The organism is uncultured Shewanella sp. (assembly GCF_947497935.1).
Taxonomy (GTDB): domain Bacteria; phylum Pseudomonadota; class Gammaproteobacteria; order Enterobacterales; family Shewanellaceae; genus Shewanella.
The window spans coordinates 1-57,671 of record NZ_CANMIO010000009.1 but is presented as its reverse complement, the minus strand read 5'-3'; the positions used below and the strand labels follow the sequence as shown (position 1 = coordinate 57,671).

The 57,671-nt window shown below is 44.5% G+C and carries 41 protein-coding genes and 4 tRNA genes (1 of these 45 running past the window's edge); 27 read left to right on the top strand and 18 right to left on the bottom strand.

All coding sequences use genetic code 11. The features are described from left to right. Positions 1-481 carry the 5' portion of a septum site-determining protein MinC gene (minC, locus tag Q1A86_RS12065; protein WP_299806840.1) on the bottom strand. It extends 185 nt beyond the left edge of the window, so the window shows 481 of its 666 coding nt (coding positions 1-481); the start codon lies at positions 479-481; the stop codon falls past the left edge of the window. 120 nt (positions 482-601) lie between these two features. On the opposite strand from minC, the gene Q1A86_RS12060 reads away from it, so the two are divergent. The 3 genes from Q1A86_RS12060 (at position 602) to Q1A86_RS12050 (ending at position 2,564) form a co-directional block, all read left to right on the top strand. Further along, positions 602-883, top strand: a complete 282-nt coding sequence (locus Q1A86_RS12060; protein WP_299806838.1) for a YcgL domain-containing protein — start codon at positions 602-604, stop codon at positions 881-883. Positions 884-923: 40 nt separating this feature from the next. Further along, entirely contained in the window at positions 924-1,919 is a 996-nt protein-coding gene (locus Q1A86_RS12055; RefSeq protein ID WP_299806836.1) for a lytic transglycosylase domain-containing protein, read from the top strand. Between the two features lie 204 nt (positions 1,920-2,123). After that, entirely contained in the window at positions 2,124-2,564 is a 441-nt protein-coding gene (locus Q1A86_RS12050; protein WP_299806834.1) for a YcgN family cysteine cluster protein, read from the top strand. Between the two features lie 63 nt (positions 2,565-2,627). Here Q1A86_RS12050 and dsbB read toward each other — a convergent pair whose 3' ends face one another. Both dsbB and nhaB read right to left on the bottom strand, forming a co-directional pair. Next, complete coding sequence (gene dsbB / locus Q1A86_RS12045) at positions 2,628-3,131, bottom strand: disulfide bond formation protein DsbB (RefSeq protein WP_299806832.1); 504 nt, start codon at positions 3,129-3,131, stop codon at positions 2,628-2,630. Between the two features lie 91 nt (positions 3,132-3,222). Beyond that, on the bottom strand, positions 3,223-4,809 hold the full coding sequence (nhaB, locus tag Q1A86_RS12040; RefSeq protein WP_299806830.1) for a sodium/proton antiporter NhaB: 1,587 nt from the start codon (positions 4,807-4,809) through the stop codon (positions 3,223-3,225). 305 nt (positions 4,810-5,114) lie between these two features. On the opposite strand from nhaB, the gene fadR reads away from it, so the two are divergent. After that, the gene (gene fadR / locus Q1A86_RS12035) at positions 5,115-5,834 is read left to right on the top strand and encodes a fatty acid metabolism transcriptional regulator FadR (RefSeq protein WP_299806828.1); all 720 of its coding nucleotides are present in this window, start codon (positions 5,115-5,117) and stop codon (positions 5,832-5,834) included. A 153-nt stretch (positions 5,835-5,987) separates the two neighbouring features. Here the strand turns inward: fadR and Q1A86_RS12030 are convergent, their stop codons facing one another. Both Q1A86_RS12030 and Q1A86_RS12025 read right to left on the bottom strand, forming a co-directional pair. Beyond that, the gene (locus tag Q1A86_RS12030; protein ID WP_299806826.1) at positions 5,988-10,043 is read right to left on the bottom strand and encodes a translocation/assembly module TamB domain-containing protein; all 4,056 of its coding nucleotides are present in this window, start codon (positions 10,041-10,043) and stop codon (positions 5,988-5,990) included. Then, a complete protein-coding gene (locus Q1A86_RS12025) occupies positions 10,040-11,866 on the bottom strand; it encodes an autotransporter assembly complex family protein (RefSeq protein WP_299807063.1) in 1,827 nt (608 codons plus the stop codon). The genes Q1A86_RS12030 and Q1A86_RS12025 overlap by 4 nt, the downstream gene beginning before the upstream one ends. Positions 11,867-12,034: 168 nt before the next feature. Between Q1A86_RS12025 and Q1A86_RS12020 the strand changes: the two genes are divergently transcribed. From Q1A86_RS12020 to Q1A86_RS11975, 10 genes are all read left to right on the top strand, one after another. Beyond that, entirely contained in the window at positions 12,035-13,096 is a 1,062-nt protein-coding gene (locus Q1A86_RS12020) for an isoaspartyl peptidase/L-asparaginase family protein (protein ID WP_299807061.1), read from the top strand. 228 nt (positions 13,097-13,324) lie between these two features. Further along, positions 13,325-13,651: a hypothetical protein gene (locus tag Q1A86_RS12015; RefSeq protein ID WP_299806824.1), complete on the top strand. Its 327-nt coding sequence runs from the start codon at positions 13,325-13,327 to the stop codon at positions 13,649-13,651. Positions 13,652-14,002: 351 nt separating this feature from the next. Continuing rightward, on the top strand, positions 14,003-14,458 hold the full coding sequence (gene gpt / locus Q1A86_RS12010) for a xanthine phosphoribosyltransferase (RefSeq protein WP_220761306.1): 456 nt from the start codon (positions 14,003-14,005) through the stop codon (positions 14,456-14,458). 341 nt (positions 14,459-14,799) lie between these two features. Continuing rightward, the gene (locus tag Q1A86_RS12005; RefSeq protein ID WP_299806821.1) at positions 14,800-15,216 is read left to right on the top strand and encodes a CBS domain-containing protein; all 417 of its coding nucleotides are present in this window, start codon (positions 14,800-14,802) and stop codon (positions 15,214-15,216) included. A 347-nt stretch (positions 15,217-15,563) separates the two neighbouring features. Further along, positions 15,564-19,445, top strand: coding sequence for an ATP-dependent RNA helicase HrpA (gene hrpA / locus Q1A86_RS12000; RefSeq protein WP_299806819.1), 3,882 nt, complete (start codon positions 15,564-15,566; stop codon positions 19,443-19,445). Positions 19,446-20,333: 888 nt separating this feature from the next. Next, positions 20,334-20,492 (top strand): periplasmic nitrate reductase, NapE protein, encoded by a 159-nt coding sequence (locus Q1A86_RS11995; RefSeq protein WP_220766174.1) that lies wholly within the window; start codon positions 20,334-20,336, stop codon positions 20,490-20,492. 40 nt (positions 20,493-20,532) lie between these two features. After that, complete coding sequence (locus Q1A86_RS11990; RefSeq protein WP_220763376.1) at positions 20,533-20,790, top strand: chaperone NapD; 258 nt, start codon at positions 20,533-20,535, stop codon at positions 20,788-20,790. A 2-nt stretch (positions 20,791-20,792) separates the two neighbouring features. Continuing rightward, positions 20,793-23,282, top strand: coding sequence for a nitrate reductase catalytic subunit NapA (gene napA, locus Q1A86_RS11985; protein ID WP_220763378.1), 2,490 nt, complete (start codon positions 20,793-20,795; stop codon positions 23,280-23,282). Positions 23,283-23,294: 12 nt separating this feature from the next. Then, positions 23,295-23,780, top strand: a complete 486-nt coding sequence (locus Q1A86_RS11980) for a nitrate reductase cytochrome c-type subunit (protein WP_299806814.1) — start codon at positions 23,295-23,297, stop codon at positions 23,778-23,780. An 8-nt stretch (positions 23,781-23,788) separates the two neighbouring features. Further along, entirely contained in the window at positions 23,789-24,388 is a 600-nt protein-coding gene (locus Q1A86_RS11975) for a cytochrome c3 family protein (RefSeq protein ID WP_239892759.1), read from the top strand. A 105-nt stretch (positions 24,389-24,493) separates the two neighbouring features. Here the strand turns inward: Q1A86_RS11975 and Q1A86_RS11970 are convergent, their stop codons facing one another. From Q1A86_RS11970 to rmuC, 9 genes are all read right to left on the bottom strand, one after another. After that, entirely contained in the window at positions 24,494-25,498 is a 1,005-nt protein-coding gene (locus Q1A86_RS11970) for a D-alanine--D-alanine ligase (RefSeq protein WP_299806808.1), read from the bottom strand. 202 nt (positions 25,499-25,700) lie between these two features. Then, positions 25,701-27,680, bottom strand: coding sequence for an exodeoxyribonuclease V subunit alpha (gene recD, locus Q1A86_RS11965; RefSeq protein WP_299806806.1), 1,980 nt, complete (start codon positions 27,678-27,680; stop codon positions 25,701-25,703). Beyond that, entirely contained in the window at positions 27,677-31,411 is a 3,735-nt protein-coding gene (recB, locus tag Q1A86_RS11960; RefSeq protein ID WP_299807057.1) for an exodeoxyribonuclease V subunit beta, read from the bottom strand. The genes recD and recB overlap by 4 nt, the downstream gene beginning before the upstream one ends. Before the next feature lie 49 nt (positions 31,412-31,460). Further along, positions 31,461-35,357, bottom strand: a complete 3,897-nt coding sequence (recC, locus tag Q1A86_RS11955) for an exodeoxyribonuclease V subunit gamma (RefSeq protein ID WP_299806804.1) — start codon at positions 35,355-35,357, stop codon at positions 31,461-31,463. Between the two features lie 59 nt (positions 35,358-35,416). Beyond that, positions 35,417-37,468, bottom strand: a complete 2,052-nt coding sequence (locus Q1A86_RS11950; protein ID WP_299806802.1) for a DUF3488 and DUF4129 domain-containing transglutaminase family protein — start codon at positions 37,466-37,468, stop codon at positions 35,417-35,419. After that, on the bottom strand, positions 37,465-38,487 hold the full coding sequence (locus Q1A86_RS11945; protein ID WP_299806800.1) for a DUF58 domain-containing protein: 1,023 nt from the start codon (positions 38,485-38,487) through the stop codon (positions 37,465-37,467). The genes Q1A86_RS11950 and Q1A86_RS11945 overlap by 4 nt, the downstream gene beginning before the upstream one ends. A 94-nt stretch (positions 38,488-38,581) precedes the next feature. Then, a complete protein-coding gene (locus tag Q1A86_RS11940) occupies positions 38,582-39,493 on the bottom strand; it encodes an AAA family ATPase (protein WP_299806798.1) in 912 nt (303 codons plus the stop codon). Positions 39,494-39,792: 299 nt separating this feature from the next. Further along, positions 39,793-41,724: a transglycosylase SLT domain-containing protein gene (locus Q1A86_RS11935; protein ID WP_299806796.1), complete on the bottom strand. Its 1,932-nt coding sequence runs from the start codon at positions 41,722-41,724 to the stop codon at positions 39,793-39,795. A gap of 27 nt (positions 41,725-41,751) precedes the next feature. Then, on the bottom strand, positions 41,752-43,275 hold the full coding sequence (rmuC, locus tag Q1A86_RS11930) for a DNA recombination protein RmuC (RefSeq protein WP_299806794.1): 1,524 nt from the start codon (positions 43,273-43,275) through the stop codon (positions 41,752-41,754). A gap of 236 nt (positions 43,276-43,511) precedes the next feature. On the opposite strand from rmuC, the gene msrP reads away from it, so the two are divergent. After that, positions 43,512-44,534: a protein-methionine-sulfoxide reductase catalytic subunit MsrP gene (msrP, locus tag Q1A86_RS11925; RefSeq protein WP_299806792.1), complete on the top strand. Its 1,023-nt coding sequence runs from the start codon at positions 43,512-43,514 to the stop codon at positions 44,532-44,534. 56 nt (positions 44,535-44,590) lie between these two features. Beyond that, complete coding sequence (gene msrQ / locus Q1A86_RS11920; RefSeq protein ID WP_299807055.1) at positions 44,591-45,229, top strand: protein-methionine-sulfoxide reductase heme-binding subunit MsrQ; 639 nt, start codon at positions 44,591-44,593, stop codon at positions 45,227-45,229. Positions 45,230-45,867: 638 nt separating this feature from the next. Here msrQ and Q1A86_RS11915 read toward each other — a convergent pair. Next, a complete protein-coding gene (locus Q1A86_RS11915) occupies positions 45,868-46,185 on the bottom strand; it encodes a hypothetical protein (RefSeq protein WP_299806790.1) in 318 nt (105 codons plus the stop codon). Positions 46,186-46,371: 186 nt separating this feature from the next. Between Q1A86_RS11915 and Q1A86_RS11910 the strand changes: the two genes are divergently transcribed. From Q1A86_RS11910 to Q1A86_RS11900, 3 genes are all read left to right on the top strand, one after another. After that, positions 46,372-46,869 carry a putative 4-hydroxy-4-methyl-2-oxoglutarate aldolase gene (locus Q1A86_RS11910; RefSeq protein ID WP_299806788.1) on the top strand — a complete coding sequence of 166 codons (498 nt, stop codon included), beginning with the start codon at positions 46,372-46,374 and terminating at the stop codon, positions 46,867-46,869. A gap of 89 nt (positions 46,870-46,958) precedes the next feature. Then, entirely contained in the window at positions 46,959-48,797 is a 1,839-nt protein-coding gene (locus Q1A86_RS11905; RefSeq protein WP_299806786.1) for an AsmA family protein, read from the top strand. Then, positions 48,797-49,360, top strand: a complete 564-nt coding sequence (locus tag Q1A86_RS11900) for a BsuPI-related putative proteinase inhibitor (RefSeq protein ID WP_299806784.1) — start codon at positions 48,797-48,799, stop codon at positions 49,358-49,360. Before Q1A86_RS11905 ends, Q1A86_RS11900 begins: the two co-directional genes overlap by 1 nt. Positions 49,361-49,417: 57 nt before the next feature. On the opposite strand, the gene Q1A86_RS11895 is transcribed toward Q1A86_RS11900, so the two are convergent. Both Q1A86_RS11895 and gloB read right to left on the bottom strand, forming a co-directional pair. After that, on the bottom strand, positions 49,418-50,977 hold the full coding sequence (locus Q1A86_RS11895; RefSeq protein ID WP_299806782.1) for a LysM peptidoglycan-binding domain-containing protein: 1,560 nt from the start codon (positions 50,975-50,977) through the stop codon (positions 49,418-49,420). An 89-nt stretch (positions 50,978-51,066) separates the two neighbouring features. After that, the gene (gene gloB, locus Q1A86_RS11890; RefSeq protein ID WP_299806780.1) at positions 51,067-51,843 is read right to left on the bottom strand and encodes a hydroxyacylglutathione hydrolase; all 777 of its coding nucleotides are present in this window, start codon (positions 51,841-51,843) and stop codon (positions 51,067-51,069) included. A 138-nt stretch (positions 51,844-51,981) separates the two neighbouring features. Between gloB and Q1A86_RS11885 the strand changes: the two genes are divergently transcribed. Together Q1A86_RS11885 and Q1A86_RS11880 are read left to right on the top strand one after the other, a co-directional pair. Then, positions 51,982-52,719 carry a class I SAM-dependent methyltransferase gene (locus tag Q1A86_RS11885; protein WP_299806778.1) on the top strand — a complete coding sequence of 246 codons (738 nt, stop codon included), beginning with the start codon at positions 51,982-51,984 and terminating at the stop codon, positions 52,717-52,719. Between the two features lie 8 nt (positions 52,720-52,727). Then, positions 52,728-53,624: a LysR substrate-binding domain-containing protein gene (locus Q1A86_RS11880; RefSeq protein ID WP_299806776.1), complete on the top strand. Its 897-nt coding sequence runs from the start codon at positions 52,728-52,730 to the stop codon at positions 53,622-53,624. Between the two features lie 136 nt (positions 53,625-53,760). On the opposite strand, the gene rnhA is transcribed toward Q1A86_RS11880, so the two are convergent. Continuing rightward, positions 53,761-54,246 (bottom strand): ribonuclease HI, encoded by a 486-nt coding sequence (rnhA, locus tag Q1A86_RS11875; protein WP_299806774.1) that lies wholly within the window; start codon positions 54,244-54,246, stop codon positions 53,761-53,763. Positions 54,247-54,318: 72 nt separating this feature from the next. On the opposite strand from rnhA, the gene dnaQ reads away from it, so the two are divergent. The 6 genes from dnaQ (at position 54,319) to Q1A86_RS11845 (ending at position 57,113) form a co-directional block, all read left to right on the top strand. Next, positions 54,319-55,047, top strand: coding sequence for a DNA polymerase III subunit epsilon (gene dnaQ, locus Q1A86_RS11870; RefSeq protein WP_299806772.1), 729 nt, complete (start codon positions 54,319-54,321; stop codon positions 55,045-55,047). A 22-nt stretch (positions 55,048-55,069) separates the two neighbouring features. After that, entirely contained in the window at positions 55,070-56,392 is a 1,323-nt protein-coding gene (locus Q1A86_RS11865; protein ID WP_367277920.1) for a TIGR03503 family protein, read from the top strand. 123 nt (positions 56,393-56,515) lie between these two features. Then, a tRNA-Asp gene (locus Q1A86_RS11860) sits at positions 56,516-56,592 on the top strand. A gap of 82 nt (positions 56,593-56,674) precedes the next feature. Beyond that, positions 56,675-56,751 (top strand) — tRNA-Asp (locus tag Q1A86_RS11855). A 104-nt stretch (positions 56,752-56,855) separates the two neighbouring features. Then, positions 56,856-56,932, top strand: a tRNA-Asp gene (locus Q1A86_RS11850). Between the two features lie 104 nt (positions 56,933-57,036). After that, positions 57,037-57,113, top strand: a tRNA-Asp gene (locus Q1A86_RS11845). Positions 57,114-57,671: the final 558 nt, after the last annotated feature.

Here is a 57,671-nt window from a genome sequence, read left to right as displayed (position 1 = left end):
TACCACGCAATGTACCGTATATATGGATACTGCCATCGGCGATGACTTCTGCTCCATTACCGACCGCACCGACAATAATCAGATCGGCATTTTTGGCATAGATCTGTTGCCCTGAACGAACGTTCTGTTTGACGATTTGGGTGGTTTTAGGCAGTTGAGGCTGTGAACTTGATTCTTTACCCGACTTTACCGTGGCGAGGCCGATAGCTTTCGCTTGCTTAGTCAGTTCAGCTGATGCATTTGTGATCCCTACGATGACTAATTGACGACTGGTTAATATCTCTTTTAAGCCAAGTATGTCAAAATTACTCGTTTGAATAGCACTTAGGTTAACCACTAAAGGTGCACCAATAAAAAACTGTGGCGCAATAGCGAGCTTAGCATCCAACTCTGCCGCTATAACTGCCATATCATCACTGTTGATATGCAGTACAGAAAGAGTAAAAGAAGAGCCTTTTAATTCGAGGCTAGGTGTTTGCATTCCTGTATTGCTCTCTAGAAAAGTTCAGCGCTGGGCCGATATCCATTATATTCCTAACGGACCATGGTATAGTGTGCTTACTTAGCTGGCAAGTTGAATAGTTTGGAAATTGAGTCGTATATGATCTGTGCAGTATATAAAAGCCTAAGAAAGGCTGAAAGTTACCTTTTCGTCGAAAAACGCAACGATTTTGAACGTGTACCTGAAGCATTAATGGCCATGTTTGGTGAGCCACAATTAGTGATGATGTTACCGATTGAAAAGCGAGACCATTTGGGTTTTGCCGATATTAAAAAAGTGAGATCTGAGCTCAAAGAAAAAGGATTTTATTTACAGCTACCGCCTCCTGTTGTTAATTTACTGGAACAACACAAAAAAGAGATTGGTTTTAATCCAGAGTAAGTCAGTGATTAAAACCCAAAAGATCTAACAAAGGGGATTTATGGTTTTAGGGAAACAGATTCTGGCTTTAGCTTGTTCTTTGAGTTTTTTATCATCCACAGCGATGGCCGAAAGTGAGTATCAAGGTACGTTCAGTGGCTATGTTGCTGAGCTTAAGCAAGCTGCGATAGATAAAGGTTTCAGTCAGCAAACGATTGATGATGTTTTCCCTAAAATAAAGATGTTTAAAAAGGCGCTGGTTTCCAATAAGGATTCGAGTGAAGAGCCCGTCACACTTGAAACATACCTTCCACAAATAGTACCTCAGCCAAAGGTTGATTTGGCAAGAGCGTTTTATCGACAGCATTACACCGAGCTTGAAAAAATTGGCGAACGTTATGGCGTTCAGCCGCGTTTTATCGTGGCGCTTTTGGGCATAGAGTCAAACCTTGGCCAAGATTCGGGTAGCTACCCTGTATTATCTGTCACGGCTTCTCTTGCTTATGGGGGCCAGCGCGAAGCACATTTCCGTCAAGAGTTCTTTGCTGCTCTAAAGATTGCTGAACAAGAGCATATCCCTTTTTCTGATCTAAAGGGCACTTCGACAGGCTCGATGGGGCTACCTCTGTTCTTACCTAGTGTTTATCTAACCTACGCGCAAGACGGCGATGGCGATGGAATCAAGGATATCTGGAGTAATGACAGTGATGTTTTTGCATCAGCGGCTTATTATCTACAGCAATCAGGCTGGAAAGCATCTGAAACCTGGGGTAGACAAGTTAAAGTGCCCAAACAGTTTGAGCCATCTCTTGCTGACTTGAGTATTAAGAAAAGCTTCAATGAGTGGCAAGCGCTGGGTGTTAGGCGCTTCGATGGCAGTGATTTACCTAAACGAGAAGATATGCAGATATCTATGGTAATGCCAGATGGCGTGACCGGGCGTAGCTATCTTATTTATGATAATTACCGCGGTCTATTGCAATGGAATAATTCAGACTACTTCGCAATTTCAGTCGCTTACCTTTCAGAAAGAATTAAGTACCCGCCGATCATCTAATTGCGCGGGTTAAGGCCTGTTCAACAAATAGCGGCCTAGAGTCGCTATTTTTGTATGGATTAGTCGCTGTTGATGTAATTTTGAACATCAAGGTCACAAATTTCAACTCAGTGCACTTTTGGCAGCTTCGCCACTAGTGCACTGAGTGGCTCGGGCGTTGTATAATACTCGGCTAATCGGTATATATGAGTGAATGAGTAAAGCATGGCATTTTGGGATGAAAAAACCTTAGCGCAGATGAGCACAGAAGAGTGGGAATCATTATGTGATGGTTGTGGTAAGTGTTGTTTGAATAAACTTATCGACGATGAAACCGAAGAGCTCTATTACACTAATGCTGCGTGTCAATTACTCGATAACAAAGCTGGCCACTGTAAAAGCTATGAGCAGCGTTTCAATTTCGTACCGAGTTGCACTAAGGTCACTGTAGAAAATGTTGAGTCACTCACCTGGTTGCCTGATAGCTGTGCCTACCGCCGCCTTTTCCAAGGGCGAGAGTTGCCGAGTTGGCATCCGCTAAGAACGGGTTCAAAAGAGGCTATGATATTGGCCGGAATGTCAGTTGCGGGTAAGGTTACCTGTGAAACTAAGATCCGAGATATTGAAGATCATATTGTGCTTTGGCCAATGAAAGATGTTGAATAGCCGAAAGCCTAAGTAAAAAGCGCCCTAGAAATAGGGCGTTTTTGTATCTGTCGCTTTAATGTTTTATTTCTTCAAGGCTGGAATGAAGAAAATCACTAAAGCAAGCAAGTAGCCGCTAAAAGCAACAATCATCCATTGCCCCATAGTCACACCCATAAACTCCCAAGGGATATCGGTACACATGCCTGTGGGCATAAAGATTGATGGTAGCCATTCATGGAGCTGCAGCCAGCTTGGGAACTCTGGAAGGTAAGAGCAGGTTGCAAATGGAGACGGGTTCATCTGCATGTCGACAAGTTCTATTGCCAGTTTTAATCCCCAAATCGCACTCACGCCCCAAACTAGGACTCCAGCGGCTCTTGCGAGGCGTGAACGATACCCAACAACGCCTATTAAGCCCGCAAAGACTAAGCCGAATACTGCAACGCGTTGGTATATACACATGACACAGGGATCTAATTTCATGATGTGTTGGAAAAACAACGCCGCTAGTTCAAGTGCGACCGCAGATAACATCAGGGTTAGCCAGGCGGCTCTAGAGTGAGAAAAACGAATTAGTGCATTCAACGACAGTGTCTCCATTGCAAAAAAAAAACGCCCTATTGAATAGGGCGTTTTATATGACTAACTATTTGTTAAATAGTTCACAAAATGCGTATCAATGTGATGATACTACACCATCTACAGCCGCTTGAGCAGAGTGATGGATTAACATTTGACTGTCATAGAAGTATTGAGTCATCTGCTCTAGCGCACCTAACTGAATCGCAAGTACACCCACGATAGATAGTACGATAGTGTACGGCAGTGCCATCCATACCATTCTTCCGTAAGAAAGACGGATAAGTGGAGCGATAGCAGACGTTAGTAAGAATAGGAACGCAGCCTGGCCGTTAGGAGTCGCAACAGAAGGCAGGTTCGTACCTGTGTTGATAGCAACAGCAAGAAGGTCAAACTGATCACGAGTGATTTGGCCATTAAGTAGCGCAGATTTCACTTCGTTAATGTAAACAGTACCTACGAATACGTTATCGCTCACCATTGAAAGCAGTCCGTTAGCAATGTAGAAAATCACTAACTGAGTGTTACCTTCATAGCTTAGTGCCCACTGAATAACAGGTGCGAATAACTGTTGATCGATAATCACTGCAACGATAGCGAAGAATACCGCTAATAGCGCCGTAAATGGTAGGGCTTCTTCGAAGGCTTTACCGAGTGCGTGCTCGTTAGTGATACCGTTAAATGCAGTTGCAAGAATAATGACAGAAAGACCGATTAGACCTACAGATGCTAAATGCAGAGCAAGACCTGCGATTAACCATACACCGATAATCGCTTGGATTAGAAGCTTAACTTTATCGTGCTTGGTGCGGTTTGCATCTTCATGAGCGTCGTAATCAGAAAGGATTTTATGAACCGCTTCAGGTAGTTGTTGGCCATAACCAAATACTTTGAACTTCTCAACTAAGAAACAAGTCGTAATACCAGCAAAAAATACAGGTACAGTAACTGGTGACATACGGATAGCAAATTCAGCGAACTGCCAGTTTGCTTGTGCAGCAATAATTAGGTTTTGTGGCTCACCAACCATGGTGCACACACCACCTAACGCAGTACCAACACCAGCATGCATAAGCAAGTTACGTAGGAACCCACGGAAAGATTCAAGCTCTTCTTCACAAAGCTGATTCTGACCATCAGAGGTGTGGTCATGGCTTTCACCAAAGGTCTTGCCTGACGCCACTTTGTGGTAAATAGAGTAGAAACCCACAGCTACTGTAATAATAACGGCAATAACGGTTAGTGCATCTAGGAACGCAGAAAGGAATGCAGAAGCCATACAGAACAATAAAGATACCGCTACTTTTGAGCGTACCTTAGTGATCATTTTAGTAAATACAAACAGTAGCAACTGCTTCATGAAGTAAATACCGGCGACCATAAACACCAGAAGTAGTACTACTTCAAGGTTTGCTTCAATTTCGTGCAGTACTTGGCTTGGCGAGGTCATGCCAATCGCAACTGCTTCAATCGCTAATAAACCACCCGGTTGTAGTGGGTAACATTTTAGTGCCATAGCTAGAGTGAAAATAAATTCAACAACTAACAGCCAGCCAGCCACAAAAGGATTAAAATAAAATACGATTGGGTTGATCACTAAAAACGATATGATCGCGATTTTGAACCACTTCGGTGAGTTACCCAAGAAGTTGTCAAGAAACGCCCGACTCATTGTCACAGGCATGGAATCCTCTCTATTTGATATCTATATAGTTGCTAATAGCAAAATTTCACAGAATTTGCTACCAGCTATAATTAAGCCGATGCTAAAGATAAAACCTTTTCGAAAACTTAAAAAGCCCATAATGACGAAACAGATATCTATATCAAAAAAATATCACTTAAATTGTACTGTTAGAGCAAAAAGTGAGCGCTTCGATGGTTTTATTCATTTAGTCATCGTCTAATCGGCGGGTTTTGGTTTTCATTTTTCTTGGCTCTGGTATGATCTGTCTTAGAACAACACTAATAATTGGATAGAGTAGGGTAATGATCATCAATGCCAAAGGTCCTGCAAGTTTTGCAGAGAAGTATATTGTACGATCCATATGGGAAAATAAGTTTCCGCCAGGCTCTATTCTGCCCGCAGAACGCGAGCTTTCAGAACTGATTGGTGTAACCCGTACGACATTGCGAGAAGTACTGCAACGTTTAGCTCGTGATGGATGGCTGACTATTCAACATGGCAAGCCAACAAGAGTGAATAACTTTTGGGAAACGTCTGGCTTGAATATCTTGGAAACGATTGCCGAGCTAAATCCAGACGGTTTTCCAGAACTTGTTGATCAATTGCTATCGGCGAGAAGTAGCGTTAGTGCTATCTATTTTAGAGGTGCTATTCGTAATAATCCCGAAGAAGCGATAGAAGCCCTATCTCATTTGGCCGAGCTTGAAGATACCGCTCAAGCTTATGCTGAGTTTGACTATCAACTACAGCACACTTTAGCATTTTCATCAGGAAACCCGCTTTACGTATTAATCTTAAATGGTTTTAAAGGTTTATATAGTCGAGTCGGGCGTTACTATTTCTCAAGCGCTGAAGCTCGTGCATTAGCAATGGATTTTTATAAGCAGTTACAACAACTTGCGATTGCCAAAAACTATGCCGATGTACCAGCATTAATGCGTACTTACGGCATTAATAGTGGTGTGATGTGGCAGAGTCTTCGTGATGATATGCCAGTTGATTTAGGTCATTCTGATAACTAAATCGGATAGCTAAGTCAGCTAGAAAACGCATATTACCTTTAATGTAGTGTTAAAAAAAGCCATCGTAAAGATGGCTTTTTTGTTTTTATTCAAAACAGGAACTGACATCTTTAGGGCTATTGTTAGTCATTCAACTTATTACACTGATTAGTATTACAGATCGAAGCGATAGTAGAGATCGAGAGACTGCTCTATGGTGCCCGATACTGTTTCGAGATAAAGCTGAGACAATAGATAATACCTCACAGTCATCTCATAACCTGGATTGAATACCCCGATCCCATATTTGACCATTAACTTATCGCCGATAAAGCCACTAATGGCAAATCGACCATCATCATTAGCATCGAGCTGTACATTTGAAAAGCCAATCTTTTCAATAATGCCTGTGGCGGTGTTACCGATATTACCTATGGCTCCGCCACCAATTTGACTACTTAGCGAAAGTGCTGCGCCCATCATTAAGCCACTGTTTTGATCGACGCTGGTGTTATTCAGACCTGTACCTCGGACAATATAGTTTAAGATCTCCGCTTGTTCTTTCGCGGGTGATGAAAAGAGGTTAACAATTGGTTTCATCGGCGTACCGGTTATTCTTACCCCTGCAATGACATCTTCATCTTTTATTTCACGAACCGCTTCGATATTGAGGTTGGGGACGTCTATTGGGCCAATAAACTGCATTTCACCTGCTCGAATGTCGAGTGTTTGTCCCATAAATTTGTAGTTGCCATTGATAACTTTGATCTCACCAAAGAGCAATGGCGGTCTAAATGGACTTTGCTTAAGTTCCAATTTCCCTTGCAAGCTACCTGTCAGCCCCATGCCGTCGATCCGTAACTTATTGCCGACATTGAGATTGACCTCTGCCGATACGGCCAATGGCGACACTTGTTGCTCACTCGTCGATAAACTGTCATCAAAGACAACATCTTTAGAAACGGCGACGCCACCCTCAGGGAGTTGCACTATGGTGATCCGACCGGAAGGTACGTTGATGTCACCGCTAATATCGAAAGACTCATTGGTAAACTTCACTTGTAGATCTGTGCCGACATTTAAAATGGCCAACGGCGGTTGGATCACTGCTAAATTGTCGCCTTTTATACCGAAAGCCCCTTTAATTGTTTGTTCGGCCCAATCTAGTTCACCATCGACATAGGCTTGGCCTTTCCCCATTTTTAGCTCGCCATCGATTTTTGCTTTCTTACCCGCAAAGATAAAGTCGAGGTCGATGTCTTCTAGTAAGGTCGGATTAGCCGTAGCCATAATTGAGCCGTTATTAAGTGCGATCTCACCAGACACTTCTGGTTCACTCAAACTGCCACTTATTTCTAGTTCGCTTGAGATCTTGCCTTCCAATACTTCAAGCTCCGGCAGCAACTCCGCTAGGGCTTGAAGGTTTATCTGATAGAGCGACAGCTTGCCCTGCATGTTTCTATCTGGCGTGACATTAATTGCAAGGTTGGCATCCATACTAGCGATGTCATAGGATTCAAGAGATAATGAGGTCATCAACTGTTTTTCATCTAAACGACTGCGCAGCAGGACAGATTTGTAACCAATAGCTACGTCACTATTATTGGTCGCTTGAAAGTCAATATTTCCTGCTTGCAGTTGTAGTTCGACACTGCCTATAGGTTTGGCATTTTCAGACCATTGAAACTTTGAGGTGAGTGTAGCAGGTCCCGTCCATTGAAGACTTTCTGGTAACCAAGGCTTAGCAAGGACACCAAGATCGCCGACAAACTCAAGTGCGGCATTGCCATCGAGTCCTAGTTGCGTCGGCTCTTTCGAGCATAGTTCACCACCAATGTGAGTTAAGCAAAATGGTGCAATGCTACCAGCTTGGTTCTTTAAGCTGTATTGAGCAGAGAAAGGGGACTTTAGACTAACGTCACCTAATTGAGAGCTTAATGTTAGCTGTTTGACTTGAGCACTCAATCGCTGCTTATCTTCGTCGTACTCACTACTTAAATCGGTATTTAAGACAAAATCTCCCTGAGTTGTTAGTAAGATAGTCTGATTATTTAAGTCGCCTTGGCCGTTAAGGGCGATGCTTGAAAGAGCTAAATCTTGATATCTAAAATCTTGCAGGTTCAGCGATGCAATAAACCCCTGATTATCTAGAGGCTTATAGTTTCCGTTTAAAGTAAGCTTGGCTAACTCAAGTTCAAGAGCTTGTAATTCTTCGGCCATTAATGATATGCCAATGTTAGGGTGCTCATTTTCACCAGACACATGGATATCGGCATTAATAGCCCCCTTAGCGTCTGGCCGCCATAAGCTTAAGTCTGGTACTGATAGCTTGCCGTTAAGTGACCAGACTTTATCGACCTCTCCTTGAATAAACAGACGGCTCTGTAATGCACTAACATTTAGCCCTTGTGAACTTAAATGCCATTGGCTGTTCATGGATAACCCTCCATCGACATTTAGAGGGTAATGCATGATATGGCCGTTAAGGTGTGCATCATCGACATCGATAGTCCAGGTGTTATCGACTAAGTTGAATTCTCCGTGGGTATTTAACGGTCCGCTGATCTCACTGGTTGGCAGAGGTTGTGATAAGTCGAGTTTCAGTTGACCTATATCGACTTGCTGGGTTGCTGCTTTTGCATGCCAAGCTAAGGTTTCACCGTATTCAAATGAACCCTGCAAGACAATATCGCCTAATGCTTGGTTATTAGCGTGCAGCTTATCGAAAACCAAGCGGTTATCGGCATGACTGAACACAGTGTCAACATCGATTGTTGGCTGATAGGGGGAGGAAAATAGGGTTTGCAGTGTAACGTGTTGAGCGTCAAGGTTACCTTGACTAGAAAACTTGATATCACTCGCGCTAAATTCGGCTGTTTTTAGTGGCCACTGCAGTTGCTTGGCGTCTAAAGTCAGTCGATATGGAATTTTAGGTTGAGCCAGTTCCAATGTAGAGTTAAGAGTGAAGTCAAACTGGCCGCTACCTACGATATGGCTCTTGAGCGCTTTAAAGCCTTGTTTGACTGTAATCGCTAAATTTTGGTTTTCAAGCCCAGGTAGTTCCGCCACATGAGCCAAGCTTATTGAAGACTCAAAATCCATTGGGTAATCATGGCTAAGTGACATCTGGCCAGTGAGACTGATATCCCCATAATCATGGCTGGCGTTAAAGTCATCGATATTGATGAGGAACTGCTGGTAACTGCCTGCTAAATGGAGCTTGGAAAAGTGATCTTTTCTTGTGCCCAAGATTAAATCACCATTATCGATATCTAACGCTTCTACAAAAACAGGTATCGGCATAAAGACTTCGGGTAAGTTTGCTATAACCCATTCACTCTCATGGATCTGCGCATCTCCTTGAACGGTCTGTGTATTGCTTGGTTGAGTATTATCTTTGGATTCTGTCTTAGTCTCAGCTGTAGCCAGATGGGCGCTGTGTTCGTCATCTTCTGAGCTGGCATCTGAATTTGAGAAAGGAATAGAGACCAACAGGCCTTCAGAATAGATTGCACTGGCACGGATCCCTGTAGAGAGCCAATCAGCACTTAAATTAAGTTGATTCGCATTAAAGTCCATGTCGTTTACACGTACGGTGACATTGCTGAGCGCACCACTGACGAGTGTTATACCAAAAGGAAGAGTGATTTCTTGGTTTTCCTCTTCAATAGGCTCTACATCAACTATCGCAGGGCGATCGACATTCGTGTCAGCAATAGCACTTTTATCATTAGTCGATGAAGTACCCGAAGTTAAATTAGGGTCAAGCTCCGTTTCTGCTCCAGAGCTGTCAATAGAGTCAATTTCTTCACCGATCAGTGCGGTATCAATTTCTACATTGACCTGAGAGCCATTTAATTGCTCCACACACAGTTGTTTTTGCATTAAACACATAGGGTTCCATGCAAGTTCTAAATCGGTGATTTCGACCTTGACGCCGCTCATCTGCCAGGCGGCATAATTTAACGCTAGATGGCGGTTTAGCTGGCCAGATTGATAGTCTAGCTCTAAGTCTGGTACAAAAAGATCGGCAAGCTTAATGGCGATATGACTACCAAACTGGGTGCCAATTAGCATTGCAAGGCAAACGAGCAGCAAGAGAGGTGTGTAGATGGCAAAACGGCTTATGAGTTTAAACCATCCCCAAAGTCGCCTATACCAAGGTTTTGTCTTAATCGCTTTGCTTGTTGGTTCTGCTTCATTGCTAGCTTGTTGATTGGAAGCGGTCATAGTTCGGCTCCCATTGTAATATGAATGCGCCAAGGGCGACTTATGGTATCTGTCTCGTTTAAGCCAACACCGACATCAAATTTGACTGGACCGATAGGCGAAATCCAATGGATACCGGCGCCTACTGAGGTCACAAGCTCAATTTGGTTGACATCAAAAGCATTACCCGCGTCGATAAATGTGGCCACTCGCCAAGTGGGAGTAACATAGTATTGGTATTCGAAACTACCGACCATTAAATAGCGGCCACCGACCACTTCTCGAATGATCTCACCCTCGTCATTTATCGAGTCGATAGAGGGACCGAGTTCGTTGTAGCTATAACCACGAATACTCTGATCGCCACCGGCAAAATAACGCAAAGAAGGGGGAATGTTCGCTAGTGAGTTTTCGCTAGTCAGGTTTGCGGCCATATCGAGTCTCGAGACAATTCTATGTTTATCAAAGAAAGTATTTATCCACTTAAATTTGGTCTGTAGTCGGGCGAGTCTGACCTCTGAACCAAGACTTGGGTCCGCATACTCGAGACTATAGGACTGAAAAAAGCCCGACTTGGGGTCCAGAGAGTTATCGCCACGAGTGGTCTTAGACAGACTCGTACCAAATAATACAAATCTTGGGTCATAGTCCACACCCGATTGGGTGTAGTTTTCACGCATGACTTCAGCCGAATAATTGAATAACCACTTACTCTCGAGCCGTTGCTGCCTAATGACAGCAAACAGCATCTTAGAAGATTCGAGCTGACCGGTATTATTAAAGTCACGTTCTTCGCTGTCATAGATCTGAGTGACACCGTATTTATCTCTTAGCATACCCATACGTATTTTCAATTGATCATCGAGTGGGTGGGTCAGAGGAATGGTATAAGTGGTTAAAAATTTTGGCTTATCTGGAGCCCACTCGGCAGAGGTCTCTTGGGAGTGGCCATATTTGTTGATTTGTGGAGTACGCCAAGTCACTCGAACACGAGGCTCTAGGTTATTATCAACCGTATTACCAATATCGGCACCCAGACCTAACTCAATGGAGTGATCGGGACGCGAACTTAGCTCGACGCGCACAGGGACTTGCAGTCCTTCTACTTGATCGACTAATGGCAGTACCTTGATGTTTGAAAAGTACCCCGTATCTAATAACTGACGATTTAACTGGCCTAGGTTCCCCGTGCTGTAGGGGGCATCAAGATCAAATGGAATAAGCTGCTCAAGGAGCCTAGGTTCTAAGGTCGACCCAGTAAAGCTGACCTTACCGATGTGGTAGCGCTTACCAGAGTCGTAATAAAGAGAGATTTTTGCGGTATTAAAGTCGCGATTTACCGCAATTTCTGCCTGATCAAACTTACCATCAAAATAACCACGTGCGAGCGCCAGAGTCAGTAGTTGTGCCTTTACCTCTTCATAAACACCGTGGTTGAGTCTGTCGCCTGGCCTGACTTTTAATTGGCTGAGCCACTTTTCAAAGATTGGATCATTACGCATCTCACCTTTGACCTGAATATCAATCCAGCTAATAAGAGTAGGCTTTCCTGCGTCTATATCTAGATGTAAAACCCAAGCACGTTTTTCATTGTTAATGACATTCTGTGAAATACGGCTGTGATAATAGCCCATAGAATTCATAGCGGCTTCTATGTTGTCTTCGGCATTAAAGATAAAAGCACGGCGTTGCACACTCGATTCGGGGAGAGCACCAAGGTGAGCTTTTACGTTACGTTCGAGACTGCCCTCGACGCCTTTAATTTTGAGTGTTAACCAGTCATTGGCTCGAACGGAAAATGTTACGCATGTAACACTGACAAGCAGAAAAAATATGGTCAGCACACGAAGCAAACTTATCAACAAAAATTAGACTCTTATCATTAGTTTAATTTGGACAAGCTATTGTCACTAGAATCGTTAACTCAAGCAAGTTGCTGATTGTAATTATGGCTGAAAATGGTTACAAAGAGAGCAAATAAATACAATAGGATACAGTTTGTGAAGTATACGATGCTCAGTAGCACAGTCTTGCTTGTTTTATCGACAATTATATCGGCAAATGCAATGGCCAGTGATAAGCCGTTTTCAATTGCAATTCATGGTGGAGCTGGCACCATCTCTAAGGCTAATTTGACCGCTGAGCAGCAAAAAGCTTATCGCGAAAAACTACAACAAGCCGTTGATGCAGGATACGATATTCTTGCAAAAGGGGGCGACAGTTTATCCGCTGTACGTGCATCGATTAATATCTTAGAAAATAGCCCGTTATTTAATGCGGGTCATGGTGCCGTGTACACCTATGATGGCACTCATGAGATGGACGCCTCTATTATGGATGGAAATACCATGAATGCAGGGGCGGTCGCTGGGGTTAAACATATTAAAAACCCAATCGATTTAGCATTGACAGTAATGGAAAAATCTCCCCATGTGATGCTATCAGGCCAAGGTGCTGAAGAATTTGCACTGACTCAGGGTTTTCAATTAGTGCCTGGCAACTCTTTCGATACAGAAAGCCGTTACCAGCAGCTAAAGAGTGCCAAAGAGAAGATCAAAAAAGCCGAGACAAACCCAGACTATCAGGCAAGTACGGGGTCTAAAACTCACCATAATTACCAACAAAGTGCCCTCGATTATAGCGAGTTTGACTATAAGTTTGGGACTGTTGGAGCCGTTGCACTAGATCAAGATGGCAACTTGGCAGCTGGCACTTCAACCGGGGGCATGACGGCTAAACGCTTTGGTCGCATTGGCGACTCACCGGTTATTGGCGCTGGCACCTATGCAGAGAACGGTGTTTGCGCCGTGTCTGCCACGGGCCACGGTGAGTACTTTATTCGTTACCATGTGGCAGGGGACATCTGTGCAAAAGTGAAGTACCAAAAGAAATCGATTATTCAAGCAGCCGATGAAGTGATTAATCAACGCCTTATCACCGCTGGTGGCACCGGCGGTGTGATAGCCATAGATCAACGCGGCAATATTGCTACGCCTTTTAATACCGAAGGCATGTACCGCGCAACACGTAAAAATAATGAGCCAGCTCAAGTGATGATCTGGTCAGATTTATAGGGCCTATCCTCTTCGCATAATGCACGTGGTTTCTTGTCAGTTTGTCAGCCTTAACATCGTTATGTTAAGGCTTTTTTATTGCAGCTCTCATTCATCGCAATACGAATGTAGTGCAAAAATAAGTTAAATTATTATTCACTAATTAAATACTCACTAAGGTTATATAATGCGTTAACGATCTTGCTATAGCCTCTAACGAGACTGCACCTGAATAGGCCATAAAAGTCGATGAAACAGCAACAAGTAGCGAAAAAGCCTGATAGAGCGACCGCAATGATGCAAATTATTGAACAGGTCAAACAAGAGTTTCCTTTATATGAGTCCGAGACCTTTGTCTGTGGACCAGACGGAAACTGTTTAGGCTGCCCGAAAAAGTTACTTGAGTTAGTCGATACAGAATTAAGTTATTGGGAAAGTGCGATAGCCAATGGTAATGTTCCGCAATTTGATGACATCCGCCGCTTTGGTAAGCTGTGTACCAATGTAAAGCGTGGCTTAGATCGCAATGGCGTGTTAGAAAAGTACCAACAGATTAAAGCACTAAACTTAAGCTAGCAATCTGGCTGCTGTGGAAAAGTAAAACGTCACATTATAAATAACCATAGACCTAAGCGTATGTCTTCGAAAAAATATTGCTTAAGTGAGTCGTCTATAGTCTGAGTTGTGCTAAATATCTCAGGTACTTCTAGCATAGCCACAACATATTAGTTAATAATTATTTATAAAACTGAGCCTAGAGTGTAACGCTTAGGCTCTTGTCTGCCTTGTTGGTAGTATCTAATCCAGCCTAAGTCGAAATCTGTGAAATAGCTCACTAATATTTATTTGTATGGCTATGAATAAAAAGCCAAAATGCCGCGCAATCTCTTCCCCTCAAAAAAGCGTACACGCATAAAAAGGTTGCACATGAGCAAAAAATTTCTGATCACTTGGGATCAAATGCAGGGTTATACCCGTGAATTGGCTGAACGTTTACTACCTGTTGAACAATGGCAAGGTATTATTGCAGTTAGCCGCGGCGGATTAGTACCAGCGGCCATTTTAGCGCGTGAATTAGGCATTCGACACGTAGATACCATCTGTATTTCAAGCTACGACCATGATCACCAGAGAGAAACGAAAATCATCAAGCAAGCACCTGGCGACGGTGAAGGCTTTATCGTTATTGATGATTTGGTTGATAGTGGCTCAACCGCTAAAATCGTACGCGAAATCTACCCTAAAGCTAAGTTCGTCACTGTTTGTGCAAAACCAGCCGGTAAGCCGCTAGTTGACGACTACATTGTCGATATCCCGCAAGATACTTGGATTGAGCAACCATGGGATACAGGTGTGAGCTTTAGAGAGCCTCTTTGTAAGTAACAAGTTAGATTTTATTAAAACCGAGGCCTAGCCTCGGTTTTTTGTTTTAGGGCTTAATTTAACGACGCTAAGTTGATGGGTGAGCAGTCAAGTCATTATTTGATGACTCAAATTTACGTTTTTTACTGGTTCTCTGTTTTGGGCTGCTTGTTTTATAGAGTTTTACAGGGTGCCTATATAGCTTGAGTAAAACCTAAGTGTTTAATTCCACCATTAAGGAAAGGTATCGTGTACTTCCCATCTCTCTTACTCCTTTTGCGGTTCTGCTTATTGTGTTAATCCCCGCCGTAATTGTTAATTCTTAGCTAAACTAAAAAAGAGCAACTTAATAGGGGAATGCAATGGATTCAATCAATGTACAAGAACACATGGATCGCCAACCTGTATTATTATCGCCTTCTATGTCGTTAGCCACGGCAGTAGAGCTATTACTAACACATAAGAAAATTGGCGCGCCCGTGGTTGAAGCTGATGGCAAGCTAGTGGGCTTCTTGTCACAGCAGGACTGTCTTGCTGTGATGCTCAAGAGTAGCTATCACTGCGACTTAATCGCGATAGTAAAAGATTGCATGCGCATCGATGTATTGTCAGTCACGCCAGAATCGAGTGTGTTGCAACTGGCTGAGCAGATGCTTGGGCCTAAGCCTAAAATTTACCCTGTTGTTGAAGAGGGCAAAGTGGTTGGGACGATTAGTCGTGCGAATGTACTCGAGGCGATCAATACCTATATGCAGCAGTGTTACTTGGCACCTGCATAATCGTAGAGTGATGGCAACCTAACGTAGTAGAGAGTTAGCTCAGATGCTAACTCTTTTTACCTGATCATATGTTTGCTCATATGACCTAACATGCGCGAACCGATAGTGTTTACTGTTTCCTTAGAGCTGAGTAAAGCTATTTTCTTTTAAAGCTATTTGTGTTGAAAGCTAAGCAACGAAGGTTAAGTATAAGAATATTTCCCCTTAGTACTGCAATGGTTCAAAAGGCTAAGCAGTTTTGTAGGACTAACATAGCATTAAGGCAAAGTATTTTTAAGCCAGCTATACCAACCCAAAGCGTTCCTTGCTAGGATCACTCTCTTTCGTCTTGGCTATGGAATTTGCACTTGAGTTCGCAACAGCATCCTTTATCTAACGCATTCTTAAAATCCTGTTATGAAGCGGACGCCGCAAAAATTAGGCGTCGTCTGTTTAGGCTCAGAAAAGAGCCTGACTCAGAAAAGAAAACAGCTACCCTTGAAAGCCTCGAGCTGTTGGCGCTTGAGTCTCGACAAAAAGTCGAGCAGCGTTTGGCGAACCGCCCAAGCATTACTTATCCCGATAGTTTACCTGTTTCCCAAAAGCGCGATGAAATTGCCACCGCGATTGCCGACAACCAGGTTGTGATTGTGGCGGGTGAAACCGGCTCGGGTAAAACCACTCAGTTGCCTAAAATCTGTCTCGAACTGGGCTTAGGCTCTCGAGGCTTGATTGGCCATACTCAGCCGCGCCGATTAGCCGCGCGCAGCGTTGCTACCCGTATCGCCGAAGAGATGAAAACGCCACTCGGTGAAGCGGTCGGCTTTAAAGTCCGTTTTGCGGATGCGATAAATAATGACTCATATATTAAGTTAATGACCGACGGTATTTTACTGGCCGAGTTAACCAATGATAAATACTTAAATCAATATGACACTATTATCATCGATGAGGCCCACGAACGTAGTCTGAACATCGACTTCATCCTCGGCTATTTGAAAAATGTATTGAGCAAACGTCCCGATCTTAAAGTGATTATCACCTCGGCAACGATTGACGTTGAGCGTTTCTCCAAGCACTTTAATAATGCGCCTGTGATTGAAGTCTCAGGCCGTACCTATCCGGTAGAAACCCGTTACCGCCCGTTAGTACAAGACAAAGATGAAGATTTAGATCTTATTGAGGGTATATTTGCAGCCACCGATGAGCTAATGCAAGAAGGCCTTGGTGATATTCTGATCTTTATGAATGGCGAACGAGAGATCCGTGATGTTGCCGAGCAACTAAATCGCCGTAATTACCGCGACACTGAGATCTTGCCGCTTTATGCGCGTCTTTCTTATGGCGAGCAATCGAAAGTATTCAGTAGCCACGTAGGTCGTCGCATCGTATTAGCGACTAATGTGGCTGAAACCTCGTTAACGGTTCCGGGCATTCGCTACGTTATTGATCCGGGTACTGCGCGTATTAGCCGCTATAGCTACCGCACTAAAGTGCAGCGTTTGCCGATTGAGCCGATTTCTCAGGCCAGTGCTAATCAGCGCCAAGGCCGTTGTGGTCGTGTCGCGCCGGGTATTTGTATTCGCCTGTATAGTGAAGACGATTTTATCTCTCGTCCTCAATTTACTGATCCCGAGATTCTTCGAACCAACCTTGCTTCAGTTATTCTTAAAATGCTTGCAATTGGCTTAGGTGATATTGAAGGCTTCCCGTTTATTCAGCCACCAGATTCACGTTATATTCGCGACGGCTTTATGCTACTTGAAGAGCTGCAAGCGGTTGTCAAAAAGAAGGGCAGATTAGACTTAACTTCATTAGGGCGTCAATTGGCGCATATTCCTGTGGATCCGCGTTTGGCGCGTATGGTGATAGAAGCGCAGCAAAATGGTTGTCTACATGAAGCACTGGTCATTACTGCAGGTCTGTCGATTCAAGATCCGCGCGAGCGTCCAATGGACAAGAAGCAAGCGGCCGATCAAGCTCATAATCGCTATAGCGATAAAGACTCTGATTTTGTTTCTTGGTTAAACCTTTGGGATCATATTAAGCAAAGCCAAAAAGAACTGTCGAGTAATCAGTTCAGAAAGCAGTGTAAGAGTGAGTTTTTAGCGTATTTACGTGTACGTGAATGGCAAGATCTATACACGCAGCTAAGGCAAGCGACCCATGAGCTTAAATGGAAACTGAATTCGCCAACTGAAGAGCTTGATTATGAGGCGCTACACCGCTCGTTACTTACCGGTCTTTTGAGTCATATTGGTTTTAAAGATAAAGACAACGAGTATTTAGGTGCACGTAATCGCAAGTTCTTTGTGTTCCCAGGCTCACCATTAGCCAAAAAAGGTCCGAAATGGATCATGGCGGCAGAGCTGACTGAAACTTCCCGCTTATTCGCACGCTGCTGCGCTCGTATTCAGCCAGAGTGGGTTGAGCCATTGGCGGCGCACTTAGTGAAAAAGAACTATGTAGAGCCACACTTTGAGTCTAAACAAGGCTCAGTGGTAGCACTTGAAAACCAAGTACTTTATGGCCTACAAATTGTAAACCGACGCAAGGTGCAATACGGCCCGGTTGAACCCGTTGAGGCCCGTGAGATCTTTATACGTTCGGCACTTGCCGATGGTGAACTCAGAACCAATGAAGCCTTCTTCATTAAAAACCAAAAGCTATTATTGGACATTGAGTCCTTGGAGCATAAGTCGCGTCGCCGCGATATCTTGGTTGACGAGCAAGCCCTATACGCATTTTATGAGCCTAAAATCCCTGATGGGATCTATAACGCGCCTAAGTTTCTAAAGTGGTGGAAAGAGACTAAAAAGTCCACGCCAGAACTGCTCGATTTTGAGCGTGAAACCTTGATGCAGCGCAGTAGCGATCATATTTCTGCATTAGACTTCCCTGAGAAGTGGCATAAAGGCAATTTAGTGCTTAAAGTCAGCTATCATTTTGAACCATCGACACCTGATGATGGTGTTTCTGTGCACATTCCTGTTGCCCTGATAAATCAAATTGATGAACAAGACTTTGACTGGATTGTGCCGGGTCTGCGTGAAGAAAAGTGTATTGCGTTAATCAAGTCGTTGCCTAAAGCATTACGTCGTAACTTTGTGCCGGCGCCTGATTATGCCAAAGCTTGTTTGCAGGCGATGACGCCGTTTGACATGCCTTTAATCGACGCCATGTGCAAACAGCTTCTGCGTATGAGTGGTACACGAATTTCAGCCGAAGACTTTGATACTACGCAGCTAACCAAACATCTATTAGTTAACTTTAAGATAGAAGGTGACAAGGGTAAATTGCTTGCCGAAGGGCGTGAGCTCGAGCCATTGAAGGCGAGAATGCAGGGCCAAGTCGTGCAAGCTATTCGCAGCGTAGCCGACTCAGGTATTGAGAAGAAAGGGCTTGAGCAATGGACTTTTGGCGATTTGCCAAAGCAGTTTGAACAGAAGAAAGGTAACTTTGAAGTTAAGGCTTTCCCTGCGCTGGTGGATGACAAAACCAGTGTGTCGATTAAATTATTCGATGATGAATTTGAGGCGCAAAAGCAGCATCGTATCGGCTTACAACGTTTATTGCTGCTTAACATTCCGTCACCGGTTAAGCACTTACAAAAATCATTGCCTAACAAAGCCAAATTAGCAATGTATTTCAATCCCTTTGGGCAAGTGAATATCTTAATCGATGACATCTTATCGGCAGCTGTACAGCAATTACTGGATGAAAAGGGCATTGATGTTCGCTCGGAAACCGCTTTTACTGAGGCGAAGGACTGGGTAAGGCAAGAGCTTAATCCAACGGCCGAAAAAATTGCCTTAAAGGTTGAAGAGATCTTGACTATTTACAATCGAATTAAGAAGCGTTTGAAGGGAAAAATTAGCCTAGATATCGCGTTTGCGATGAGTGATATTCAAAGCCAATTAGACCAATTGGTGTTTAAGGGATTTGTAGAGCAGTCTGGTTGGCAACGATTAGGCGATTTGAACCGCTACTTAAAGGGGATTGAGAATCGTCTAGAGAAGCTGCCCGTTGATCCTAATCGTGATCGCTTGCATATGCTTAGCGTTAATAAGGTACAAGAGTTACTGAAAGCGCAAATGGCTAAGTTACCAAAATCGCAACCGACTCCAGATGGCTTGATTGAAGCACGCTGGATGATTGAAGAGTATCGGGTATCTTGTTTTGCACAGGTTCTCGGCACGGCTTACCCCATTTCGGAAAAGCGTATTTTGAATCAGATAGCGCAAGTATGATGTTATACCAATCAGTATAAGAAGTTGATCTACTCAGAGCGTTTTTTGGCAAACTAATTCAAGGCGAATAGCTGTAAGAATGGCTATTCCCTTGTAAAGCTGTTCAACGCTGAAGTAGGCAGCCAAAAACGCTCCAGAATGGCGAGTTTTAGCGGTTCTGATGCTGTGACTCCTAAGGTTCAAGAGGGAGCTTAACCCTAGTTCAACTATGCTCTTCACTCGTTGCAAACCACATGGATGTGGTGAATGTCATTAATGCAGGAGCATTTAATGACCTTGCCTCAGAACCGCTAAACTCTCGCTGAGCGACCAAATCTTTATACTGATTGGTATTAATCTAGTTCTATCCATTACTGATGAAACGCACGGTTACGCCGTGCGTTTTTTTTGGCATTTTAACACCCTGATATGAAGTACGATAAACAACCTCTTTGATTACCATTTCATTTTATTTTATCCATCTTATTTTCTCACTCCAACCTCATCGCTCGCTTGAACGTTATTTGAGCAGCCTTAAAATAAGCTTAATACCTCTTAGTGAATATTTTGTTATAAAACCCATCGAATCGTTTGATATTTAACCTACTTTAACCCATTGTTTAGAATGTTATGAATAGCTTAATAAGTGATTTTACTGGTTTATTAATCGGAATTAGTGCTTAGGAAGAGTGATCTTGGTAATTAAGCTTTAAAAATGATGATCTGGATCAACCTAGGTGTGCTTTTACCGAATTGTGGGTATACAGAAGCTTGTTAACTTATTGATATCATTTTGTGCAAGATGAAAGCAAAGAGTAAATGGCTGTAATAGCCGATTAATTTTCTGGCTTTAACATAAATCGACTCACCATAAAAACATGTTAGATAGTCCCACTCGTTGGAGGATTTATGAGTTCCACACCGAATGATGAGAAAAAATTAGAGTTTAGAATATTCATTTTTCTGACTGTATTTCTCGCCCCCCTTTTATCTGTTTTGCTTGTATCTGGTCTCGGCTTTGCAATTTGGTTTGCCCAAATTCTGACTGGCCCACCAGGTGCAGGTTAAGACTATAAAAACAAAAATATAAATAAATAGAGTGATAAAGATGAGCAATGAACTTCATGTAACAAGCTTAGTACTTCAAGTACAACCTGAGCAGATGTCAGCAGTAAGGCAAACCATTATTGAAATGGAAAACGCCGAATTGTCGGTAAATAACGAAGTGAAATTGGTCGTAGTGCTAGAAGGCGATAGCCAGAAATCATTAATGACAAGTATCGAAACTATTAACGCCATACCTGGAGTGTTATCGGCTGCAATGGTTTATCACCAAAGTGAAGTGCTTGAAGAGGGTGAACAATGAAAATGAACAGACGCGAATTTATGAAGGCCAATGCTGCTTTGACTGCAGCAAGTGTCGCCGGTTTAGCCTTACCCGCCACCGCGAGTAACCTGATCACCAGTTCAGAAGAAACAAAACTAGAATGGAACAAGGCGCCGTGCCGCTTTTGCGGTACAGGTTGCTCGGTCATTGTTGCGACACGTGACGGTAAAGTGGTTGCAACCCATGGTGATGCAGAAAGTGAAGTGAACAAAGGCCTTAACTGTATCAAGGGCTACTTCCTATCTAAGATCATGTACGGTAAAGATAGATTGCAAACCCCAATGCTACGTATGACAGACGGTAAGTATGATAAGAACGGTGAGTTTACTTCTGTCTCTTGGGATACTGCCTTTGACACTATGGCGCAAAAGTGGAAGAAAACCATAAAGGATAAAGGACCAACCGCTATCGGCATGTTTGGTTCTGGCCAGTGGACTGTTTGGGAAGGTTACGCGGCTTCAAAACTAATGAAAGCAGGCTTTGGTTCAAACAATATCGACCCTAACGCGCGTCACTGTATGGCCTCTGCCGTTGGTGGCTTTATGCGAACCTTTGGTATCGATGAGCCAATGGGTTGTTATGATGATATGGAAGCGGCCGATGCATTCGTGCTTTGGGGCTCAAATATGGCTGAGATGCACCCGATCCTTTGGAGTCGTGTAACAGACCGTCGCCTAAGTGCACCTCATGTTAAAGTTTCTGTATTGTCGACCTTTGAGCATAGATCGTTCGATCTTGCCGACTTAGGCATTGTATTTACGCCACAAACTGACCTAGCAATGTTGAACTTTATTGCTAACTACATCATTCAAAACGATAAAGTTAACTGGGACTTCGTTAACAAGCACGTCAACTTCCGTCAAGGTCAAACTGATATCGGTTATGGCCTGCGTCCATCACATCCGCTACAAAAAGCGGCCAAGAACGTTAAAACAGCGGGTGACTCAACACCTATCGACTTTGAGGCATTTAAGAAATTTGTTGCCGATTACGACGTTGAGTCTGTTAGCAAACTTTCTGGGGTACCAGAAGATAAGCTCATTGAGCTGGCTGAGATTTATGCTGATCCAAATAAGAAAGTGACCTCTTTCTGGACCATGGGCTTTAACCAGCATACTCGCGGTGTATGGTGTAACAATCTGATTTATAACATCCACCTATTAACGGGCAAGATCTCTACGCCGGGTAACAGCCCATTCTCACTTACGGGTCAGCCATCAGCTTGTGGTACGGCACGTGAAGTGGGGACTTTCTCACACCGTCTGCCTGCCGATATGGTGGTTAAGAATCCTAAGCATAGAGCGATTGCAGAAAAGATTTGGCGTATTCCAAGTGGCATCATTCCGCCAAAGCCTGGTTATCACGCAGTTGAACAAAACCGTCGTCTAAAAGATGGTGATATCAATGCCTATTGGGTTCAGGTGAACAACAATATGCAGGCCGGCCCTAATATTAATGAAGAGGGATTGCCAGGCTATCGTAACCCTGAAAACTTCATCGTGGTATCAGATGCTTACCCAACCGTCACCACACAGGCTGCCGACCTTATTTTACCAACCGCCATGTGGGTCGAGAAAGAGGGTGCCTATGGTAACGCCGAGCGTCGTACTCAGTTCTGGCATCAAATGGTGAAGGCACCGGGTGAGTCGCGTTCAGATCTATGGCAGCTAATGGAGTTCTCTAAGCGCTTTACGACTGATGAAGTGTGGCCAGCCGATGTGCTTGCAGCTAACCCAGAGTTCAAAGGCAAGACATTGTTTGAAGTGCTGTATCAAAACGGTAATGTGGAGAAGTTCCCGCTATCAGATAGAGATAGCAAATACATGAATGATGAAGCTGAAGACTTTGGTTTCTACGTTCAAAAAGGCTTATTCGAAGAGTACGCCACCTTTGGCCGTGGCCATGCCCATGATTTGGCACCATTTGATACTTACCATGAAGTACACGGTCTACGTTGGCCTGTGGTGGACGGTAAAGAGACTAAGTGGCGCTTTAAAGAAGGTAGCGATCCGTATGTGAAGCCTGGAACAGGGTTTGAATTCTACGGCAAGCCAGATGGCAAAGCGGTGATTTTCGCACTGCCATACGAGCCTGCTGCTGAGTCACCTGATGAAGAGTTTGATATCTGGTTATCAACGGGTCGTGTACTAGAGCATTGGCACTCAGGCTCAATGACTCAGCGCGTTCCTGAGCTATATCGCGCCTTCCCTGATGCAGTATGTTTTATGCATCCACAAGATGCGAAACAGCGAGGCTTACGCCGGGGTGATGAAGTACGTGTGATTTCTCGCCGAGGTGAAATTAAGACCCGAGTCGAAACCCGCGGTCGTAACAAGCCACCAGTGGGGTTAGTGTTTGTGCCTTGGTTCGATGCCAGTCAGCTGATTAACAAGGTGACTCTCGATGCGACAGATCCGCTGTCTAAGCAGACCGACTTTAAGAAGTGTGCAGTGAAGATCGTCAAGGCATAAGGAGAAATAATAATGAAAACATTAACACGAGTATCTGCAGCTGCTTTGGTGAGCTTATCTTTAGCAAGTGCTTTTAGTGTTTCAGCAGAGGTTATTCCAGCTGACAAGATTGCAACTCTACGGGATGCGCCGCTCAATGCTGAGCCAACGCCACCTGCGATGCAAAAAGTGATTAACTCTGATGTAAAAGAAGTGCGTAATTATCCGATGCAGCCACCTGTGATCCCTCATAAGATTGATGGTTATCAGGTTAACTTAAAGGTTAATAAGTGTATGTCTTGTCATGACCGTAGCCGTACCGGTGACTCACAAGCGCCGATGGTGAGCGTGACTCACTACATGGACCGTGAGAATAACTTTCTGGCGACGCTCTCACCAAGACGTTACTTCTGTACTCAATGCCACGTACCACAACTAGACGCTAAGATATTAGTGCCGAATGAGTTTGTGGATATGGACCAGCTAATAAAAGCCGATTCTAATAAGAAAGCGCACTAGGAGTAGTTATGATCGCTAAATTACGATCTTTCCTTAAAAAGGTATGGACAGTGCTGAGAAAGCCTAGTGTTCACTACAGCTTAGGCTTTCTAACACTCGGTGGCTTCGTTGCTGGGGTGATATTCTGGGGGGGCTTTAACACTGCCCTAGAAGTCACCAACCAAGAAGCGTTTTGTATTGGTTGTCATGAGATGGAAAACAACGTTTACCAAGAGATGCAATCGACAATTCACTTTACTAACCGAAGTGGCGTGCGAGCGACCTGTCCTGATTGTCACGTACCTCATAACTGGACCGATAAGATTGCTCGTAAGATGCAAGCATCGAAAGAAGTGTGGGGCAAGGTGTTTGGCACTATCAATACTCGCGAAAAGTTCGAAGAGAAGCGTCGTGAGCTAGCTGAGCATGAGTGGGCGCGTTTAAAGGCTAACGATTCGCTGGAGTGTCGTAACTGTCACAACTTCGATTATATGGACTTTACTCGCCAATCACCACGCGCGGCAAAGATGCACTCTACCTCTCTTGCTAGTGGTGAGAAGACCTGTATCGACTGCCATAAAGGTATTGCTCATCATCTTCCTGACATGAAAGGTGTAGAAGGTTGGTAATTTAGCCTTGCCACAATCGCTTTAAACTAAAAAGCCAGCGCAATATGCGCTGGCTTTTATATTTTTGGCTAAAGTTATTAGTCTAGAGTTTTTTGTCTAACGTTTTTAGTCTTTCAACTGCGCCATAATATTTCCAGACAGGTACAGGGCAAAATCATGTCCATGATTTTGTAGCATCTTAGGGAACATAGAGATCTGGGTTTGCCCCGGAAAGGTGTTGATCTCATTGAGCAAGATTTCATTGTCTTCGGTTAAGAAGAAATCAATTCTCGACAGGTGACGTAGCTTCATTCCTTTAAACGCTTTAATCGCGTAATCTTGAATTTGTTTGGCAATCACCTCATCAACATCGGCTTCAATGACAGTCTGTGCTTGGCTGTTTTCTGCATACTTCTCATCGAAGCTATAGAAAGTATTGCTAGCGCAGATGATTTCACCCGGTTTGGTGGCGATGATCTCACCATCGACTTCATAGGCGGCGACTTCTAATTCGCGTGCGGTAATGGTCTTCTCGATAACCACATATGGCGAAAAGGTAAATGCCTCTTCTAATGAGCTTGCTAACTGCTCGATACTATCGACGCGGTAACAACCCACAGAAGAGCCTTGAGAGGCCGCTTTAATAAAGATAGAGCCCCACTTTACCAATGCAGCCTCAGCTTGTTCCAAAGCCTGCTGGTTAAACTCGCTTAAGAAAATATACGGCGTATTGGGGATCCCAAGGGCGCTAAACCACATTTTAGCGGTGACTTTATTGAAGCAATTACTGCTTGCCTCAGAGTCACAGCCAAAGTAAGGCAGATTAATTAACTCAAAATACGATTGAATATCACCGGTTTCACCAGGGTAGCCGTGAATACAAGGGATGACATAGTCCACATTCCATGGGGCTTTGTTTGGATCATCAAAACGAATTTGCTTGCTATTGGTTAGCTCGCAAAGCTCGCCTGCTTGGGTGTGATATTGACCTTTAGCATTGAGTTCAACGCGCAGCACATTAAAGTGGGGTAAAGTGGCGAGTTGCGATTCAAAAAAATTGGCCGATAGCAGTGAGATACTGTGCTCATCTCCGCCGCCGCCACACAACAATAATAAATTCTTTTGGGTCATTTTGTCTCCACCTGTTACCCATGATAAAAGTCAGCTGAATCACTATGGCGTAATCACTTTTTAATGCAAGTATTGCCTAGCAGATTTTGCTTAAATGCTGTTTTTATATTCGAGATTTTAATCTCAATGTGGCTTATTTAGCCATTTTGCTGCGCTTTTAGAGATTAACTACCGGCTTTACCGCTAACTCTCATTGAAAAAATTAATCACGCCATAGACGTTGTGCCAAACCTGAGGCTCGTTGAGTTAGGCTGCGACTCGCTTGCTCAAACACCCTCTGGCTGCCAAGGCAAGTAAAGTGATGCTTGGCGCGGGTAATCGCGGTATAGACTAATTCTTTGGTCAAGAGTTGCTGCTGAGCAACACTTGGCTTTATAGGCAGTACTAAAGATACATGGCTAAACTCGCTGCCTTGGCTCTTATGCACCGTCATGGCATAACAGGTTTCATGGCTAGGTAATCGAGCTGGTAATACCTTGAGTAAACTCCCATCAGCCTGAATAAAGTGCGCCATAAAACGGCCAGTTTGGCTGCTAGAATCGGGTAAAATCAATCCAATATCACCGTTAAATAAGCCTAAGTTGTAATCATTACTCTGAATGATAATAGGGCGGCCAGCATAAAACTCTTGTTCTGGGTGGATAAGCCCCTTAGCAGCAAGCGCCGTGGTGACACTCTGGTTTATGCCTTCAACACCGTATTCTCCGGCGCGCATGGCACATAAAATACGGTATTGATTAAAGCTGTCGATTATCTTGTCGGCCTCGACTTCACCTTGCAACATAGCCGCGAGATATCCCCCGTATTGCTCAATGGTTTGAATCAGTAGCGCTTCCAGTCCCTTATTAGTCGATGCACTGTTACCGTGGGCAGTATTAGATATTGTATGCTCTAGCCAGCACAACTCTTGATAGCCTGTCTGCCAAACTTCGGCGATGCGAGGCAGGTTAGAGTGATTTACCGCGGTTGCTAGCTGACCAATACCTGCATCCCCCTGAAAACGATGGCTGTGCATTAGCATACACAAACTGTCACCTATTTTAGGATTTAGGCTAGTAAACTCCGCTAATGAAGTGCTGGTTAACTGGCTCAGTAGCTCAACTTGAGCCTGTGAGTAATGCATCTGCCAGCGGCTTTGTTTGGTCTTCTTATTAACTTGCTTTAAACCCGCACAGATATCGGCAAGCACTGCGCCCGCTTCAACCGAGGCGAGCTGGTCTTGGTCGCCAAGCAATATTAACTTGGCATGCTCAGGTAGTGCACAAAGCACCTTGTGCATCATAGGTAAGTCGACCATAGAAGCTTCGTCTATCACTAACAGATCGAGCCGAAGTGGATTATCTTTATGGTGCCTAAATTGGTGAGAGTTCGGAATAACCCCAAGCAATCTGTGTAAGGTGGCGGCCTCTTCTGGGATCTTAGCGATGTTTTTTTCCAGATCGACAGCGCCCATTTGGCTCATCTCACTGGCAAGCCTGAGCTTCGAGGCTTTAATCGACTCACTTAGCCGCGCGGCAGCCTTGCCTGTTGGCGCGACTAGCCTAATGGTCATCTCTTGCCTTGAGCATAACAAGTACAAAAGCTTGGTGACCGTGGTGGTTTTTCCCGTACCAGGGCCGCCAGTGATAACCGCTAGCTTTTTGGTCATCGCTGTGGCTGTGGCTATCTTTTGCCAGTCGTATTGCTGCTCATTGGCTGGAAATAGCTGATTTAATAATTCGCTTGCGTCATCAAGCGCTTTGTCCTGACTAAGACTTGAGTCGACTGGTGCAAACGAGAGTCGATTCAGATGTTCGGCGACCTGTTTCTCGTAGTTGAAATAACGCTGAAGATATAAGTTGCCTTTATCGATGACCAAAGGTTTAAGCTCGGCGTCATCAGGCGTACCTATGGCGTCAAACTGCAAAAGGGCCTGCTCAAGCTCATCGACTTTGAGATTGATTTGGCACTGGCTGTTCTGCTCCTTAAACGGATTCTCGCTATCAATCTGTTTGAGCGGCAGGCAGGTATGCTGACTCGATAAGTACTGACTTACCAAGGCACAAATAAGGGTAAATAGCGGCGCAGACTCCTGATGAAGCTGAGCTAGTTGCAAGGCAAAGTGTCGGTCGAGCGAAGTGATAAGTCGCTGCTCCTGCCACTCTTTGAGTAAATCGTTAATCGGCTTAGTGGCGGTGATCATTTGGCCTCCACTTGAGCGCTATTGGTTTGTTCTAAATTTTGTGCGGTCATATTATTACCGAATAGGGCATCGAGCTTTTCAATGAGTAACTTAGGCGGCTTATCGTAAAATACGCCAGATTGTGGACAGCTTGTCGACATGCCACGTAAGAAAAGATAAAAGCTACCACCAATATGCAGATCGTAATCATAGCTCGGCATTCTAAGCGTCAGGTAACGGTGCAGGGCAAGGGTATAGATGATGTATTGCAGATCGTAACGATGACTGCGGATAGCCTGTTGCATATTGGTGTAGTGATAATGACTCAAGTCATCCCCTAAGTGATTCGACTTATAATCGGCAATAAAGAACTGATTATTATGTTCAAAAGTTAAATCCACGAAGCCTTTTAACATGCCCTGTAATTCGTCAAAGCTAAGGCCTGCGCTGTAACCAAACTCAGTCAAAAGCGTATTGAGTTTGTCGCAATTAAGGGCGGTGATTGGCAGATAAAACTCCATCTCAACTAGTTTTTGACTGGTAGTCAGCTGGGCAAGCATTAAGGAGTTATCTTTGGTTAAAGGCGCATAAAGCAGATCCAGATACCAGTCATTGAGCACTTGGGTCCAGCTTTCATCAATGCCGTATTTTGCCATGGCGATAGGCAGTTGCACCTCAAGATCGGTTTGCGCCTGAGTGAAATCAATTAGCTCTAACACTAAGTGCATAAAGCTACCGGCGTTCGCGCCGCGTTCAAAGCTAAATCGTGATGGCGAGCTATCTACTTCATCTATGATGACATCTAGTTCTGGAAACTGCTCATCATCCATACCTGGTAGCACTTTTTCATGGGCCAAATGCTTTACAAGGCCTGAGTAACTGCCTACACGCCAAGGCGTTAGCATAGGGCGATTGAGTACTTTAGGGGCAAAGTCGATCTGCACGGCTTCATCTTTATCTAGCACGACTAGCGCTCTATCACAGTATTCATCCGACCCCGCCGCAGGCAGTTCTGTCAGGCTGATTGCCTTAGGGTCTTTTAGCTGCAGTAATAGAGCTTGAGCGAGTAGTCTGTCGTAATCGCATGCTTTATCTTCGACTCCTAACAGATAACCGATAGCCGTTTCATGTAATTGGCTGGTCATGCCCGATTTCTTAGTAAATCTGCTGTGGTTGGCGATATACAGGTAACACTTAAGCACGGGTCTTGTTAACGCTACATAGAGTAGGCGCAGATCTTCGGCTAAGGTTTCTCGCTTTTGTCGATCCCAACCTTCATCTGTCTGTTCAATATCCCAGATAAGCTGACTATCGTCATGGTAAAGCATAGGGGCGGGTCTTTTACGATTATCGCGGCTCAGGCTGACAAAGGGCACAAAACAGATAGGGTATTCAAGCCCTTTACTCTTATGGATCGTGACCACTTGAACTAGGTTCTGTTCGCTTTCTAAACGTAGCTGCGCCTCTTCATTTGGCAGGTTTTCAATCAGCGCTTGCTCATACCAGTTGATCAGCGCGCTGCTACCATCGAGTTCGGTGGCTTTTTGCTGCAGAAGTTCACCAAGGTGTCTAAAGTCGGTTAAACGCCTATCTCCCTCTTCACCATTAAGCAAACGTTCAATGATTTGTGTCTGGCTTGCAAGTGTCAGCAGAGCAGGCATGATCCCGCGTTTTAACCAAACTTGATGCAGCTGCGCAAATTGCTCCAGCAGAGTTTGACGCTTATCTTCATCTTGGTTAAAGCTATGAATCGCTTCTGCGCTATAACCGAGCAGTGAGGTGGCTAATGCACTTCTTAGTGCACGCTCATCCTTAGGATCGGCCATGGCATAAAGTACCAGCGCTAGCTCTCTGGCTTCCAAGGTGTTGAAGACGCTATCACGGCTTAAAAATACCGAGCCAATCTGGCGCTGACCCAAGGCGGCTCGAACCACATTGGCTTCGTGCCTGTCTCTAACCAAGATAGCAATATCTTTGGCCCTCAGCGGCTTGCTGCCAATCGCGCACAGGTTTTGCTGTGCATCAATTAACAGCCGAGCAATCTCATCGGCGACATCATCGGCGATTAACTGCCTCGCTGTGGTCTTATTCAGGCCTTTTTCGGCTTCTTCACTTAATAGTCTTAACCTTAGGGCACTGTTGTCTGCGTTTTTCTCATTAAGCACTTTCTTGTCAGCAAAGTTTGATGCTTTTACTGGCTCGAAGGGGATGGACTGACTGATAAAAGGATCGTCTCTGTGATTGAAGATCCCGTTTACCGCATCTACCATCTGCTTATTCGAGCGATAGTTGGTATCTAGGTTATAGTGCTTTGCTGTTTGGGCGCGGGCTTGAATATAAGTGTGAATGTCGGCGCCGCGAAAGGCGTAGATAGCTTGCTTTGGATCGCCAATCATCAACAGGCTAAGTTTGTCGTTTTGCGTCGAGTCGCCATTAGCTGCTGTAGTGTTAGGGCCGGAGCCTTGATAGATAGCGTTAAAGATCTCAAACTGCAATGGGTCGGTATCTTGGAACTCGTCAATTAACGCCACTGGAAAGCGGCGGGCGATGCTGCTGGCTAAGCTGTTCTCTTTCGCTTCGTGACAATCTGTAGCAAGCTTACTATCTGTAGTCACACAGCTTTTATTAGTCTCAGTCAGCGCTTTAGCCAGTGTTAACAGCAGATCATCTGGTGTTAGCAAGTTACGCTCAAGTTTTTGCTTGGCAAAGCGTGTGGCAATGCCGTCTCTTGCGCAATAAAGAAAGCTTGGAATTAGGCTTGCGATAAGTTGTGCCAGTCTTTCCATATGATCCAGCATAGGGGCTTGCTGCGCCGAGGGGATTTCACCGCCTTTGTTGAGCTTAAGCTCGTTAAGCGACAGGGCTTCAAGAACTTTTGCTGGTGGCAGAGCCTGACCGAAGGCGACCCAGTTATCGAGATCATCAAGCATCTTCGCAAGTTTTGGGTAACCGTCGGCTTTCTTGCCAAAGCGGGCGCCGTTTAATGGTAGTGCATGTAGCAAGGTTTCGGTTTGCTCTCGCTCCCTTGGCCAGATAAGTTTAAAGCGGCTAAGGCTTTGAGTCAGTTCAGCTTCTAGCTTTGCAAAGTCTTGCGGTTTTGGACTGGCGACTGCGCTACTGGCGCCTAAAAGAGGCCTGAGCTGACGAGAGAGGGCATCGGGATCGGCGAATTTGCTGACAATCGCATCGGCTAAGCAGCCAGTTAGTGGATAACATTTCTCGCGCCAAAAATCCCGCACGGCATGGTGCAGGAACTCGCTATCATCGAGGGTAAACTCCGATTCAAACAGTAAAGATGACTCAAACGCCATATCTGCCAGGATCCGTTGACAAAAACCATGAATAGTGAAAATCGCGGCTTCATCGAGGGACTTTAACGCCAAGTCTAGACGTTTGCGGGCGATAGGCAGACTCGCTTCCGGCGTCGCCTGATAGAGTGAGTTTATCAGGTCGTCATCGACGTCAAGGCCGATAAAACAGCGGTACGCCAGCTGAATTTTCTTGCGAATACGATCTCTGAGCTCACCGGTAGCGGCATTGGTAAAGGTCACTACCAAGATCTGCTCGCAGGTGAGTGGCGCTTCGACACCATGACCGAGCAGCAAGCGAACATAGAGTCCGGCAATGGTAAAGGTTTTCCCCGTGCCTGCGCTGGCCTCGATTAAACGGCTCCCACCAAAAGGCAGGGTCAATGTATCCAAGGCTTCGGTCACAATATTGGAAGCTTGCGAGGTATTGGCTGAAGTTGTCATATTGTCTGTTTGGCTTTCACTCATTTGGTCATTCATTTTGCCACTCATATCAGTTAGCCTCGCCTGTTACTGTTGACGTCGATGCTAACGGCAGATCAACTGTGTCGAGTCCAGCTTCAACGAAGGTGGCTAATTCACTGAGTTTGTCTTTGTGGTACAAGCTTAATAGCGGCTCAAGTAAACGGGTTGCCGTTTTTGCGAAGGTTTGCTCACTAAAATCGTCAGGGAAGCTGTATAGGCGCTGAAAGTGAGGCTCTAAGCCTTCACCTAACTGGCTTTGTTCATCTAGCCATTGTGACTGCGCTTCAAAAAGCTTCTCTTTATGGGTGCCCTCAGCCTCAACATAAGCCATAGCCGTACGCGGCATAAACATGAGTGGCTGCACTTGGCCCTGTTTAAAGCAATTGAGCCATTGCTTAAGTTGTGTTTTCGCCTGTTCGGGCTTAATAGGGGAGAAGGCATGGAAATGGCCAATATCGAGCAGGTAACTGACCAGATTCATACTCGCTACGGCTGAGTCATTCTGCTCCAGAGCATTTACCTGAGTGCTAGACTGAATTTTACTTTTCGTTTTCGCTCTGTCTCCCATGGCACATAAGCAAAGGTGGCGTAAATAGACGCGAATTAAATCCCGGCCATTGGCAGTACCCGGGCGATAGTTTACTAAGCCTTTTGCACTTAAGTCATCGATGCGGCCCACAAGATTCAGCGCTAGACGATTATCAAGTTCGTTATTGACGTCATCATCAAGGTCGGCTGCTGTGTCATCGAATAAAAGGTCAATATCCACCGAATGAGAGGCTTCGCCTTTTAAGTATAAACAGCGACCTATAAGCGGTTTAATATCATGTAGATATTGATTTAAAATCAGATCGTCAAATGGCTTTAACGGTAAGTTACCTTGAGCCTTTAATCGCTCAAGCAACGCCTGCTGTGGTCGCTCCTCACCATTTTCGATGGCGTTATCCAGTAGTGTAGCCTGCAGCTTGTAGCGCTCAAGCGCATTGAGGCTGAAGGGCTCATCGTTATCATCGGCTTGAATATCGAGCCCGAGATCAACCTTCAAGGTACGGTTAAAGAAATATTGTGCCGGGTTTCTAAAAAAGCGGATCAGTGCCGACAGCTCAAGCTCTTCGGTTTGACTCGTTGTGCCGTCCAAGGTGTCGAAAAGTGCATTTTGGCCAAATGACTGTAGTTGAGTATGGTAGCCGATAAAACCCTTGTAGCTTCTATCCTTTGATTGCGCCTTGTCTGCTGTACTCGGTGAGGTAGCCCCCGCTTGAGAATGAGACGGAACAGGCACAGGGCACCATTGAGCCGAGTAGCTTTGTTGAAGCTTGGGAGCGGTATCATCTTGGCTCTTTTCGTTATTTAGTTCGCTATAAAGTCGCGGATCGAAGGGCTGCAAAGGCTGCTTGTGAATAAGGTGCTTCTGTACTCCTTTTTCAATCTTATCGATAAGCTGCTGCGATGCGCTGCCATCACTCTCAAGCCTCTGTTCGCTTGCTTGTTGTTCAAGAGATTGTGGTAGATAAACTAACTGACAATACTCAATAAGCTCAGATACCAGCATAGAGGGGATCCGCTCAGAGTCATCGCGTTCACTATTGCCGATATAGCTGATGTAGAGTTGTTCGCGAGCCGAAAGGATCGCCTCAAGGAATAGATATCTGTCATCTAACCGACGTGAACGGTCACCTTTTCTTGGCCCCATTTGCGCCACGAGATCAAAGCCAACAGGATGTTGAACGCGCGGATAGACGCCATCGTTCATACCCAGTAAGCACACTAGTTTAAAAGGAATAGAGCGCATCGGCATCAAGGTACAGAAGTTGACGCTTCCGGCGAGGTAGCGCTGGCCGACTCGAGATTCGGATAAGCGGCTGTTAAACCAATTTTGGATCACCTCAATGGTGAGCGGTGTGGTGTGGCCCGCTTCGGTGAGTTCCTCGTTGAGTTTAACAATAGCCTCGCGGATCTCTTGTCGCTGGACAATCTCGTCATCATCAACTTCATAGAAGTCTTCAAGGATCGCTTCAAGCTGCGCCATGCGCTCACTTAAGCTACAGCTTTGTGCGAGTGCTAGGTGCACGCCGTCGAGTGCCTCGATAAAATCGAGTAATTTACCTAATGCCTGTGCCGTTTGTCCCTCAACGCCATTAACCGATAGTCGGTCTTGATAAAGCGGTGCATCGTCACTCAAGCTATAACCTAAAATTAAGCGCTTAATACCAAATGCCCATGAGTTTTGCTCGAACGCAGGCAGCTGGAATTCGCAGCGACTGTTTTCATCGCGTCCCCAGCGCACTCCGGCTTGCTCTAACCAGCGCTTGATAACGGCCAGACTCTCATCGTCGAGTTCGAAACGGCGTAGCACAGCTGGCACTTCTAAAATGCTGAGGATATCGGTTAGACCAAAACGGCTTTGGTTTATTTTTAGAAGGTGTAAGAAGCTTGCTATAAGCGGTGACTCTTGCGCTGCACCGCGATCGGCAATGGCATAGGGAATATAATGGCTGCCCTGTTTTGCGCCAAAGACCGCATCTATGTATGGGGCATAGGCGGCAACATCTGGCATCATGATGACGATATCTTTTGGCGCCAGCGGTGTTACCCCGTCAGCCAGTTGTTCATCAGAAAGCGGACGAGACAACATCTCTAGCAGATGGTCGTGCAAGGTTTCAACTTCCCGCAGCGGGCTGTGACAGCTACGAACGGTGATGGAGTCATCCGAATCAGTAATGACGCGTCTTCCGTCTAAGCTTAAGTACAGCGCGGCATCGGGCCCAAGACTCTGGCCTCGAGTGGTTAGCTCTAAGATGTCGTATTGCACGCCATTGAGCATGGTTGTGGTACTGGGCGCTTGATAGTAATCGAGATCGAATGCGGTATGCTCCTCGGGAAGCTCTAACAGCAAGTCGAGCAGTTCACGGCCCATCTTACCGTTGTTGGCGAGTAGTGGGTTACCCACTTCTAGCTTATCTTCCCATTCTACTTCCAACTTTTGTTTATCGGCGTATTGCAGTGCCATACGTGCACGCAGACGCGGATCGACAATATCGCCCCAATAGTGCTTGCAGGGACTTAAATTGAGCATTATCACGTCAATCCGTTTAGCTAAGTAGTGCAACACATCGAGTGTTTGTGGCGCCATAGAGGAGATCCCAAACACAAATAAGCGCCTTGGTAGTGCCTCTAGGCTGGTGTTAGGATCATCGAGTGCATCGAACAGGGCTTGGTGTAAATTAGCGCGGTGATAGCGACTCTTACCTAAGGTGTTGGCATTAAAATCAATCAGCGCGCGCCATAGGATTGGCTGCCAAGCTTGTGCGGGGCTAAGTTTATCGCCATTGGGAGGCAAGGTCGGTTCATTGGCTTCCCAAGCCGTTATCCAGTCGGGGCGGTACACTAAGTACTGGTCGAAAATATCGGCAATTTGGCCACAGAGCTGATAGAGCTTCAGTGGATTTTGCTCGCTATCATCAGGTTGAGGATCATTGCTTAGAGATGAGTCCATGCCGAAAGCGACAGGATTAGCTGTAGTTTCGGGATTTGCAAAGTTCTCAGGATTAACTGTGCTATCTGGATTACCATTGCTCAGGTAATTTGCTAGCGGAGCAAAATCTTCTCTGTCAATAAGCGTTGGGAGTAGCTCCATCAGCTTCCATGTCATTGCAGCTTTGGTAAAGGCGTTTTCTTTAGGCACGTCGTCTAACAGGGTGTGACATAGTTGCCAGATAAAGCTTGAGGGTAGCGGAAATTCAAGGCCTGCAGCGATGTTATTTTGTCTTGCTATCTCTAGTCGTAACCAGGTGGACATGCCCGGGCTCTGCACCAAAATATGCTCTGGCATTAATAATGGGCTGTTAGGCAATGGAGTTCGTAATTCATTCGCTAATAGCTTAGATAACGCTTCCATTTGGTTTGATTGCACTAGATATAGCATGGCGGTCCTTTAACAACGATGCAGTCGAATGGGCAGGGTGACTGCCAGATTAAACCATTCTATGTGTTTGTTTTATTAAGTGCCAATCTCTGTTTAACGATATTGATTTTTAACCACCTCGATTGCTTGATAAGTAATCGAGAGAAGCTTTTATGACTGCGCTTACTGAGATTTTGATACTTAATGGTGATGAAGTATTGGGTTAACTTGTTAAAGTCTTCGGCAATGTCTGGAAAGGCCGCAGCCACCCGTTTGTTGTAATCGAGAGGGCCTTCATGGTGGGCTCTAGCAAGCCCTCTTTGACGTAGCATCTTACATACGGAGTAATAGGCATTGAGGTGTTTATCACTTGAGCGATGGAACTGTATCAGCCCTGCGCTATAGGCGATGGTTAAGCCGATGACGCATAGACTAATAAGAATAAAGATGGAGAGTTTAGTTTGGGTGACTTCACCTAAGATCTCCTGCAATACTTTTTGTTGCTTTTGGTCATTGAAGCCGAGGACCCACACACTCCAAAAGTAATCGACACTGGCAAATTGCATCCGTATTTGATTTATAAAGGGGTTATCGCGGTAAGCAAGTGCACTAAAAGGATTGTCCATTAAGTAGGTGGATTCTGGATCAAAAACAGCATCGAATCCTTGCTCGACCCGCTCAGGCGCTATCATGGCGGTGGGATCGAAGCGTACCCAGCCGTGATTTGGCAGCCAAGCTTCAACCCAGGCATGGGCCATATATTGGTAGATACTGTAATAACCCGCGCTTGGGTTGTACTCAGCCCCTTGGTAACCCGTGACTAAACGGGCCGGAATACCCGTTGCACGCGCCATAAAGGCAAATGCGCTGGCGTAATGAACGCAAAACCCAGCCTTATTATCAATCAGGAAATCATCAATTTGCTGCTTACCAACCCTAGGGGGTTGCAAGGTGTAGTAATAAGGCTGCTGAGCAAAATATTGCATCATGGCGTTAAGCCGTTGTTCATGGGCCGGATAGCGAAGGGCAAACTGCTGCGCTAACGCTCGGGTTTTGGGGTTAGTGCCATTTGGGAGGGCAAGGTTTGTTGCTTGACTCGCATCACTAAGCTGGCTATCCATCATCGCCTCGTTAAAGCTGGTCACTTGATATAGGCGTCTTTGATCTATGGGGCGAGTAGCATAGAGGCTGTGATCGGCAAGGCGTTTTATGCCGCGATCTTGACTTGTCGCGACATCTAAACCAAATAGCCAGTGCTGCGCGCTGGGCTCGGCAATCACTTGATAAGTGATTGTCGATGTATTTGCAGTGCCTCGTGCAAGTTCGTTACTCGAAAGAGTCCTGTTAGGTGATGACTGCGCCTCGATAATACTTGGGTTTTGAGTCCAATCCTTGCCGTTATAGTCTTCTAGCACGATGGCGCGCCAATAAAGTTTGTCGTTGCTTGGGGCATTACCGGAAAAGGTCGCTCTAAAAGCCAAAGCACTAGAGCGGGTTAACTGGCTAATATCACCGAAGCTGACCTTATCGGATAATCCTGTTTGAGCCCCATTTTGTGGCGGCACCATCCACAGTGGAGGAAGACGAGGCAGAATAAGGAACAAAATAATCGCAAGAGGAAGGCTCTGTAGAATGATTTTTCCGCCTAATCGCGCCGCGTATTTAAAATTGCCTTCATCGTGGTAGAGGCTGATCAGCACGCAGGTATTAATAATGGTAACAATGACTAGATGTAGGCTGGAGAGGAGGCTTTGCTGATGAATGAAAGTAAACGCAATCAGAAAGTATCCAGCTAAAACAACGGCGCGGACATCTCGGCGGTTGCGCATCTCTATATATTTGAGTGCGTAACCGAGAATAAGCAGGTTGACCATGGCGGTAAGGACACCGATTTGCCCTGCCACCATCGCCAGCGTCGCGGCGGCCGCAAAGGCCAAGCTGGTCACTAACCATTTAGGCGGCTTTGCAACTCTGCCTAAATAGATGCCGATCCTCCAGAAGATACAGATAGTACAAATTGCTAGTGACCAAAGCGTGACCTGCTCATACAGAGGAGACAAAATGGCAATATTGGCAAGCAGTAGCCACATCAAGGTATGGCGGGAGATACTCTGGCGCTCTTTCTGGGTCATTGGTCAGCCTTAGGGGCGTGCTTAGGCCTAGGCTTTGAGCTCGGGTTTAGATTTGGATTAGGGTATAAGGCGAGTTGGCTCTGTACCTTGTTTCTGTGTTGCTCGCCATGGGAGGGCTGAATCGTGCTGCCGCCCATTTTTAGACCAAAAACCTGCCTCTTAGTACTTAGCTGCTCGGTATGCCAGGCAAGATGGCTCAATGCTAGTTCAATATTATCGGGGTTAGCCTCTAATCTCAGCCACATAGGTGCGCCCTGAGGCTCTTCAAACTCTTTGGTTAACATGCCGCGGCCCTGCGCCCATTGCTTCCATGCGACCTGTTTTAATGACTCCCCGAGAGCGTACTCCTTTAATCCTTTATATTCATCAATACCAGTCACATATTTCCCGGTCTCTTGCTGATCGGCTATCTGCTCAGAGTTTAAATATAGTGGGTTAGGGTCGATAATGGGCTCTGCATAGACAAGTTGTGCCTGCGCTAAGTCGATATGTGACCAGGCGCGAAAAAGCCCTAGAGGATAGCGCGTTTCGACTTTTACTCGACCAGGGTAATTGATTCCGCGGTGGGTTTTGTTATAGGTGACTAGGACTTGAGTCTGGTGCTCATTTACCTTGTTGACAACCTCTAGAGGTTGGTTCTGAAAGTTAAGCTGAACTTCGTAGGCACTAGTCGCGCAAGATAGATTTATCGGGAAATAGATAGGCTGACCAGCAACAGTAATATTTGCCTTACAGCTAGAGAGGGTCAACCCTGCGAGGTTTTTGTAGCTATAGATGATGCAGGTGTTGAAAATGCTTAGAAGCAAAAAGCTTAATCCCATGACCAGATTATTTTGGTAATTGGTGCCAAACAAAAACAATATAACCAGCAAGATGAGCCAAGCCAGACCAAAGCCTGTTGGTAAAATGAAAATACTCTTGTGACTGAGGGTTATCTGCTCTCTCGCGGGTAATCGGCGTGAGATCCATGTTTGCCACTGCCGGTTGAGCTTGGTTTTAATCTTACTTTGGTTTGGCATAATCTCCTTCAACTTTACTCAGGCTTCAAAAAGCTAAATAGCTATTGAGACTCGCTTTGCTAGCAACTCCTACACCTTAAAATACGGAAAAGGATTAAAGTATTGGATTGACTTTATTGAGAATTTTAGCCGATAGCGCCTCGCCTTGCTGATGAGAGAATTGTCTTATTCTGTGTTCGGCTACATGGGGGAATATCGATTGAACGTCTTCCGGTACCAAATATTTTCTACCATGGATTATTGCCCAAGCCTTTGCGGCTTGCAGTATTGCTTTACTGGCTCTTGGAGACAATCCAGAGCCTTGAGGTTCAGCCCTAGAGGCGTTAACTAAAGCGAGAATATATTGCAGCAGCGAGTCAGATGCACTGACCTCTTTGGTCTGTGCCTGTAACTCTTGCAAGGTTAACTGTGTTAGGCATTGAGGTAACACTCGCTCGCTTGAAGTACTATCTTGCCCCTTTAACATTGCCAGCTCTGCCTTGGGAGCTGGGTAGCCGATAGCGATCCGCATCATGAATCGATCAAGTTGTGACTCAGGCAGGGGAAATGTGCCTGACTGTTCACTGGGATTTTGAGTTGCGATGACGAAAAAGGGCTGTGGTAATGAGTGGGTTTTACCATCGACGGTGATCTGTTGTTCTGCCATCGCTTCGAGTAATGCGCTCTGGGTCTTAGGGCTGGCACGATTGATCTCATCGGCGAGGATCATCTGCTTAAAAATAGGACCGGGATGAAAGGTAAATTGAGATTGTTCTTTATCGAAAATGGAGACGCCAAGAATATCGGCAGGAAGCATGTCGCTGGTAAACTGGATCCTTTGATAGCTTAAGCCCAATGTTTGCGCCAAGCCTTGAGATAGACTGGTCTTGCCCATGCCGGGAAGATCTTCAATAAGCAGATGGCCTTTAGCTAGAATGCAGGTCAGGGCTAACTTAATCTGATGAGGCTTGCCGAGCAGTACTGTGTCTAGTTGCTGTAAAATAACGCCAATATTGTCATTGTGCATAGTAGTCCTTTGAGCAAGCCATATTATTATTTTTTGGTTATTTTTTTGGTTATTTTTTTGGTTATTTTTTTGGTTGATTAACTAGAGATAGACGAGACAAATTCTTTCTTGTCCTACTATGGTGGAAAATCTCCAGCCTTGCCAGATATATGAGGTTATTTTGCGCTTGAGCAGATTATTAATAGAATCGAGAAAGAAGTATTAAAGTCATGCTGCTGGTAACTATTTGAGTTACTCAGCCTTACCTCAGTAGCTCTCTTTCATAAAAGTGAGCTACTGAGGTAGAAAGTTAGAGCGGGTTAATAGCTGAATTTGAGCTCTTGTTCTGATAGCAGCTCAGGCTGTTTTCCTTGCTTAACTTGATAGATCACTCGATAGCTCAATACCGCTTGTACATATTCCCGTGTTTCGCGGTAGGGAATAGATTCGATAAAACTCACTACATCGAGCTTACCGTCACTTCTTTTAAGCCAGCTATTTATACGATGAGGTCCAGCATTGTAAGATGCTGTAGCCAGTACACGATTATGATCAAACTGCTTAAGTAAACCACCGTAATAGGCGCTGCCTAAGGCGATATTAAGCTTAGCGTCATATAAGCTTTTGGTGCCTTTATAAGGCAGTTTGGTCTTTTTGGCTGTTTGTTTAGCCGTCGCTGGCATTAACTGCATATACCCTCTGGCACCGACTCCCGATGTCGCATTAGGGTAGTAGGCACTTTCGCGACGGGAAATCGAACGGATTTCATCAATATCTACGGCATATTTCTTACTCGCTCGATTAAAAGACTCTTGTGCCGCATAAGGAAAGCGCATTTCCATGTCGTTCCAAAGTTGAGCTTGTATGCTGGCCTGCACGCCTAAGCTATGCCATTTTTGCTCAACGGCATAAACGGCATACTCTTTTTGCATCTGTTTATTGTGTCGATTGAGTAACATTACCCATTCAGCTCTGGCGTCCGATTGTTTATCAATAGCGAGTAACTCTTGTACTCGGGCGAGTCCTTTATCCTTGAATATGCTAGGTTGCAGGCTGCTATCGCTTACTGTCACTTTATGCTGCAACTTGAAAGGTTGCTCAAGTTTAGCGGCAGCGAGATAACCATAAAAATTACGTTTTTGGCTGAGTTTTTCTAACAATATCTTTGATTGCTGCAGGCTTTGTTCGGTATTTTCAGAGGCTAACACAGTGGCACGCCAATATTGCCAGCGGGCTGTATTTTGTTTTTGCTCGCTTAACAGGGGTAAAAATTGATTAAAGCTATGTTGATCATTATCTCGAAGAGCCCAACGCAGACGCATTTCGACTAAGTCATCGCTATCGAGTAAGGGCAAGATGGTGTCAGCATAGCTTTGTAACTCGGGTACTTGATAAATCAGGGCTCTTCTGACCAGATAGCGGCTGAGTTTTCTTCCTTGGTAATCACTGAAGCGATCGGCTTTTTGATAAGCGGCGAACAGTTTAACTGCTCGTTTAAGATCTTTTTTGGCTAATTTTCTTATGCCCAGATCGACAATCGTGGCATTGATTTTAGCTGAACCGCTGAATTTTGACTTATGACGTAGACTGCGAGGATCTTTATACACTGCGAGTAAGCGTTTCGCATCGTCTTTATTGCTGGTTAATTGGCGAGAAAGGTAAGAGAGCAGTCCATATTGTCCCTGCTCGAAGCTGAGTAGCATACGGGACCAAAGTAACTCTTGGGTACGAAGACCTGCTTTTTGCCACTCTTTAAATAACGGATCGCATTCTTTTGGTCGAGAACGGCCATAAAGCCATAGTGACTCGGCGCCATCGAAAGCGAGTTGTTTATTACCTTGCTGTAACTGTGCTCGGTAAAAGTAACACTGTAGGGCGACATTATTTGGTTTTTCTGGACTAACAGCTAGGAAGTCTTGCCAGCGTTTTTGACTGCCGCTGCGCTTTAGGTAGCGATAGCGAGCGGTGTTATACAGAGGGCTCCCCTCAAAAACGCTGAATGCTTGTGTGGCCTGTTTAGCGGGAAGTTTAAGAATGTCGTCGATTTTATGATGAAAATCTAGGTAGATGGTGAGAGGATAATCATCCAGCTCACCTCTAAGAGATTGGTAACGATCTGATTGCTGTTTTTTCAGCGCCGTTCTGGCGTCTAAATATTGCTGCTGCTCTTGAGTAAACGAGGAAGCAACAACTGAGGAGGATGCAAATACTGCGATTACCCCGATTAAAATGCGACTCAACTGCTTGTGCATTTGTAACTATCCCCCTAACAGTCCCTATTATGAAATTTTTTCGGTATTCAAGGTTAATTCATCGTGAAGAAAATCATCACCAGATAAGCTTAGCGCTTTATCTAGAAGTTGGGCATCCACTTTTTTACTGGTTTCTACTCCAAGTTGCTGCATCTGATGCGCTTGACGGATAACGTTACCTTTACCCGTAGATAACTTGTTCATTGCGCTGCTAAAGTTTTTATCTGCTGATTCTATTGCGCGGCCCAGTTTCTCCATATCGTCTAGATATCCACACAATTTGTCGTAGATCCTGCCTGCTTGCTTGGCAATCAACTGGGCATTTTGATTTTGGTATTCGTAGCGCCAAATATTGTTAATGGTTCGCAGTGCCACCAATAAATTGGTTGGGCTGACGAGCATAATATTGCTCTCAAGGGCATAGTTGACCAGGCTAGGATCATGCTCGAGTGCTAAAAGAAATGCTGGCTCTAGCGGAATAAACATCAATACATAATCTAGGCTCTTTAAACCATGTAGCTTTTGATAATCCTTTTGACTTAGGCCCTTAATATGGCCTCTAACAGAGATAATATGTTCTTTAATAGCTTGAGTACGTACGGCTTCATCATCACTGTTAAAGTATCTCTCGTAAGCCACGAGAGACATCTTAGCGTCGATAACCACGTCTTTATTTTCTGGTAAATGAACAATCACATCGGGTTTAAAGCGTTTACCGATTTCATTTTTGAGATCTGTCTGGGTATCGTATTCGTGACCTTCTCTTAAGCCACTTTCTTGTAAGACGCGTTCAAGAATGACTTCGCCCCAGTTACCTTGCTGCTTGTTATCGCCCTTGAGCGCTTTGGTGAGGTTAACAGCATCTTGGCTCATCTTTAAATTAAGTTCAGTTAATGAGTCGAGTTGATGCTTAAGTGCGCTTCGCTGAGTCTGCTCATGTGAATATGAAGCTTGAACTTGGGCTCTAAAGCCTTCCAGTTGCTGTTTGAAAGGCGCAAGCACATTATCTAATTGTTGATTGTTTTGGGTTTGAAGTTTTTCACTTCTTGCTTCGAAAATCTTAGTGGCTAAATTTTCAAACTGAGCATTAAGCCGAACTTCTGAATCTTCTAGAAGTTGTATTTTATCATTGAGGGCTTGTTGCTTAGCTTCGAAGCTGGCTGTGAGAGTTTGCTGCATGGCATTAGACTTTGACAATGCCAGCTGCGTTTCCATCTGTTTGCGTTGGTTTTCGCTCAGCGACTGTTCAAGCTCAAGGGTGCGCTCGGCTTGGGCTTGGGCCTTGCCTAATTGCTCTAAACGGAACTCTAGTTTGTCTTGATATTGGTCTATAACTAATTCTTTCTGATGAATTGTTTCTTTTAGTTCGAGAATGTCACCGTTAAGTTCTAGCTTTGTTTGTTCCATCTCCTCAGTTAGCTGACTTCGTGCCTGTTCCCATCGACTACGGGTCTTTTTTTGATTAAATAGCGCGCCAATTAACATAGATAGAAAGGCTATAGCGGCAATAACGACAATTTGTGGGGTGGAGAAGGCTAACTCTAAAGGCATGTGAGAAGGCTCTTAACATGATAAATGAAGCCTTAGGGTGGCACGGCAGTTTAGACACTGCAAGCTTAACGAAGCGATTGGTAAAGTAAGTGCTGCAGACATAGGCAGCTGTTAATAAAGTGTGACAGCTTCGTGGGGGATAATTTAATTAACGCGGATTTGAAACCTTTCTCAAAAAAGAACGGTCTGATTAGTTAATAGCAATATGCAGATACACAAAAGGATGGAAGCGGCCAATGAATATAAAAAAAACTGCTGCATGGAACAAATTTAAAGAGGGTGATATTACCCCTGAAGAGGTCTATCAAGACCGCCGGCAAATTTTAAAGCAGTTAGGCTTTGTAGGTGCCGGAGCGCTGTTGTCTTCTCATGCTAATGCTGGAATACTCGATCTATTCTCAAGCGATAAACAAAAAGCGGCTTTTCTTACCAAGACGTTGTCCTTTGAGAAACAAACTGAGTACGATCATTTACTCTATGGTGAGTTAACCCCAGAAGCTAAGATTATTTCTCACAATAACTTTTTCGAATTTGGCACGAGCAAAACAGATCCTCAAGAAAATGCTCAGGAGCTGAAAGTTGATCCCTGGAAGTTGATTATTGATGGTGAAGTCGACAAGCCTATGACGCTGGATTATGACGATCTGCTCAGCTTGTTTCCGTTAGAGGAGCGCACTTATAATTTTCGCTGTGTAGAAGCCTGGTCCATGGTGATCCCTTGGGTTGGATTTTCGCTAGCGGCACTGCTTAAAAAAGTAGGGGTAAACAGCAGAGCAAAATATGTGGCTTTTGAAACCTTGTACGATCCTGAGCAGATGCCGGGTCAGAAAAATGCTTATGTGGGGGGGGGAATTCACTACCCTTACGTTGAGGGCTTAACCTTAGCAGAGGCGGTGAACGATCTTACATTTATGTCAGTCGGGCTATACGGTAAAACGCTACCGCCGCAAAACGGTGCGCCTATACGACTGGTTGTTCCCTGGAAGTACGGTTTCAAAAGTATTAAGTCGGTAGTGCGTATTCGTCTGACTGATAAGCAACCGCCCACATCTTGGAATCGACTAGCCCCTAATGAATATGGCTTTTTTGCCAATGTTAATCCTGCAGTTGACCATCCAAGGTGGTCTCAGGCTTCGGAACGAAGAATTGCACAGGGAGGCTTATTCTCTGCCAAACGGATCCCAACACTGCCTTTTAATGGCTATGGCGAGTCTGTTGCTAGCCTATATAGCGGCATGGATCTGAAGCGATTCTATTAATGGAATGGGTACGTAAGAAATGACTCTAGTCGTTAAGATAGCGTCTGAGGGAGACTATTATGAGCTCGACTAGCCGTCGTCTGTTTTGGCTAAAATCATTATTTCACCTCATTGGACTTATCCCTATCGCTTACTTAGTTATCAAGGTGTTGACTGATAATGCGGGCGGTGATCCGGTGCAGTATATTATCCACTTTACTGGCATAGGCGCGCTTAACTCGTTAGCTGCCACCTTGCTTATATCGCCAATAGCCAAGAAATTTAAATTAGGCTTATTATTACAAACTCGGCGCTTAGTGGGATTGTATGTATTTGCCTATGCCAGTTTACATGTGCTGGCTTTTTTTAGCTTAGATCTACTGTTTGCTTGGTCATTATTTTTTGAAGAGGTGGTGAAGCGTCCTTACATACTCGTTGGCGCGATAGCCTATATCTTATTATCGGCGTTAGCTATTACCTCGTTTAACGCTGTTAGACGGAAGATGGGAAAACGTTGGCAACGACTGCATAATTCTATTTATCTTATTGCCGTATTAGTTCCTGTTCATTTTTATTGGTCAGTTAAATCTGAAATCATTGAACCAAGCCTATACTTGCTATTTTTTAGTGTATTAATTGGAATTAGACTTAACAAAATTAAAAACTGGAAACAGACTTTTTTTAAACATTTTGGCGATTTTTCGAGTAAAGAGTGAGATAAGTAGGATCTTAGCTGGTTATTTAAAGTCTATGTATATTGGAAATATTCATATCTTGGGCAAAGACAAATAAAAGACTTGCATGACAGTTTACTCTTTAAGTGTTGATAGAAGATAAAGAGGCTGAACTCGTCATTAGATGATTAACGTTCAGTCCCATGCCGCATGAAAGGGGGACACTACAAAAAGTGCGTTGTTAGGAGCAGGGCTGTTATACCAATCAGTATAAAGATTTGCTCGCCACTATGAAGCGTTTTTGGCTGCCTACTTCTGCGTTGAACAACTTCACGAGGGAGCAAGCATTCTTTCGGTTATTCGCCTTGAATTAGTTTGCCAAAAAACGTTCTGAGTAGATCAACTTCTTATACTGATTTGTATTATTCTTGCGCCGGGTCTCAATGCCGCTTTAGCGCTTTAATCCAGTTTTATTGATGGGTTTATTACTCGTTTTTTGAGTTTGAATGTGGGAGTTTATGAATATCTTGAGAGTTTAGCCCATCCATAGGCTATAAATCTGCAGTTAGATGTTGTTGAAAAACTTAAAGGCCATATTCAATCTGTCAGAACCAGCAATTATTAATAAAAGTTATAAGCTATTGTATTTGGCTATAACACCTGTGTGAGGCTGTTGTTTTTTAACCGTTTTCCTGTTGTTTCATTATCTGGACGACTTCATCATAGGAAAGATTAAATTGACGTGAAAGATTAATAATTTTCGTTTTATAGGTCTGGATATTTTCTTTCTGAGTAATTAGCTTCTTTTCTTTCTCGACTTGTTCATTAACCGCTTCTTGTAATATTAATAATCGACGAAGACTAAAGTCTAGCGAATCGATATATTTTAACATTTGTGCTTTATTACGAGCTTGCTCTAAATCACTGGAATGTTTTTTATCATAACCATACTGGTCAAGTGCTGCGATAGCACTCTCTAATTCGATATTAGTGTTCATTTCTACCTACGGCTAACTAACAGAGGAGTCTGTTTGAGACATTGAATAATATTATAGTTTGTATTTTGTTCGTGGAAAAGTCTGGATGACATAAATTATCGTAAATTTCTGCGTTAATACTTGGGTTTCGACTGCTTACCTGTCAGTCTATGGAGAGAGTTACTTATACCTACGCATGGAGGCTTGATGCTAGATCTGTTACCTGATTTATTTGACGCTTATGGCGACAAACTCATATTACTCCCGCCTATGTTTATGTCTTATGGTAAACAAGAATGCTTTTGGGGGGAAGTCGTCACGGTAAAATGTTATCGAGACAATTCAAAAGTCAAAGAGTTACTAGCGCAAGACGGTCGAGGTAAAGTCTTAGTTGTCGATGGACAAGGAGGGATGGATTGTGCCCTGTTAGGCGATATGATAGCGCAAAGTGCTGCAGATAACGGCTGGCAAGGAGTGGTCATTTTAGGCTGTGTTCGAGATGTCGGTACATTGAAAACCATTAACCTTGGAATTCAAGCTATTGGCGCTAACCCAGTAAAAACAGTGAAAAAAGGTATTGGTGAAGTTAACATTGCTGTAGAAATATACGGCGTTATTATTTCACCCCAATCATTCATCTATGCCGACGGTAACGGAGTGGCGATATCTAATGAAGCGCTAGATACTTCGGTACTGAATATATAACTATTTCTTCAAATTAGACTCTTTATATAAAGTCTGTTGATAAAATTCAGGCTCTATGAGTCTTTTAGTGATAACAGATGGGATCTGCTATGAAATTTTTAAAATGGTTTTTTATAACTCTCTTAGGATTAGTCCTCGCCTTGGTGCTATATATCACCGTGATTTTTGATCCTAACGACTTTAAGCCTCAAATCGTCGATTTGGTGAAACAGCAGACGGGAAGGGAATTGGCTATTGGTAGTGACTTATCGTGGACATTCTTTCCTAGTTTGGGAATAAAGTTAGGAAACATTACGCTTTCAAACCCTGCAGGCTTTAAGAATAGCTCTATGGTATCCGTGAACCAAGTGGTTGCAGAGGTTGCATTAATGCCGCTATTAAAGAAAGAAGTTGAGATATCTCAACTCAATCTTGATGGTTTGACCTTGATGTTGGAAACGCAAAAGGATGGCCGGACAAGTTTCGATGGTCTGGCCGGTAACGCAGATAACAAGACTGCCTCAGAAGGTGCAACGCAAAGTACGCCTTCGAGTAATGCTACGCTAGCACGGCTCGATATTGGCGGTATTTCAATTACCAATACTCAAATCACTAATTTTGACCACGTAAGCCAAAGTGAACAAGTTTTCTCCTTAAAAGAGTTAACTTTAGGTAGATTCCAATTGGGTGAGTTTGCAGCGCTACAGTATGAGTTTTCTGCTACCTTGCCTGATATGGCTGTAAGTAGCCAAGGAAAAGGGCAGCTCAAGGTCGCGCAAGATCTACAGACTATTACCATTAATGATTTTGTAGTTAATAACCAAATCACTGGCGAAGGTATGCCAAATGGCAACCTAAAGGCTGATTTAGCAACCTCCTTAGTTGTGGCATTAGATAAGCAAACATTGAGTCTAGTACTCTCAAGTTTTAGTGCTGCCAATATCAATGCTACAGGTAAGCTCGATGTCGCATTCGGAAGTAAAGTGCCTCAAGTTGTGGCAAAGCTTGAAGTGGGCAATGTTGACCTTGATGCGCTGTTGCCAAAGCAAGAGGGCGAGAGGAAGAATGAAGATAAACCAAAACAAAAACCATCAACAAAGTTATCGAAAGCGGTTGAACCAAATTTAACGGCGATGAAGTCTGTTAATCTTGATGTGGATGTCAGGATTAAGTCGGTTAAAGTGGCAAACTTAAAGACTCAAAACTGGGTGATGAAGCTGCTGATGAAAGGTGGCGTAGCCGATATTAAGCAACTATCTGCAGACCTTTATGGCGGAAAAATTAGTGCAACGGCAAAACTTGATGGCAGAGACAAGGTGGCTAAATATCAGTTCGATAAGCGCCTCTCGGGTGTGGATATTCGTGCACTGCTAATCGATATGGCCGACGTGGATCTGCTAGACGGTGAAGCAAACTTTAACGTAGCGGGTAAGGGACGAAGCTTAATACCCGATAACCTGAAGCGAAACCTTGTTGCGAAGGGGCAGTTTGAGATTGCCGATGGTGCAATTCATGGAGTCAATATTCCACAGATGATCCGTGAAGCAAAAGCGAAGTTGGGCGGCGATCTGTCAGCCAGTTCGGGCTCTACTGAGAAGAAAACAGACTTTACCAGTATGACAGGCTCATTTAATGTCGCAAAAGGCGTGGTTACAAACCCAGATCTGGATATGGCTTCACCACTTATCCGCTTAAAAGGGGCGGGTACGGCGAACATTATTAACGAGGCATTAGACTATAAGTTAACGACATCTGTGGTTGGCTCACTGGAAGGACAAGGCGGCGAGACTCGCGATTCACTTTATGGCGTTGAGATCCCATTTGCGATTAGCGGTACTATGTCAGAGCCAAAATTTGCTTTAGACACTAAAGCCTTACTGGACTCAAAACTTAAAGATGAAACCAATAAGCTAAAAGACAGCTTATTTAAGAAATTTGGAGGCCTGTAATGGTTAAGATACTTTTATTCCCTTTAATTACAGTTAGTTTACTGGGCTGTTCTGGCCAACAAACTGAGGCTGAGCAGCTTGGTACGGATGCAGCGACTAATGCGCCGAGTGTTCAGCTACAACAGGCACCAGTAGCAGGGGCACCCGCAGGTATTGTTGGTGCCGCTAACGGTGAACAACGTGACGTTAAGGATGGCAAGTCTATGAGTCAGGGACTATTAGATGCTCAGCTAGTGGTGAAAAACAAGGCTGATATTACCCTAGAATACACTAATAATCAGTCTCATGGCGTGCCCTTGATGTTTCCTTCTGGAATGACAGCAGACCTATGGTTACTCGATCCTCAAGGCAAACGAGTCTGGGCTTGGTCAAATGAGATGATGTTTACTCAGGCAATTCGAGAGCTAGTGATGCCAGCGGGTAAAACTCAACGAGTCAAGTTTGCAATTCCGGCGGATGTCGTCGCAAACATAGGTAAAGGTTATAGCCTTAAAGTTATCTTTGCCGGACGTGCGACTGAGTCTCAGGTGCCAGTAATGCTTCCGGTGATATATAACTACTAAAGCAGACGAAAGCGACAAAAAAGGCGACCTTAGGTCGCCTTTTTTTATGAGGGTAATTTATGTTCTGACTTTTGTCATATCAACATAGAGTTTTAGCATCTGACCTGGTTGAATGTACTTGCTCTTTTCTAGCGAGTTCCAACGCACGAGATCGTTAACACTGACGTTGAACTTACTGGCGATGCGAGCTAAAGAATCACCATTACGAACCTTATAGTTAACGGTGCGCATCACTTCGCTTAGACCGCTCTTGTTAGATACGTTACCAGACCAGATGACTAGCTTTTGGCCTATCTGTAACGGATCTTTAGGTGCCATGCTGTTCCAGCTCGCAAGCTGATTGGTTTTCACTTTGTGCAGCTTCGCAATTTTCCACAGTGAATCACCCGATCTAACCTTATAGGTAATTTTACTGGCACCACGGGATTTATTTTGCTGACGCGCTAAGCGCTGATCGGCTGATAACAGGTATTCATCAAGGTTTTTCGCCGCAACAGGGATCAACAAGTATTTTCCGGCCACAATGGTGTTGCCATTGATATCATTGACCGCTTTCAATGCTGAAATCGTAGTGCGATAACGCTTTGCGATTAATCCTAAACTGTCGCCTGACTGAATTTTATAGCGTTCCCAATTTAGTCGATCTGTTGTGGTCGTGTCATTTAACGCAAGTTTAAAGGCATCGGCTTTATCGACTGGCAATACAAGTTTGTGCGGTCCTTCAGGAGCCGTAGCCCAGCGGTTAAAGCCTGGGTTTAACTTGTGTAGTTCAGATGTGGTCATATTGGCAATGTCAGCAGCAAGCGCTAAATCAATTTGGCTACCAATATTAACGACTTCTATTTGAGGTTCATTACTGATCGGAGTCAGTTTAATGCCGTACTTATCGGCATTTTTGATCACATCGGCTAGTGCAAGTAACTGAGGCACATAGCGCTCAGTTTCTCTTGGAAGATTTAGACTAAAGAAATCAGTCGGTAAACCTTTTTTCTTATTACGCTTAGCGGCGTTGATCACACGACCTTCGCCGGTATTGTAGGCTGCAATGGCATATAGCCAGTTTTGGCCCGTTTTACCATGTAGGTACTCAAGCATATCTAAAGCGGCAGTCGTCGCGGCGGGGACATCTCTGCGACCGTCATACCACCAATTCATCTGTAGACCGAAGTGACGTGCCATTGGCGAAGTGAACTGCCAAAGGCCAGATGCCGCACCATGTGAGTATGCAAAAGGATCGAAAGCACTCTCAACTATCGGTAGTAGGGCCAATTCGATTGGTAGATTACGCTTTTCAATTTCATCTACAATCAGATACATAAATGGCGTCGCTCGTTCAGATACGCGCTCTAAATGTTGAGGATGTTTGATATACCAGTCGCGATATTGGCGAACGAGTTTTTCATCGGGCACTTCCATCTGCATATTGAGACTAATACGCTGCCAAATATCGGTAACTTCAACGACCTCAACAATCTCTGGTTCAATAGGTTTTGGGGCGACTTTCTCAACTGCAACTGGCTTGGCAGGGATCCCTTCCGAAGTCTGTTGGTTGTCTAAAGTTTGACAACCTGCCAACAGGGCAATGCCCCCTGCGACAAATAAAAATGGTACGCGCATCTAAAATCAGTGTCCTTAACTTAGGCTCAAAAAAGCCAGAAAAATCTGGCTTAGTGGCGCTGGAATAGCGAGCTATTGTAGATTATTTTTTAGAAATTGTCTTTCCATTGGCGTAGAAGTGAGAAGCTTTGCAATGGATTATCGATAGGTTGTTGGAATTGAATGGATAAAGATTGCCAAATTTCCTCACTATCGCTTCTTAAAAAGGGGTTAATCGCCTTTTCTTGGCCAATAGATGAAGGCAAGGTTGGCTTACTTTGGGCACGAAGAGCGTGAGCCTTTTGTGTGTAATCTATGAGCGTAGCGTTATTAGGTTCAACTGTGTTGGCAAATGCCAGATTCGCTAAGGTGTATTCATGAGCACAGCAAACCTTGGTATTGTCGGGAAGTTGACTCAATTCACTTAGCGATTGGTACATCTGCTCGGCACTGCCTTCAAAAAGACGACCGCATCCTGCACTAAACAAGGTATCACCACAAAACAATACGTCTTCAATCAAATAAGCGATATGACCTAAGGTATGCCCTGGCAACTGAATAATCTTTGCATTAACACCAGCATTTGTGAGCGTGATGTCACCGCTGGTTGCGATAGGGTGGTTAACACCGATAATATTTTCGCTTTGCGGGCCATAAACTGCGATGTGCTCACCAAATTGACAGATTAATTGCTCAATCCCCCCAGTGTGATCATGATGATGATGGGTAATGAGTATGCCGAGCAGTGGCTGTTCGGTCTGGTTAAGATAGTCGATGACAACTTGGCCATCACCTGGATCAACAACATAGACGCCACTATTTTGCTGAGATTGGAACACCCAGATATAATTATCATTGAACGCGGATAATGGAGTGATATGCAACATGTCTAAACTCTCTCATTTTATATAATCAAGCATACAGCTAAATAATTTTGAGTACTTAACCCAGTTTACTGAGCAAAGCTATTGCTTGTATACCGCTTTCGTTATTAAAGTAGAGCTTCAATGATTTTGGAGATTGATTTGTCACAGTCTGAATTACCGTTACAGCCTTATCATTGGTCAGAACTCCCGAATGGGCCCGTTATACGTCAAAGTGTAGAGCAGGCTTTATCTCCATGGTGGCCAAGGATTTTTGGTTATTTCATGCTTAATCTAGGTCCCTTGAGCCATAAAATGGCAAAAACTGGGGTTGGCATTAGTCAACAGTACTCTTTATTCGATGAGGCTCAGGCGAATATTGAGGGTGATTACTGTCAGTTACCGATCCAAAACGCCAGTATTGATGCGGTTGTGATGAACTTCCTACTCGAATTTGAATCGGATCCATATCGTTTACTTCGCGAAGTAGACAGAGTGCTCATTTCTGGTGGCCATCTGGTGATAACCGGATTCAATCCCCTTAGTCCCATGTTTATGGGGAAAATACTACCTAGTTATCAACAAGAGATCCCATGGTGCGGGCGTTTCTTTATGCCTTCAAGGGTAAAAGACTGGCTAGGCCTATTGGGCTATCAAGTCGTCGCCGATGAACGTTTATTACATCACCATCTGCTCCGAGATGTGAAAACAGACAGTATATGGTCGCATGCGCTTAAATCCTGGTTGCCTAGTACGGGGAGCGTCTATGTGCTGGTGGCGAAGAAATTAGAAACCCCGTTAACACCAATACAGGCAAAACGTAAAGTTAAGCGGCCTAGTTGGTCAACGGCAAGCGCAAGTCGTGCTGGCCATGCACCAAAATCTTCAGATAAATATTAAGAGACGTAATGCGTATTACATTAAAACAGCTAGCCGTTTTTGAAGCGGTAGCTCGTAGTGGCCAAGTAGCCAAGGCGGCTGAGATGCTTAGCCTATCGTCTCCAGCTACCTCGATGGCTTTGTCAGAGCTAGAGAAACAACTGGATGCGCGATTGTTTGAACGTATTGGAAATCGTCTGCGTTTGAACTCTCAGGGAAGTTTGCTATTACCTTTAGCAACCCAAGCGCTGCAAAAAATCGATCAGATTGAACATGCCTTTTCGCCTGCGGGCGCAGAGCTTGGCGGTAATCTCAACGTCAGTGCTAGCTCAACGATAGGTAATTATCTTTTGGCGAAGTCGGCGGTTGCATTTTGTCAGCAGCATACTAATACCTTAGTGAATGTCGATATCGAAAATAGTCAAAAGGTGATTAATTCGGTGCTAGAGTTTAGAAGTGAGATGGGCTTTATCGAAGGACAATGTCTCGACAGTCGTATTGCCGTCGAAGCCTGGCATAGAGACAAGTTGTTGGTGTTTTGTCATCCAGCGCATCCACTCGCGGGAAAAATTGTCGCGCCGAGTGAACTCAATGATATGCCTTGGGTGATGCGAGAGGAGGGCTCCGGCACGCGAGATTGTTTTGTTAGTGCGGCCAATGCTCTGGATCTACAACCACAAGAGAAGTTTCGTTTTTCGACTCCTGATGCGATTAAGCAAGCGGTAAAGCAAGGTGCTGGGCTTGGGGTTTTATCTGAGCTCACTCTTGAGAAAGAACTGATCCGTAAAGAGTTAGCGGTCATCGAGGTCGAAGGGCTTGCCTTAGAGCGAAAATTTTATCGTATCCACCATAAAAGTCGCCACTTTACCCCAGTGGGATTAGCTTTTATCGATTTTTGCCGAACTTTTCTCAATACTGAACACTAGCTATTTGAGGGTTAAGTTCACGAAGATTAAGTTGTGAAGGTGGTACGTTGAACATAAGTAATTTTTTAATCGATATATTGATATAAATAAGGCCTAGAAACTGCCATAGTGGCAGTTTCTCAAGCCGAGGAAAGCGTTAGTCTTGCTTTTGCTGAGACAGGTAGCCGCCATCTTCTTGTGTGGGCTTTGCCTCTGCAGCTTGGCGTGCAAGATCGTCACAGCGTTCGTTTTCGCTATGCCCAGCGTGGCCTTTAACCCAGCGCCATTCAACTTGGTGACGTTGTGATACAGCGTCCAAACGTTTCCATAGGTCGACATTCTTCACGGGCTGGTTCGTCGAAGTGATCCACCCCTTACGTTTCCAACCATGGATCCACTGAGTGATCCCTTGACGCATATATTGGCTATCGCTGGTTAATATAACCTCGCATGGCACCTTTAACGCTTCGAGGGCTATAATCGGCGCAAGCAGCTCCATTCGATTATTGGTGGTGAGGGCAAAACCATCAGCCAGTTCTTTGGTGCGTTTTTTGTACTTTAAAACGATGCCATAACCGCCAGGACCAGGATTTCCTAGGCAAGAACCGTCGGTATAGATAGAGATCTGTTTCAGTCCAGTCATCAAGTTGCTACCATAGCTATAATTGCGGGCGAGTATACCCAAAAAATTTAACTGAGAAATGTATAAATTCATATGAATATTGTTTCAAGCGCCAAGCGGCAAATTATTCTCGATACCGAAACCACAGGTATGAACCAGTCGAGCGGCCCAATCTATTTAGGTCATCGAATTATTGAAATTGGTTGTGTCGAAGTGGTGAACCGCCGTTTAACGGGTCGTCATTATCATGAGTACATTAATCCTCTACAGCCTATCGATGAAGAGGCTATCGCGGTCCATGGTATTACCAATGAGTTTGTTGCAGACAAGCCAAAGTTCCATGAAGTCGCTCAAAGCTTTATCGAGTTTATCGATGGCGCAGAAATCGTGGCACATAACGCAAACTTCGACGTTAGCTTTATGGATCATGAGTTTTCGATGCTACAGCCATTAGGCCCCAAAACGACAGACATTTGTCAGGTACTCGATTCTCTAGAAGTTGCCAAGTTCTTGCACCCAGGGCAAAAGAACAACCTTGATGCCCTGTGTAAACGATACGGTATCGATAACTCGGCCCGTGATCTTCACGGCGCATTACTCGATGCTGAGATTTTGGCCGATGTTTATCTGTTAATGACAGGTGGCCAGACCAAGTTTAACCTTTCAAGCGAAAAAGCGGGGCAAGAGGGGGGAGGTATCCAGCGACTCAGTGCAAATAGATCAAAACTTAAAGTGATCGCTGCATCGGCCGATGAACTGATTAGACACGAAGAGCGATTGGATCTAGTCGCAAAATCAGGACAATGCCTCTGGCGCGGATAAATGTCACCTTATGAGTCTCAATATGGTTAGAAGAGTTAAACTTTTCACGGCTTTCTTACTCTGCTATTGCTCTCTGAGCGCCGCTGCACTCGCTAATGTAGTGCTTTCTAATCATGCCTCGGAACTGAAGAATCGGTTTAGAATCGACCATATGGTCGATTCTATGACTCTGCTCATCCATAGAGAGTACGGCAGTGGGCCTGTGGTGCTCGTGCGTCCAGATGGCAGTAAATGGTATGTGAATCGTCACCCAGAAGATAAAGTGACTTGGATGGAAGGCTTAACGGGTGACATGATCACCATTAAAAAGCCGATGCCGGGCCCATGGCAATTGCTTGGACAAGTGGTAGAGGGCTCTGTTATTGAAAAGGTCTCGACACTGACTATTGAAGTCGACGCTATTCCTCAGCCTTTGTTCCAAGGGGAACGCCTTAAGTTAACCGCTAGATTATTGGGAGATGAACAGAAAGTTCGCCTACCAGGTCTAGATTTCATGATGAATTGGACGGCGCGCTTTGTCAGCAAGAATAATACCGCAGATGAAAACTACGCCGCGGGAACCGTCATTGTCGGGGCTTATCGAGATAATGGAGAGGCGCTCGATGAAAAACCTGATGACGGTATCTTTACCAGTGATTTGAATCTAGAGCAGCCTTGGGGGGATTACGCCCTACAAGTTCAGGCTAAGAATACGGTTTTAGAGCGAGAATACACACAGGACTTTAGACTGTCTCAACGCCCAATTGACGTGAACTTGCTTACCCCTGAAAATCCTAATGACGGGCTCTGGACTTTAGATATCCAGATAGATAATGACGTACTGTTATTGGAACAGACTCATCTCGAGGCCGAAATTATGGGGCCTACGGGTAAGATTATACCTGTCTCCATCGCCAACTTCACCGAAAAGCAAACTCAGTTCAACTTACCTAAAGTCATTGATTTTGGAAGCTACGATCTAAAAATTAGTGCAATGAGCACAACCCTTGATGGTCGAGAGATATATTTAAGCCTGCCTGAACTGTTTTTTAATCTCATTGAACCGCCTGAGCCGCCACCAAGTGAAGAAGAGTTAGCAGCCAGAGCTGAGGCGATAGCCAAGGTACAGGAGCAGGAAGCCAAAGAAGATGCAATTTTACTGATAGTCTCAATCAATATTGTTCTAATAGTGGTAGGAATATTGGTTTTATTATTTATTCGTAAGCGCAGTAACCTTAAAAAAGCATTAGCAGCGACAGAGGCAAGATTGGAGAAAGAGATCCGCAGAGAGAAGGTTTTGCTTGAGTTGGACCAAATCGATCTCACTATGCCGGAAGATACCGATAATCAGCTTGGTAAGCGCTAATGTTTCTCAGGTAAATGCTGAAGAAAAAACCAATTGTTCGTTTTTCGACTAGTCAGTAAAGATCTTATAAAAAACTTATTGACGGACTACCTCACTCTACGTATTATTCACCGCACTTGATGTGGAGCGGTAGTTCAGTTGGTTAGAATACCGGCCTGTCACGCCGGGGGTCGCGGGTTCGAGTCCCGTCCGCTCCGCCAATCAAGTACTAAATTTTAGTTATTTGTTAGTGACATAACGAGTAACATTAGAAATCAGTTTAAAGATTTCTATAAAAGTTTTGGAGCGGTAGTTCAGTTGGTTAGAATACCGGCCTGTCACGCCGGGGGTCGCGGGTTCGAGTCCCGTCCGCTCCGCCAATTTGTAAAAGCTAGCTTAGTTTTAGTTAGTTGTGAGTCGTAAGTCATGTTAGTGACATAGCAATGACTTTAGAAATCAGTTTAAAGATTTCTATAAAAGTTTTGGAGCGGTAGTTCAGTTGGTTAGAATACCGGCCTGTCACGCCGGGGGTCGCGGGTTCGAGTCCCGTCCGCTCCGCCAATTTAGTAAAAGCTAGCTAGTTTTAGTTAGTTGTGAGTCGTAAGTCATGTTAGTGACATAACAATGACTTTAGAAATCAACTTAATGGTTTCTAGAAAAGTTTAGGAGCGGTAGTTCAGTTGGTTAGAATACCGGCCTGTCACGCCGGGGGTCGCGGGTTCGAGTCCCGTCCGCTCCGCCAACACAAAGACGAAAGCCTTCACAGCAATGTGAAGGCTTTTTTCGTTTAGCTAATTTAAAATAAGTTAAGCAACTGTGAAATCACGAGTACTGTCCGGCTTTGATTAAACTTTCACGCCGTGATCGCGGGTTCATCAGTATTACGAGCCAATCCGCTGCGCAACACAAAGATGAAAGCCTTCACACTTTCACATAATAATGAATGTGAAGGCTTTTTTCGTTACAGCATTTTTCGTTTAGCTAATTTAAAATAAGTTAAGCAACTGTGAAATCACGAGTACTGTCCGGCTTTGATTAAACTTTCACGCCGTGATCGCGGGTTCATCAGTATTACGAGCCAATCCGCTGCGCAACACAAAGATGAAAGCCTTCACACTTTCACATAATAATGAATGTGAAGGCTTTTTTCGTATTTGGATTAAAAATTTAAACAGTTTATCGGCTTGAAATCGATAGCTTACCTGCTTTGCTATTTACCTAGCACCTAGCACCTAGCACCTAGCACCTAGCACCTAGCACCTAGCACCTAGCACCTAGCACCTAGCACCTAGCACCTAGC

Bases quoted from the DNA above. Each gene is read 5' to 3' on its own strand.
- rmuC (WP_299806794.1), bottom strand. From the start codon at position 43,275: ATGCCTTTAGAGTTAGCCTTCTCCACCCCACAAATTGTCGTTATTGCC.
- Q1A86_RS11905 (WP_299806786.1), top strand. From the start codon at position 46,959: ATGAAATTTTTAAAATGGTTTTTTATAACTCTCTTAGGATTAGTCCTC.
- Q1A86_RS11865 (WP_367277920.1), top strand. From the start codon at position 55,070: ATGGTTAGAAGAGTTAAACTTTTCACGGCTTTCTTACTCTGCTATTGC.
- Q1A86_RS12020 (WP_299807061.1), top strand. From the start codon at position 12,035: ATGCTCAGTAGCACAGTCTTGCTTGTTTTATCGACAATTATATCGGCA.
- Q1A86_RS12060 (WP_299806838.1), top strand. From the start codon at position 602: ATGATCTGTGCAGTATATAAAAGCCTAAGAAAGGCTGAAAGTTACCTT.
- Q1A86_RS11880 (WP_299806776.1), top strand. From the start codon at position 52,728: ATGCGTATTACATTAAAACAGCTAGCCGTTTTTGAAGCGGTAGCTCGT.
- Q1A86_RS11950 (WP_299806802.1), bottom strand. From the start codon at position 37,468: ATGACCCAGAAAGAGCGCCAGAGTATCTCCCGCCATACCTTGATGTGG.
- Q1A86_RS12015 (WP_299806824.1), top strand. From the start codon at position 13,325: ATGAAACAGCAACAAGTAGCGAAAAAGCCTGATAGAGCGACCGCAATG.
- Q1A86_RS11900 (WP_299806784.1), top strand. From the start codon at position 48,797: ATGGTTAAGATACTTTTATTCCCTTTAATTACAGTTAGTTTACTGGGC.
- rnhA (WP_299806774.1), bottom strand. From the start codon at position 54,246: ATGACTGGACTGAAACAGATCTCTATCTATACCGACGGTTCTTGCCTA.
- Q1A86_RS12005 (WP_299806821.1), top strand. From the start codon at position 14,800: ATGGATTCAATCAATGTACAAGAACACATGGATCGCCAACCTGTATTA.
- fadR (WP_299806828.1), top strand. From the start codon at position 5,115: ATGATCATCAATGCCAAAGGTCCTGCAAGTTTTGCAGAGAAGTATATT.
- Q1A86_RS11940 (WP_299806798.1), bottom strand. From the start codon at position 39,493: ATGCACAATGACAATATTGGCGTTATTTTACAGCAACTAGACACAGTA.
- Q1A86_RS11895 (WP_299806782.1), bottom strand. From the start codon at position 50,977: ATGCGCGTACCATTTTTATTTGTCGCAGGGGGCATTGCCCTGTTGGCA.
- Q1A86_RS11975 (WP_239892759.1), top strand. From the start codon at position 23,789: ATGATCGCTAAATTACGATCTTTCCTTAAAAAGGTATGGACAGTGCTG.
- Q1A86_RS11995 (WP_220766174.1), top strand. From the start codon at position 20,334: ATGAGTTCCACACCGAATGATGAGAAAAAATTAGAGTTTAGAATATTC.
- recB (WP_299807057.1), bottom strand. From the start codon at position 31,411: ATGACAACTTCAGCCAATACCTCGCAAGCTTCCAATATTGTGACCGAA.
- Q1A86_RS12050 (WP_299806834.1), top strand. From the start codon at position 2,124: ATGGCATTTTGGGATGAAAAAACCTTAGCGCAGATGAGCACAGAAGAG.
- nhaB (WP_299806830.1), bottom strand. From the start codon at position 4,809: ATGCCTGTGACAATGAGTCGGGCGTTTCTTGACAACTTCTTGGGTAAC.
- Q1A86_RS12055 (WP_299806836.1), top strand. From the start codon at position 924: ATGGTTTTAGGGAAACAGATTCTGGCTTTAGCTTGTTCTTTGAGTTTT.
- Q1A86_RS11970 (WP_299806808.1), bottom strand. From the start codon at position 25,498: ATGACCCAAAAGAATTTATTATTGTTGTGTGGCGGCGGCGGAGATGAG.
- Q1A86_RS12030 (WP_299806826.1), bottom strand. From the start codon at position 10,043: ATGACCGCTTCCAATCAACAAGCTAGCAATGAAGCAGAACCAACAAGC.
- Q1A86_RS11980 (WP_299806814.1), top strand. From the start codon at position 23,295: ATGAAAACATTAACACGAGTATCTGCAGCTGCTTTGGTGAGCTTATCT.
- Q1A86_RS11990 (WP_220763376.1), top strand. From the start codon at position 20,533: ATGAGCAATGAACTTCATGTAACAAGCTTAGTACTTCAAGTACAACCT.
- recD (WP_299806806.1), bottom strand. From the start codon at position 27,680: ATGATCACCGCCACTAAGCCGATTAACGATTTACTCAAAGAGTGGCAG.
- recC (WP_299806804.1), bottom strand. From the start codon at position 35,357: ATGCTATATCTAGTGCAATCAAACCAAATGGAAGCGTTATCTAAGCTA.
- gpt (WP_220761306.1), top strand. From the start codon at position 14,003: ATGAGCAAAAAATTTCTGATCACTTGGGATCAAATGCAGGGTTATACC.
- napA (WP_220763378.1), top strand. From the start codon at position 20,793: ATGAACAGACGCGAATTTATGAAGGCCAATGCTGCTTTGACTGCAGCA.
- gloB (WP_299806780.1), bottom strand. From the start codon at position 51,843: ATGTTGCATATCACTCCATTATCCGCGTTCAATGATAATTATATCTGG.
- Q1A86_RS11935 (WP_299806796.1), bottom strand. From the start codon at position 41,724: ATGCACAAGCAGTTGAGTCGCATTTTAATCGGGGTAATCGCAGTATTT.
- dnaQ (WP_299806772.1), top strand. From the start codon at position 54,319: ATGAATATTGTTTCAAGCGCCAAGCGGCAAATTATTCTCGATACCGAA.
- Q1A86_RS11915 (WP_299806790.1), bottom strand. From the start codon at position 46,185: ATGAACACTAATATCGAATTAGAGAGTGCTATCGCAGCACTTGACCAG.
- msrP (WP_299806792.1), top strand. From the start codon at position 43,512: ATGAATATAAAAAAAACTGCTGCATGGAACAAATTTAAAGAGGGTGAT.
- Q1A86_RS11910 (WP_299806788.1), top strand. From the start codon at position 46,372: ATGCTAGATCTGTTACCTGATTTATTTGACGCTTATGGCGACAAACTC.
- Q1A86_RS11945 (WP_299806800.1), bottom strand. From the start codon at position 38,487: ATGCCAAACCAAAGTAAGATTAAAACCAAGCTCAACCGGCAGTGGCAA.